Origin of the sequence: Streptomyces sp. NPDC008317 (assembly GCF_042955955.1) — a bacterium.
GTDB lineage: Bacteria > Actinomycetota > Actinomycetes > Streptomycetales > Streptomycetaceae > Actinacidiphila.
Genome location: NZ_JBIBFQ010000011.1, coordinates 149,791 through 207,461 on the forward strand (window position 1 = coordinate 149,791; position 57,671 = coordinate 207,461).

The window sequence follows — 57,671 nt, forward strand, 5'->3', positions numbered from 1 at the left end:
AACGGTCACAACCCCGCGGCACCACACCCGGGCCCCAGTCCCCGTTGCCCCCCCGCCGCGGGGGGGGCCACCCGCCGGGGGGCCCGGCCCCCCCGGGGGGGGGGCCGGCCGCGCCGAGCGCCGCCCGGCCGGCCAGCCTGTCAGGACCGGGCCCGCCGGGAGGAGCCGCAGGACGGCAGCGACGATCCCAGACGTTCATGAGGACGAGCTGAACGCCGAGTCGAAGGAGGCCGCGGGCGGCTCGATCGCGGCCAGCGCCCGTACATGCGCGAGCGCGGCGGGCGCGCCCGTCATCCGGTCCATCCCCGCGTCCTCCCACTCCACCGAGATCGGCCCCTCGTACCCGATGCTGTTGAGCATCCGGAAGACCGGCTCCCACGGCACGTCGCCGTGCCCGGTCGACACGAAGTCCCAGCCGCGCCGCGGGTCGCCCCACGGCAGATGCGAACCGAGCCGCCCGTTGCGGCCGTTGAACTGCTTGACCGACTCCTTGCAGTCCACGTGGTAGATACGGTCGCGGAAGTCGTACAGGAAGCCGACCGGGTCCAGGTCCTGCCACACGAAGTGGCTGGGGTCGAAGTTGAGCCCGAAGGCCGGGCGGTGGCCGATCGCCTCCAGGGTCCTCACGGTCGTCCAGTAGTCGTACGCGATCTCGCCCGGGTGCACCTCGTGCGCGTACCGGACCCCGACCTCGTCGAAGACGTCCAGGATCGGATTCCAGCGGTCGGCGAAGTCCGCGAATCCGCGGTCGACCATCTCCTCCGGCACCGGCGGGAACATCGCCACCGTGTGCCAGATCGACGAACCGGTGAAGCCGACCACGGTGTCCACGCCGAAGGCCGCGGCGGCCCGCGCGGTGTTCTTGATCTCCTCCGCCGCCCGCTCCCGCACCCCCTCGGGCGAGCCGTCGCCCCAGATACGGGCGGGCAGGATGCCGCGGTGCCGCTCGTCGATCGGATGGTCGCAGACCGCCTGGCTGGTCAGATGGCAGGAGATGGTCCAGCTCTTGAGTCCGTGCTTGTCCAGGGTGTCGCGCAGCCGCGGCAGATACGCGTCGTCGCTGAGCGCCGCCTCCACGTCGAAGTGGTCACCCCAGCAGGCGATCTCCAGGCCGTCGTACCCCCACCGCGAGGCGAGCGCGCACACCTCGGTGAAGGGCAGGTCGGCGAACTGGCCGGTGAAGAGCGTGACGGGTCGGGCCATGTGCGTCCTCCAGGGATCGGGGCTTCAGGACTGAGGAGCGGGCACCGGGATGTGCACGCCGAGGGCCGCCGCACTGGTCTCCACGGCCGCCAGCACCCGCTGCACCTGGAGCCCGTCGGCGAACGACGGCCGCGGATCCGTACCGCCCGCCACCGCCTCGGCGAAATCGCGCACCTGGTGCGTGAAGGAGTGCTCGTAGCCGATCAGATGGCCTGGCGGCCACCACGCGTCAAGGTAGGGGTGGGTGGGCTCGGTGACCAGAACGCGGCGGAAACCGGCGGTGTCCGGATCCTCGGAACGGTCGTGGAAGGCCAGCTCGTTCATCGACTCGGCGTCGAAGGCGAGCGTGCCGCGCGAGCCGCTGACCTCGATCCGCATGGCGTTCTTGTGCCCGGTGGCGAAACGGGTCGCCTCGAACACGCCGATCGCGCCGCCGTCGAACCGCGCGGTGAACAGCGCCGCGTCGTCCACCGTGACCCGGCCGCGCTCGGAACCGCCCTTGCCCGACAGACCGCTCGCCGACTCCGGCAGCGGCCGTTCGGTCACGAAGGTCTCCAGCAGCGCGCCGACCGAGCTGATCCGCTGACCCGTCAGATACTGCGCCGCGTCGATGCTGTGCGCGCCGAGATCGCCCAACGCCCCTGACCCGGCGCGGTCCTTGCGCAGCCGCCAGGCCAGCGGGAACTCCGGGTCGACCAGCCAGTCCTGGAGGTACTGCGCCCGCACCTGGTGGATCGTGCCCAGCCTGCCCTCCTCGATCAGCCGCCGCGCCAGCACCAGCGCGGGCACCCGGCGGTAGTTGAAGGCCACCATCGAACGCACCCCGGCCTGCCGGGCCTTGTGCGCCGCGTCGACCATCGCCTCGGCCTCCGCCACCGAATTGGCCAGCGGCTTCTCGCACATCACGTGCTTGCCCGCCGCGAGCGCCGCCTCCGCGATCCGCGCGTGGCTGTCGCCCGGCGTGCAGATGTCCACCACGTCGATGTCCGGCCGCGCCACCAGCGCCCGCCAGTCCGTCTCGTACGACCCCCAGCCGTACCGCTCGGCGGCCGACGCCGCCCGCTGGGCCGACCGGCCGCAGACGGCGGTGAGTTCGAGCCGTACCGGCAGGTCGAAGAAGCGGCCCGCGGTGCGCCAGGCGTGGGAGTGCGCCGCGCCCATGAAGGCATGGCCGACCATGCCGATCCGCAGCGCGGGGACCGGGGGTGGTGTCGTCGTCACGTACGTCCTCCTGGCGGAATGCCGCTCCTGGTACGGGCCGTGAATCGTTATTCATCCGGCATCGACTGAAACTCACGGCGCCGGATAGAACAGTTCGGCAGTTTCTGCCTGAACTTCGGCATAAGTCAAGGCTCTTGACGTCGGTGACGGCAACAGGGCACCGTGCGGTTGCCGAGACGTCACACATCCGGGGGGCAGTGATCGACACTCCAGTCAATCTCCGCGAGGTCGGCAGGCTCCGGGTCCTCGAGGCCCTGCACACCACCGCACGCAGCAGCAGGCCCGAACTCGTGCGCGTCACCGGCCTGTCCAGGGCCACCGTCTCCTCGCTGATCGCCGACCTCATCACCGTCGGCCTGGTCACCGAGGACGAGGGCCCCGAGGAGCCGGAGCCCCGCCGCACCGGACGGCCCGCCCAGTCCCTCTCGCTGGTCCCCAGCTCGGGCTACGCCATCGGCGCGGACATCGGCCACCAGCACGTACGCGTCATCCTCTGCGACCTGTTCGGCGCCGTCCTGTGGGAGCACTGGGTCGCCAAGGACGTGGACCGCGCCCCGCAGGAGACCCTCGACCTGGTCGCCGTCCTCGTCGGCCGCGCTCTCCAGGAAACCGGCGTCGCCCGCGAACGCGTCCTCGGCATCGGCGCCGGAATCGCCTCCCCGGTCGAGAAGGGCAGCGGCGCCCTCGGCGCCGAGGGCATCATGCCCGGCTGGGTCGGCCTGCGCCTCACCGACGAACTGCGCCACCGCACCTCGCTGCCGGTCCGCGTCACCAACGACGCCAACGCCGGCGCCCTCGCCGAGCGCATGTACGGCGCCGGACGGCAGGCGGGCGACATGGTCTACGTCCGGCTCTCCGCCGGTATCGGCGCGGGCATCGTCAGCGACGGCCGCCTCCTGCTCGGCTCACGGGGCCTCGCCGGGGAGATCGGCCATCTCCCGCTCATCACCGACGGCCTCATCTGCCGCTGCGGCAACCGCGGTTGCCTGGAGACCGTCGCCAGTCCGGTCGCCATCGCCCGCCTGCTGTCCGACAGTTGGGGCGAGACCGTCGCACCCCGTGACCTCCCCGCCCTCATCCGGGACCGCAACACCGGCGCCCTGCGCGCCGTCCGCGACGCGGGAGACGCCGTGGGCCGCGCGCTCGCCACGCTCGTCACCCTCCTCAACCCGCGCCTGATCGTGGTCGGCGGCGACCTCGCCGCCGCGGGCGCCGACATCCTCGAACCCATGCGGGCCGGTGTCCGCCGCCACACCCTTCCCTCCGCCGCGGAGGGCCTGGAGATCGTCACCGGCGGCCTCGGGGACGGCGCCGAGGTCCGCGGGGCGGCCGGTCTCGTCCTCGCCGACGCCGCCTCACTGCTTGCCGGAGCGGCCTGACCGGAAAGCGGCCTGTCCCGGAGCTGTCTCACCCGGAAAGCTGCCTGATCCGGAAAGCGGCCTGATCCGTACCGGCCTGACCCGCGTCAGGCCGCTCAGTCCGTGGTCTGGACGATCTGCCCGTCGCGCAGTTCCAGGACGCGGTCGGCCAGCGCGAGGAGCTGCGTGTCGTGGGTGGCGACGAGGGCGGTGACGGACTCGCTGCGGACGACCGCGCGCAGCAACTCCATGACGGCCAGGCCCGTGTCGGCGTCGAGCTGCCCGGTGGGCTCGTCCGCGATGAGCAGGACGGGGCGGTTGGCGAGGGCGCGGGCGATGGCCACGCGTTGCTGCTGGCCGCCGGAGAGTTCGCCGGGGCGCTGGGCGGCGTGGTCGGCGAGGCCGACGAGGGCCAGGAGGAGTTCGACGCGCTCCTCGCGCTCACGCGGCGGGGTCTTGCGCAGCCGCATGGGGACCCCCACGTTCTCGGCGGCGCTGAGGATGGGGAGCAGCCCGAAGGACTGGAAGACGAAGCCGATACGGTCCCGGCGCAGGGCGAGCAGTTCGTCGTCGCCGAGCGAGGCCAGATCGGTGCCGTCGAGCATGATCCGGCCGCCGTCGGGGCTGTCGAGACCGCCCACGAGGTTGAGGATGGTGGTCTTGCCCGAGCCCGAACGGCCCTTGAGCGCGACGAGTTCGCCGCGCGGGACGGAGAACGAGACACCGCGCAGGGCGTGCACGGCGGTGTCGCCGCTGCCGTAGGTGCGGCGCAGATCCTCGACGACGACCATGTCCCCGGACGGCGGACCGTCCGCGACCGCCGTCGCCGCACGTCCCGTGGACCCCTCGCTCATGCGTCCTCCCCGTCCTGGCCGCATCCCCTGCCGGCCCCCGCCCGCGGCGCGCCGGCCACCGTACGGCCGTCGCGTATCCGTACGGTACGCGCAAACGCCGTGGACGGTACGCGCAAACGCCGTGGCCCGGACCCGTGGGAACGGATCCGGGCCACGAGGGGCCACGAAGGCCGCGAACGGCGCGTACGCGGAGCGACGCCTCAGTGCAGCTCGGTGATCTCCGGGCCGCGGCGCAGCGGGTCGATGCCGTCGCCGAACTTCGACGGCTCGCCCTGCTCGGTCGGCGCGGCGCCGTCCGGCACCATCTGCGCGTCGTTCGGCAGCTTCAGCACGATCGGGTCGCGCGGCGCCATCGGGGTGTCGCCGCGCAGCACCACGGTGTCGCGGAAGACGGACTCCAGCACACCGGCGGCGGCGGGCTGCACCGCGCCCTGGCCGGAGATCACTCCGCGCAGGAACCAGCGCGGGCCGTCGCAGCCGATGAACCGCACGAGCTGCACGCCATTGGTGCCGTCGGGGAGCTGGACGGGCACCTGGGCCCGCAGCTCCCAGCCGAGCGGCCCCTCCAGCTCGTCGACGATGCCGCCCTGCTGGGTGATACCGGCGGCGATCTCCTCGCGGACCTCGCCCCAGATGCCCTCGGACTTGGGGGCGGCGAACGCCTGGAGCTGCACGGCGCTGTCCCGCAGCACCACGGTCGCGGCGACGATGGACTCGCCCGCGACCTCGACCCGCAGCTCCATGCCCTCGACTCCGGGCACGAACAGTCCGCCGAGGTCGACGCGGCCCTCGCCGGGCTCACTGACCTCGCTCAGGTCCCACGGGCCGTCGGGCCTCGGGGCGGGCGGAAGGTTGTACCGGAGGGACTCACCGGAGTCGTCCGACTCCTCGGCGTCCTCGACCTGCTCGTCAGGGCCTGCGGCCTCGTCGAGCTCGTCGAGGTCGTCTTCGCGCTCCTTGCGACGACGGAACACGGTCACTGTCCTTCCCGGTCTGCAACGACCGATGCGAATCCGACTCTGGACGTGTCGGCCGACGGCGTCTCCACCGCGGCATGACCCCCCGTGGAGCCGAAGCCCCCCGCGGCCCTGGCAGAGCCGGGCAGCTCCGCCACCTCATGGAAACGGACCCGCTCGACCTGCTGGACGACCAGTTGGGCGATCCGGTCACCCTTTTCGAACCGCACGGTCTCGCGCGGATCGAGGTTGACGACGATCACCTTGATCTCTCCACGGTACCCGGCATCCACCGTTCCCGGGGCATTCACCAGGGCCACACCGCAGCGCGCTGCCAGCCCCGAGCGGGGATGCACGAAGGCCGCGTACCCGTCGGGCAGGGCGATCGACACCCCGGTGGGCAGGACCGCGCGCTCGCCGGGCGCGAGGTCCGCCGCCAGCGTGGTCGTCAGGTCCGCGCCCGCGTCACCGGGATGCCCGTAGGACGGTACGGGCACGGACTCGTCGAGCCGGTGCAGCAGTACGTCCACCGGCTGTCGCTCTGTGCTCACGGGTTCACCTCGCTGACGAGGCGCAGCGGCTCACGGCTCATGGGTTCACCTCGAAGGCGCGGGCGACCTTCACCTGGTCGGGGTCCGACATCGCCGCGCGGATCTCCTCCGCGCGGCCGTTCTGCGTGAAGTGGTCGAGCTTGACCTCGACGAACAGCGCCTCCGCGCGGACCGCGACCGGCCCGTCGTGGCCGCCGATCCGGCCCTCGGCCGAGCTGTAGATCTTGCGTCCGGCGACCGCGGTGCAGCGCGCCGACAGATACAGCGTGGCGCCGACCGGGACCGGGAGCAGGAAGTCCGACTCCAGCCGTCCGGTGACGGCGATGGCGCGCAGCATCCAGTTGACCGAGCCCAGCGTCTCGTCCAGCGCGGTGGCCAGGACCCCGCCGTGGGCGAGGCCCGGCGCGCCCTGGTGGGCGGGCTTGACGGTGAACTCGGCGGTGACGCTGACGCCCTCGCCCGCCCGCGCCGCCAGGTGCAGCCCGTGCGGCAGACCCTCGCCGCAGCCGAAGCACTGGTCGTAGTGCGCCCCGAGCAGCTCGCCCGGCGCCGGGGCGTCCGGGTGCCGCGTGGGCGCGGTGGCGTCGGGCGGCGGCGTCAACGACGACCGTCCGGCGCTTCTGGGTGTGTTCGCTCCACTCACGCCCGAGACCCTACCCTTCCGCGGGATCCTTTCCCTGCCGGTGTCCGTTGGTCCCGGGGGAGCCGCCCGGCGGCCGGCGGAAACCGCCCCCTGTACCACCCTCGTACCGCCCCCGCAGTCCCCCCGTTGTCATCTGGTAGCACCGGAGCGCGCGCATGTCCCCAGGAGTAGGCCAGTCCGTCGTCGTCACCGGAGCCGGACGCGGCATCGGCCGTGCCATCACGCTGGAGCTGGCGCACTGCGGCTTCGACGTGATCGGCACGGTCCGCAACGACCGGGACGCGCGGGCCCTGCGCGCGGCGGTCGACCGTACCGGCGCGGCGGTGCGCACCGCGGTGCTCGACGTGGCCGACGCGACGTCCTGCGTCCGGGCGTTCACCGAGATCGCCACGATGACCGACGGCGGGCCGTGGGCGGTGGTCAACAACGCGGGGTTCGCGCAGCCGGGCGCGGTGGAGGACGTGGACGACGAGCAGGTACGGCGCCAGCTGGAGACCAATCTGGTGGCGCCCGCGCGGATCGCCCGCCTGGTGCTGCCCGCGATGCGGGACCGGCGGGCGGGCCGGATCGTCAACGTGTCGTCGATCGCCGGGCGGGTGTCGCTGCCGATGCTCGGCTGGTACTGCGCGAGCAAGCGCGGCCTGGAGTCGGTGACGGACGCGCTGCGGATGGAGACCGCGCCGTTCGGCGTGCAGGTCTCGCTGATCGAGCCGGGCTCCTACGGCACCGGCATCTGGGAGACCGGCGCCGGGCTGCTGCCCGACGAGCGGGCGTCGGCGTACCAGGAGCAGTACGCGGCGGCCGGGGACGTGCTGCGCGGCAGCCGCGACCTGCCGGGGCCGCGCCCGGTGGCGCTCGCGGTGCGCAAGGCGCTGACCGCCCGGCACCCGCTGCCGCGCTATCTGGTGGGCGGCGGCGCCCGCTCGACCGCGGTGCTGGACGCGGTGGCGCCGACGGCGGCCTCCGACTGGGCGAAGCAGCTCGCCACCGGGCTGCGGCAGGCGCCGCCGAGGGTCACCCGTGCGCTGGCGCGCCTTCGCGGCAGATAGCACAGGACCGCATGGCAGTCTGGTGCCATGCAGCCTTACGACGAACGTCTCACCGTGCCGCGCTCCTGGTGGTTCCTGGCCGCCGGGGTGGGTGTGGCGATGGCGCTGATCCTCTTCCCGTTCGGCCCGCTGCCGATGCTGGCCGGGCTCGCGGCCGGCGCGGCCGTCGCCATGATGGCGGTCAGCTCGTACGGGTCCGCGCGGATCCGCGTGGTGGCGGGTTCGCTGGTGGCGGGCAAGGCCCGGATCCCGCTGGCGGCACTGGGCGAGGCGACCGTGCTCGACGCGGCGGAGACGGTGGCCTGGCGCTCCCACAAGGCCGACCCGCGGGCGTACATGCTGCTGCGCTCGTACGTGCCGACGGCGCTGAAGGTCGACGTGACCGATCCGGACGACCCGACGCCGTACGTCTATCTGTCGACGCGTTCGCCGAAGCGGCTCGCGGAGGCGCTGAAAGCCGTGAAGGCGCCCCAGTAGAACCGATCGGGCCGCACGGTGCCGGGCGGGCCCCCGCGGGGGCGCACGCGGCCGGTCAGGGCTCGATGGCGGGCGGCTGCCACAGCGTGCCGGTCAGGGCCGCGTCGGCCGGTGCGCCGACGGCCGGCAGCTCGGGCCACGGGAGCTGCGCGGCGCGCAGGTCGTGGCGGATCCGCTGGGCGAGCTTGCGGGTGTCGCGGCGGTTCATCACCGCGCCGACGGCCGCGCCGATCATGAACGGCGTCAGCGTCGGCATATTGCGCAGCGTGCGGCGCAGCAGCCGCTGGCGCATCTCCTTCTTCATGCTGCTGCCCAGGGCCACGTTGACCGTGGAGAGTTTCAGCACATCGATACCGCGCTGTTCGGTCCAGGACCATAGATACGCGGTCGCGCGCTCCCGGGAGTTGCCCGGGACACGCAGTCCGTAGACCTCGTGCAGTTCCGCGATGAGTTTGAACTCGACCGCGGCGACGCCGAGCGTCTCGGCGGTCAGTTCGGCCGGCATCGCCGGCGGGGTGGGCAGCATCGCGGCGGCGCCCACACCGGCGCCGACGGTCATGGTGCCCTTCACCGCGGTGGCGATCAGCCGGTCCGCGATGTCCTCGGGGCCGAGACCGGGAAACTGCCCCCGCAGCGTCGCCAGGTCACGCACCGGGATGCGCGGGGCGACCTCGATCAGCCGCTCGGCGACCGAGCCCATGCCCGCCATCGCCTTCCTGCCGCCGTAGCGCGCCCCGCTGCGTATTCCGCGCGCCCCGCGCGCGGTCGTGGCCGCGAGCGAGGCCCTGCGGCCCCGCTCGTCGCCTTCTCGGCCTTCCACCCGGCCTTCCGTCGGACCCTCCACCGGGCCTTGTGCCCGGTCCCGGTCCTGGTCCTGCGCCCGGCCGGCGTCGTCCGCCCGGCCGTCCCGCCGTGAGCCCGTCACCGCGCCCGCGGATCAGGCCGCGCAGTCGCGGCAGATCGGGTTGCCGTTCTTCTCCGCCGCGAGCTGGCTCCTGTGGTGGACCAGGAAGCAGCTCATGCAGGTGAACTCGTCGGCCTGCCTGGGCAGTACGCGAACCGACAGTTCCTCATTGGAGAGGTCGGCGCCCGGCAGCTCCAGGGACTCCGCCTGGTCGAACTCGTCGACGTCCACCGCGGAGGTGGACTTCTCGTTCCGCCGGGCCTTCAGTTCCTCGATGCTGTCCTCGTTGACGTCATCGTCGGTCTTGCGTGGGGTGTCGTAATCCGTAGCCATTTTTCGCTCTCCCCCTGTGGGTGTCTGCGGTGTCTCCAGCGCACGTAACGCGCGGGAGGCCGGACTTGTGCCCGACCCGAGGCGGAGATTTTGCCTCACATCAAGGCCTGTTACTCAATCGACACCCAAGGTCGCCCCCGAAGGGGTGATCGCACGGGTGGCCGATCGTCACTCGCGACAGTCTGAAAGTCGTATGTCGCGGGTGCCATCACGTGTACTTCCCGTGATCATGACCTGGGGAAACATGGATTTTCCGGTCTTTTTCCCCAATGTCTTGATCACTGTGTGTAGGTGTCCCTCCAATAGCATGTGCTGTCGATCACAACGGTTCCCGGCGGGGAACAGACCGCGAAATTTCTCGCATAGCGAACACTCGTCGGTGCTGTCGTCGCCGGTGGCCGTCCTGGGCGTGACGCGGTTCACAACGGGATCGCGACCCGCATGACCAGGCCGCCTCCCTCGCGCGGCTCGGCCACGATGACGCCTCCGTGCGCCCGTGCCACCGACCGCGCGATGGACAGTCCCAGTCCCACCCCCTTGTCACTTCCCGTCCGTTCGGTACGCAGACGCCGGAACGGCTCGAAAAGGTTGTCGATCTCGTACGCCGGAACGACCGGTCCGGTGTTCGCGACCACGAGCAGCCCCTGACCGCCCTCCACGGCCGTGGAGACGTCGACCCAGCCGTTCTCCGCCACGTTGTACCGCACCGCGTTCTGTACCAGGTTCAGGGCGATCCTTTCCAGCAGCACGCCGTTTCCCTGGACGACCGCGCCGTCGAGCCGGGAGCGCAGCTCCACGCCCTTGCCCTGCGCCTCGGCGCGGGTCTGGTCGAGCGCCCGGGAGGCGGCCTCCGCCAGGTCCACCGGCTTGCGGTCCACGATCTCGTTGTCACTGCGGGCGAGCAGCAGCAGGCCCTCGACCAGCTGCTCACTGCGCTCGTTGGTGGACAGCAGGGTCTTGCCGAGCTGCAACAGGTCGGCCGAGGCGTCCGGATCGGAGAGCTGGACCTCCAGCAGCGTCCGGTTGATCGCCAGCGGTGTGCGCAGCTCGTGCGAGGCGTTGGCCACGAAGCGGCGCTGGGCGTCGAAGGATCTCTCCAGCCGGTCGAGCATCTCGTCGAAGGTGTCGGCCAGCTCCTTCAGCTCGTCGTCCGGGCCGTCCAGCTCGATCCGGCGCTTGAGGTCGGAGCCGACCACGACCCGCGCGGTCCTGGTGATCCGCCCGAGCGGCGCGAGCACCCGCCCGGCCATCACGTAGCCGAAGACCAGCGCCACCACGGCCAGGCCGATCAGCGCCAGCAGCGAGCGCTTGAGCAGCACATTGAGCGCCGCCTCGCGCTGGACGGCCATGCACTGCGCCAGGGCGGAGTTGAAGCGCCCCGAATCCGTCTCGTTGATCAGGCTCGGGCAGGTGTTGCTGACGATGTTGACCCGGCCGCTGTTGACGGTGAACAGCGGCTCGCTGCCCTGGTGCAGGGCCTGGGCCGCCAGCAGATAGATGATCCACAGCAGCAGCACACCGGCGATCAGGAACATGCCGCCGTACAGCACGGTCAGCCGTATCCGGATGGTCGGGCGCAGCCAGGGCAGCGGGCTCTCGCCCGGCAGCGGGTCCCAGGGGGGCCTGGGCGGGGTCGGCGGGGCCGAGGGCGGTGCGGGCGCGGGGGAGCCGGCGGAGGGGGACGCCACGCGGATCAGATCCGGTAACCGGAACCGGGGACCGTCACGATCACCGGAGGCTCACCGAGCTTGCGGCGCAGTGTCATGACGGTCACCCGCACCACATTGGTGAACGGGTCGGTGTTCTCGTCCCACGCCTTCTCCAGCAACTGCTCGGCGGAGACCACCGAGCCCTCGCTGCGCATCAGCACTTCGAGGACCGCGAACTCCTTGGGCGCCAGATGCACCTCCGCGCCGTCCCTGAAGACCTCGCGGCGGTTGGGGTCGAGCCTGATGCCGGAGCGCTCCAGGACCGGCGGCAGTGCCGCGGTCGTACGACGGCCCAGCGCGCGGACCCGCGCGGTCAGCTCGGTGAAGGCGAAGGGCTTGGGCAGATAGTCGTCCGCGCCCAGTTCAAGACCCTCCACCCGGTCGCTGACGTCACCGGCGGCGGTGAGCATCAGCACCCGGGTGGGCAGGCCGAGATCGACGATCTCGCGGCACACCTGGTCGCCGTGGACGACCGGGAGGTCGCGGTCGAGGACGACCACGTCGTAGTCGTTGACCCCGATCCGCTCCAGGGCGGCGCCGCCGTCGTAGACCACGTCGACGGCCATCGCCTCGCGGCGCAGCCCGGTGGCAACCGCATCGGCGAGCAGTTGCTCGTCCTCGACGACCAGTACGCGCAAGGCGCTGTTCCTTCCAGAGCGGGGGGACATGAGCGGTCCTGCGGCGGCGCGGAGCCGCGGCCGGAACGGCATGAGCTGTGCGAATGCTCCACCATCCTGCACCTGAGGACCGTAAATCGGCGGTAAGGGACCGACGACGGAATATTCCTCCGGCCGACGGAGGTTTCCGCTCCGAAGCGGGTGGGCAAGACGACTGCACACCCACCCACCACGCCTCGCCACGCGTTTCCCTCGCGTGGTACCTGGCTTGACACACCCCGTGTCAACGACGACGACGAGGGGGCGCCTAATGGACGCGTTCACCACCGGAATCCTCCAGCGCATACACAGCACGGAGACCGATTTGCGCCGGGCCCGGGAGACAGGCGACGACTTCCTCGCCGACGTCGAGCAGGCGGAACTGGAAGACCTCCGCCGACTCGCGTCGGAGAACGGCGTGGACGTACGGCCGAAGGTCGCCTGATCCACACCGGCTGACCCCGAGCCGCACGCCCCGGACACCTCACAGGTGCCGGGGCGTTCGCATGTCTACGCGCGGATATCGGCCGCTCATCGGACGGTCGGCGTGACACGCGCTGGGAGCGCTGCGAGCCCCGCGGGGTCCTACGAACGCGGCGAGCGCCACGGTCCGCCCCACCTGCCCCGCCGCCCCCGCCGCCGTGTCGACGGCTCTAGTCGTGCCAGGCGCCCAAGCCGTCCAGCAGCTCCTGGAGCGGTTCGAAGAGGCCGCCGGGGGCCGCGACCGTCAGCTCGCCCGAGGCGGCCTCTCCCGGCCGTCCACCGGTCAGCGCGCCCGCCTCGCGGGCGAAGAGCGCCCCGGCCGCGAAGTCCCAGGGGTTCAGGCCGCGCTCGAAGTACGCGTCCAGCCGCCCGCAGCCCACGTCCGCGAGGTCGATCGCGGCCGAGCCGCCGCGCCGGATGTCCCGGACCCGCGGCAGCAGGGCGCTCACCACCGTCGCCTGCGCCGCCCGGCGCTCGGACAGGTAGCCGAAGCCGGTGCCGACCAGCGCGTGCGAGAAGGCCGGGGCCGGACGGCAGCGGGCCCGCTCGCCGTTGACGAACGCGCCGCCGCCGCGTACCGCCTGGTACGTCTCGCCGCGCATCGGGGCGGCCACCACACCGGCCACCGCCTCGCCGTCCACCTCCGCGGCGATGCTCACCGCCCAGGACGGCAGGCCGTAGAGGTAGTTCACCGTGCCGTCGAGCGGGTCGATCACCCAGCGCACCCCGCTGGTGCCCTCGCTGCTCGCGCCCTCCTCGCCGAGGACGCCGTCGTCGGGGCGCAGACCGCTGATGTAGGACGTGATCAGCTTCTCGGCCGCGATGTCCATCTCGGTGACGACGTCGATCGGGCTGGACTTGGTGGCGGCCACGCCCAGGTCGGCGGGGCGGCCGTCGCGCAGCAGCTCACCGGCCCTGCGCGCGGCTTCCAGGGCGATCTCCAGCAGCGCGGCGGGCTCGGTCGACGACGCGTCGGGGGTGGGGCTCAACGGGGGGCTCCTTAGTCGGTTCCGGTCACAGCCGGTCTCCGGGGCGGGGTCGGTACCTGCCGGTCGTGTCCCGCCGCCCGGCTCCGGTCGGTACCGGTCAGTCGGTTCCGGCGGCGGCGGGCAGCGGGGTCCTGGCCGGGCAGCAGCCCGCGGGACAGATGTCGTGGCTGGGGCCGAGCGCGCCCAGCGCGCAGCGCGCCGGGGCCGCTCCCCGCTCGGTCGCGGCCCGCTCCAGCACCAGGTCGCGCACCGCGGCGGCGAAGCGCGGGTCGGCGCCGACGGTCGCGGCGCGGCTGACCGGCAGCCCCAGCTCCGCGGCCTTGGCGACGGCCTCGGTGTCCAGGTCGTACTTCACCTCCATGTGGTCGGAGACGAAGCCGATCGGCACCATGACGACCGCGGGCGCGCCCTGCGCGTGCGCCTGCTCGAGGTGGTCGCAGATGTCCGGCTCCAGCCACGGGATCTGCGGGGAGCCGCTGCGCGACTGGTAGACGAGCTGCCACGGCCGGTCGACGCCGGTCGCGGCGCGTACCGCGTCGGCGATCACCCGGGCGGTGTCCAGGTGCTGCGCGACGTACGCGCCGCCGTCGCCGTGGCCCTCGACGGGTCCCGAGGTGTCGGCGGCCGAGGTGGGGATCGAGTGCGTGGTGAAGGCGAGCCGGGCGCCGTCGCGTACGTCCGCGGGCAGCGCGTCCAGCGCGGCCAGCGTCGCCTCGGTCATCGGCTCGACGAAGCCGGGGTGGTTGAAGTAGTGCCGCAACTTGTCCACCCGCGGCACCGGGAGGCCCTCCCGGGCCAGCACGGCCAGCGAGGCGGCCAGATTCTCGCGGTACTGCCGGCAGCCGGAGTACGAGGCGTAGGCGCTGGTGGCCAGCACCAGGACCCGGCGGTGGCCCGCCCGCGCGATCTCCCGCAGGGCGTCGGTCAGATACGGCGCCCAGTTGCGGTTGCCCCAGTAGACCGGCAGGTCGAGGCCGTGCCCGGCGAAGTCCTTGCGGAGCGCGTCGAGCAGTTCGCGGTTCTGCGCGTTGATCGGGCTGACGCCGTCGAAGAGGAAGTAGTGCCGCCCGACCTCCTTCAGCCGCTCTTTGGGGATGCCCCGGCCGTGGGTGACGTTCTCCAGGAAGGGCACGACGTCGTCGGGTCCCTCGGGGCCGCCGAAGGAGAGCAGCAGCAGGGCGTCGTACGGGCCGGCGTCGTGGGGGTCGCGCTGAGGCGGCTGATCGGACATGTCATCGATCCTGCCACCCCGCGACGATCCCGCCGCGCTCCGCCTCCCCGGACGAGCTCACACGGTCGCGCGGTGGCCGCCGCGGGCGCCCTCCGCGCGGTGGAATCCGCGCGCTGGAATCCGGGGCGCCGCGCGGCACAATTCGGTTGCGCGGACTCGTAAGCTGTACGCGCCAGCTACGTTCCTTACCGAGAATTCGGCGACGCCGCCGGGAGCGCCCTTGTCCAGCCCCTATCGCGCGATCTTCACCGCTCCCGGCACCAAGGCGTTCTCCGCCGCCGGGCTGATCGGGCGGATGCCACTGTCCATGCTGGGCATCGGCATCGTGACGATGATCTCCCAGGTCACCGGGAGGTACGGGCTCGCGGGCGCGCTCGCCGCCGCGCTGGCCCTGTCGGGGGCGGCGATCGGACCGCAGATCTCCCGGCTGGTCGACCGGTACGGACAGCGGCGGGTGCTGCGTCCCGCGAGCGCCGTGACGGTGCTGTCGGTGGCGGCCCTGCTGATCGCGGTGCGGGCCGGTTCGCCGGACTGGGTGTACTTCGTGTGCGCGGTCGGCGCGGGCTGCACGCCGAGCATGGGCGCCATGGTGCGCGCCCGCTGGTCGCGGATCCACCGCGGCTCTCCCGAACTCCTGCACACCGCCTACTCCTTCGAGTCGGTGGTGGACGAGATCGTCTTCATCCTCGGGCCGATCCTGTCGATCGGGCTGTGCACGGCCTGGTTCGCGGAGGCGGGCCCGCTGCTGGCCGCGGTCTTCCTGGGCACCGGCGTACTGCTGCTGACCGCGCAGCACGCCACCGAGCCGCCGCCGCATCCGCGCGACCGCCTCTCGGACCGGTCGGTGCTGCGCGAGCCGGGGCTGCTGGTGGTCACCGGCGTCTTCGTCGGCACCGGGGCGCTGTTCGGCGCGGTCGACGTGGCCACCGTGGCCTTCGCGGACGAGCGCGGGCACAAGGCGCTGGCCAGTCTGGTGCTGGCGACGTACGCCCTGGGATCGTGTCTGGCCGGGCTGGTCTTCGGGCTGATGACCCCGCGCGGGACGCCCACCGGGAGGTTCCTGCTGGGCATCGCGTTGATGACTGTGAGTATGATCCCGCCACTACTGGTCGGAAACTTGCCGTTTCTGGCCGTGGCGCTGTTCTTCTCGGGCCTGACCATCGCTCCGACGATGGTGACCGCGATGGGCCTGATCGAAGGGTTGGTACCGCGGACGAAACTGACCGAGGGCATCACGTGGACCTCCACGGGGATGGCGGTCGGAGTCGCCGCAGGGGCCTCGGTGGCGGGTCGGGTGATCGACTCGCACGGGGCGTCGGCGGCTTTCGCGGTGCCCGCCGCCTCGGCGGTCCTCGCCGTGGCGGTGGCGTTTCTCGGGTATCGCCGGCTCAAGCCGGCGCCGGAGCGGGAGGGGCCGCGCGATGAGCACGACGGGCAGTACGGCACGCACGACAAGCAGGGCCGAACAGAAGGCGTGGCGTAACTGGGCGGGGAACGTCTCCGCCCGGCCGGCGCGGGCCGTGGCGCCCGCCTCCGTGGGCGAACTGGCGGCCGTGCTGCGGCGGGCCGCCGAGGACGGCCTGCCGGTGAAGGCGGTCGGCTCCGGGCACTCCTTCACCGCCGCGGCGGCCACCGACGGGGTGCTGATCCGCCCCGAGGGGCTGACCGCGATCCGCGCCATCGACCGCGCGGCGGGCACCGTCACCGTCGAGTCGGGCGTCCAGCTCAAGCAGTTGAACGCGGCGCTGGCCGCCGAGGGCCTGTCGCTCACGAACATGGGCGACATCATGGAGCAGACGGTGGCGGGCGCCACCAGCACCGGCACGCACGGCACCGGCCGTGACTCCGGTTCGATCGCCGCCCAGATCACCGCACTCGAACTGGTCACCGCCGACGGCTCGGTGCTGACCTGTTCGGCCGAGGAGAACCCCGACGTCTTCGCCGCCGCCCGGATCGGGCTCGGCGCGCTCGGCGTGGTCAGCGCCGTCACCTTCGCCGTCGAGCCGGTCTTCCTGCTGACCGCGCGCGAGGAGCCGATGGCGTTCGACCGGGTGATGGCGGAGTTCGAGCAGCACGCCACGGAGAACGAGCACTTCGAGTTCTACTGGTTCCCGCACACCGACAGTTGCAACACCAAGCGGAACAACCGCAGCCAGGGCCCGGCCGCGCCCGTCCCCGCCGTACGCGGCTGGATCGACGACGAACTGCTGTCCAACGGCGTCTTCCAGGCCGCCTGCGTGGTCGGCAGGGCCGCGCCCGCCGTCATCCCCGGCATCGCCAAGCTCTCCAGCCGCGCCCTGTCGGCCCGTTCGTACACCGACATCCCGTACAAGGTCTTCACCAGCCCGCGCCGGGTGCGCTTCGTGGAGATGGAGTACGCGGTGCCGCGCGAGGCGGCGGTCGACGCGATCCGCGAGCTGAAGGCGATGGTCGAGCGGTCCGACTTGCGGATCAGTTTCCCGGTGGAGGTACGGGTCGCGCCCGCCGACGACATCGCGCTGTCGACGGCGTCCGGCCGGGACAGCGCGTACATCGCGGTGCACATGTACCGGGGCAGCCGCTACCAGGAGTACTTCACCGCGGTCGAGAGGATCATGACCGCGCGCGGCGGGCGTCCGCACTGGGGCAAGATGCACACCCGCGACGCGGAATACCTCGCCTCGGCCTATCCGCGCTTCGGCGAATTCACGGCGCTGCGGGACCGGTTGGACCCGGACCGGCGGTTCACGAACGACTACCTCCGGCGGGTGCTGGGCTCGTAGTCGCTTCATGCGGGAAAGTCCGCATTTGCACTCGGCGCGCAACCCTTTCGTGTGAGCCGTGCCACTCAACTCCCGCGCTCCTGGCCCAGATTCGACGGCGCGGCAGCCCACCCCGCTGGCCCAAATGGAGTACCGTGGCGAATCCTGGCTCCCGGTTGCCCGTCCGGGTGGTCGGTAGCTGGTCCGGAACGGCGGGAGGGGAGCCCGACGGCACTCGTCCCGGGGTGCCGCGATCGGTCACGCTGAGTGGCCAATCGACCACCGTCCCATAACGGCGTGTCACCGTGTCACCCCGACACGCCGGGTAACTCTGCAAGGTTGTGGCACGCTGCACCCGGGCAGGCCACACTCGTCCAACGGGAGCAGCGACGCACGTGACGTCGGCAGGCACCACCCGGGAGGTAACCGTGCCCGAACTGCGGGTTGTGGCCGTCAGCAATGACGGCACACGACTGGTGCTCAAGGCTGCCGACAGCACGGAATACACACTCCCCATCGACGAACGGCTGCGCGCCGCCGTCCGCAACGACCGGGCCCGTCTCGGACAGATCGAGATCGAGGTCGAGAGCCATCTGCGGCCCCGCGACATCCAGGCACGTATACGTGCGGGTGCGTCGGCGGAAGAGGTCGCGTCGATGGCCGGCATCCCGGTCGAGCGCGTACGGCGCTTCGAGGGTCCCGTCCTGGCCGAGCGCGCCTTCATGGCCGAGCGGGCCAGGAAGACGCCCGTACGCCGCCAGGGCGAGAGCACCGGGCCCCAGCTCGGCGAGGCCGTCGCCGAGCGGCTGTTGCTGCGCGGCGCGGAGAAGGACACCGTCCTGTGGGACTCCTGGCGCCGCGACGACGGCACGTGGGAAGTCCTCCTGGTCTACCGGGTGGCCGGTGAACCGCACTCCGCGAGCTGGACCTACGACCCGCCGCGCCGCCTGGTCGCGGCCGTCGACGACGAGGCCAGGGCGCTGATCGGTGAGAACGCCGCGCAGCAGGAGAGCACGAAGGAACCGAGCTTCCCCTTCGTGCCCAGGATCGCCCGCCTGCCGCGTGACCGGCCTCTCGACCGCGCCCTCGACCGGCAGTTGGAACGGCCCGATCGGCCGGACCGCGCCGACCGCGAGGCCCGCGCCGAGGACCGGCCGGAGCCGGAGGAGCGCGACTCGCTGACCAGCCTGCTCGAAGCGGTGCCCAACTTCCGCGGCGACATGGTCGTGCCCGCGCCTCCGCCGGGCCCGCCGGGTCCTCCGGACGTCGTGCCCGCCGTGGAGCCGGAGGAGGAGACCGAGGAAGAGGCGGCTCCGGCCGCCAGCGCCGGGTCCGCCTACGCCGACGTCCTGATGCCGCGCGCCGTCGCCGGTCACCGCGACCGTCTGGTCGGCACCACCGACCGCCAGGCCGAGGCCGACGGGGTCCGCCCCGGACGCCGGGCCACGGTGCCGAGTTGGGACGAGATCGTGTTCGGGAGCAGGCGCAAGAAGCAGGAGTAGCGCGTGTGGCGCGCGGCTTGGACAGACCGGGAGCCGACGGCCGTCAGGGGCAGCCACCTTGGTGGCTGCCCCTGACGCGTTGTGCGGCGGCTCGCGCGTTACCGGGTCGCGTGCGGCCGGTGCGGGGCCCTGCCCGGGCCTGGTAGGGGGTGTCGCTGGGGTCAGCCCGGCTGGGGGCCGGTGGCGACCGGGTTGGCCGGGTCGGCGGACCATTCGCTCCAGGAGCCGACGTAGAGCGCGGCCGTGATCCCGGCCGCGGCGAGGGCGAGGACTTCGTGGGCGCCGGAGACCCCCGAGCCGCAGTAGACGCCCACTTCGGCGTCCGGCACTGCGCCCAACCCGGTGAAGCGGTCGGTGAGTTCGGCGGCGGGCAGGAACCGGCCGTCGGCGCCGGTGTTCTGCGTGGTGGGTGCGTTGACGGCGCCGGGGATGTGCCCGCCGACGCGGTCGATCGGCTCCGAGTCGCCGCGGTAGCGCTCGGGTGCGCGGGCGTCGAGGAGCACCCCGCGGCGGGCGAGGTCGGCCGCCCCGGCCGCGTCGAGCAGCGGCAGGGCGCCGGTCGCGGGCACGAAGTCCCCCGCGCCCCCCGCGGGTTCGTCCCGGCTCAGCGGGTGTCCGGCCGCGGTCCAGGCAGCGAGACCGCCGTCGAGGACGCGTACGCGGGTGTGCCCGGCCCAGCGCAGCAGCCACCAGGCGCGGGCCGCGCCCCAGCCCTGCCAGTTGTCGTACACGACGACGTCCCGGTCGCCGCTCACCCCGGCCCGGCGCATGGCGGCGCCGAACTCCTCGGGGTCGGGCAGCGGGTGCCGTCCGCGGGCCCCGGCGGGCCCGGCCAGTTCGGCGTCCAGGTCGACGTACCTTGCGCCGGGTACGTGGCCTTCGAGGTAGGCGGGGTGGCCGGGAGGGCCGCCGAGCTGCCAGCGCACATCGAGGACGGTGACGCCGTCCCGCTCTGCGGCGGAAGCGAGTTCGGTCACGGAGATGAGGGGTTCCATACGCACATTGTGGTCGACCGGTCGTAGCCGCCGTACGGCGGGACACCGTACGGCAACGGCCGCGAAACGGAAGCGACATGACATTTCGGTTGCCGCGCGGCACCAGGGTGATGAATGCGGCGCGGTCACGGCGCGCGCCGCTCCGGGTGGTGCGACGATCGGCTGTGCCACACCATTCCCGACCGGCGGGGCACGCCGTGCCGGCTGCCCGCCAGGAGACCGTAGCCATGACCGAGGTACCGAACCGTCGCCCACCTGGCACCCCTTGCTGGGTCAGCCTCATGGCGCACCGGGCCGACCTTGCGCGGAGTTTCTACGGCGCGCTGTTCGGCTGGGAGTTCGTACCGGGACCGCCCCAACTGGGCACGTACGCCCTCGCCGAGCTGGACGGCCGCCGCATCGCGGGTATCGGCGAGGGGGCGCCCGAGCCGCACCGGCCGGTCGCCTGGACCACGATGCTCGCCTCCGACGACGTCGACGAGACCGCGGAACTGGTCCGCGAATGCGGGGGCACCGTCGGCATCGGCCCCCTCCAGGTCAACGACGAAGGACGGCTCGCCCTCGCCGTCGACCCCTCGGGCGCCGTCTTCGGTGTCTGGCAGGGCGGACTCCTCGGCGGCGCCGAGGCCACCGGCGAGCCCGGCACCCTCGCCTGGAGCGAGTTGGTGACGCGGGACGCGTCGCTCGTCGGCAAGTTCTACGAGGCCGTCTTCGGTCTCGAGGCCGAAGACGCCGCTTCCGACTCCGACGACGTCCTGCTCCGCGTCGGCGGCCACCCCGTCGCCGCGATCCACGGCGTCGGCTCCCGCGTCCCGCGCGACCGAGGGGCCCACTGGACGACCCACTTCGCCGTGGCGGACGTCGATGACGCCGCCGCCCGCGTCACGGCCCTCGGCGGCCACGTCATCCACCCCGCCCACCCGTCCCCCCACGGCCGCACCGCCACCCTCACCGACCCCGAAGGCGCCCCCTTCACCCTCCAGAGCCCGCCGTGAGCCGATCTCAGGGGCCCGAGGGAAGCCGGTCACATGGGCATGCAGACGTCCTCGTGGAACCGGCCCGCGGCTGATCCGGCGGAAGGCGTCTGCCCGGCGAAGGCGTGGGCGCTGACGGTGTGGCCGCCGCGCGGAGCTGAATTCGCTTCCGCGGTCTGTCCGGGCAAGGTGAATATGACCAAGCCGACGACAATGGCGGCAAAGTTGACCCGCATGCGTGATGCCCTCAAGTTCCGTTGAATCTATTGGAGGGCAAGATCCTGCGTGATCACATTGGGTGCGCGCAAGCATTCGAAACGTGCTGGCATATGCCAATTAGCAGATGCCAGGGCCGGGGTCGCGGTGCGCTATCATGCTTCTCTCTGCCAGCGATTTGACCGAGTTCGGTCAATTCTGATCAGGGTTTCGCGAATTCGCTCTGCCGCCATGTCGTTGAATGGCTCGAACAGCGCGAGTGCGCGCCGCCACAGGCCCCGTGCCTCCTCCGGACGCCCGTCGTCGAGGAGCAGGCCGGCGAGCGCGTCGCAGGCGAGTGCTTCTTCGTCCGGTACGCGGATGCGGAGGGCCACTGTGGCCGCCGCCTCCAAGTACTCCCTCGCTTTTCCGAGTTGGCGGGCCGCGCCCGCGGCGATCCCGAGCCCGCGGAGCGCGGCGGCCTCGTCGTCGCCGACGCCCAGTTCACGAGCCAGGCGGAGTGCGGCGTCGTGATGGATGGCGGCCTCCGCGTGGCGGCCCGCTTCCCGGTACACGGTCCCCAGTCCGTTGAGCGCGCTCGCCTCGTTCTTGCGGTCCCCGAGGCGGCGGAAGGCGGCCAGGGAGGAGGTGTGCATGTCCACGGCGGCGTCGAATTCCTCGGGAATTCTCATGGTGGTCGCGATATTCATGCGAATGGTCGCCCGGTCGGCCTCGCTCCCGGAATCGTTGTTCAAGGCGAGTGCTTCCTGGAAGGCGGTTCTCGCGGATTCGATGTCACCCGCCCGGCGCCGAAGGTCTCCGATATTGCTCAGTAATCTGGATTCCAGACGCAAGTCGCCCAATTGATGCATGTCCTGGAGTGAGCGGGTGAATGATTCCAACGCGTTCCTGTGATCACCCATGTGGAGATAGGCGATCGCCAGATTGTTCAAAGTCCTGGCCCGGTTCCACCGGTCGTCGCCCCTCAGTTCCAGAGATTCCTTGAGGATGGTCACCGCCGCCTCGCACTCACTCACATGCCAGTGCAGAACGCCGAGTTGGTTGAGCGCCTCGGCTGTGGTCGCGTCGTCACCGGCGTCGCGGGCCAGGGCGAGGGCGCGCTCGGCCGCTTCCGCGGACCGCGGGTACTGGCTGGCGCGGGCGTGGACCGCCGCGAGGGAGAGAAGGGCGCGGGACTCGGCGCGGGGGGAGGCGGAGGCGTTCCAGTGGGCGACCGCTGCCCGGTGCATGACGACCGCCTCGTGCCAGTAGCCCTCGGACTCGGCGAAGTCGGCCAGCGCGTGCGCGAGCCACGCGGCTTCGGCGGTGTGGCCCACCCGGCGCGCGTGCTGCTCGATGGAGAGCAGGCACTCCATCTCCTCGTCGAGCCAGCCGTGGGCCGCGGCGGCGTCGGGGAAGGAGGGGACGAACACCTGGTGGGCCGGTGCGGGCAGGTCGAGGCGGAAGCGGTGCGGGCGCAGCAGGCGGTCGGCGCGGTCGGCGGTCCGCAGGGCGTACTCGGTGAGACGCAGAAGCGCGTCGGCGTTGGCCGCCTTCTCCGACTCGGCCAGCAGCGTGGCGTACTCGGCGAGCAGGTCGTGGAAGCGGTAGCGGTTCGCCCGCGGTTCCTGCAGGAGATGGCACTCCAGCAGGTCCTCGATCAGCCGCTCGGTGCGGTCCAGCGGTTCGTCGATGATCGCGGCGGCGGCGTACGCGCCGAAGTCGGGGCCGGGATGGAGGCTGAGACGGCGGAAGGCGGCACGCTGTGGTGCGGACAGCGCGTTGTAGGAGAGTTCGAATGCGGCGGCCATCTCCTGGTGGCCGTCCCGTATTTCGAGCAGACGACCGGGTCGGCGGGACAGACGCTCGATGAGATGGCCGAGATTCCAGGAGGGCCGCGCCTTGAACCGGCTGGCCACGATTTCCACCGCGAGCGGCAGCAGCGCGCAGCGCTTGACCACTGCCTCGATCTTGGCCGGGTCATTCGCGCGTTCGGGTCCGACAAGCCGCCGGAACAGGCCGATCGCATCGTCGAGCGGAAGAACATCCACGAACATCGGCCGCGCGGACGGGAGTTCGGTGAGGCGGTGTCTGCTGGTGATCAGTACGAGTGAGGCGCTGTCGTCCGGAAGAAGCGGTACGACCTGCTCCGAATTCTGTGCGTCGTCGAGGACGATGACCGCACGTTTTCCCGTGAGAACGGTCCGCCACAGCGCGGTACGTTCCGGAAGATCGTGCGGAATCTCACCCGGCGGGATACCGAACGCGCGCAGGAGCGCGGTCAGTCCCGCCTCGGGCGTCATCGGCGGCCGGGACGCCGAGTGGGTGTGGAGGTCGATGAAGATCTGCCCGTCCGGGTACCGGTCGCCGAGCCGGTAGGCGGCGTGGAGAGCCAGCGCGCTCTTGCCGACGCCCGCCATGCCGGAGATCGCCTCGATGGTGATGACCGATCCCGCGGTCCCGAGCGCCGCGTCCGCGGTGAGAAGCCGGTTCAGTTCGCCTTCCCGGCCGACGAGTTGCTGGCGGCGGGGCAGATTGCGCGGGCCGCGGGCGGCCGGTGGTCCCGTGGACTCCTCCGGGCGCAGATCGGGGACGAGTTCGCGCAGCGGAGCCTGGCGGAGAATCAGGCTGTGGGTGCGGGTGAGGCGTTCGCCGGGATCGGTACCGAGCCGGTCCTGGAGCAGCCGCCTGGTGCGTTGGAACGCCGCGAGCGAGTCGGCGTGCCGACCGCTTCCGTACAGCGCCACCATCAGGTGCCGGGCCAGCGTCTCGTCCATGGGATGGGCCTCGGTCAGCTCCGTCAGCTCGGATACCATGTCGGCGAACTGCCGTAGCCTCATGCGCAGTTCGAGCTTCGCGTGGGTCGCCGTGAGCCGGCGTTCCGTCATCGCGGTACGCGCCGCGTGTGCCCAGACCCCGGGCAGCCCCGCCAGGGCCTCGCCGACCCACAGGCTCTCCGCGTCCTCGAACAGGGCCAAGGCACGGGCGTCCTTCTCCGCGTCCTGGCCGGGGCCTGAACCGGTGCCCGCCGCCGCACCGGTCTCCGGGTCGTGGACGGCCCTGGCGTCGCCGGACAGTCGCAGGTACCGGTGCCAGTCGATGATCTCCGGATCGGCTTCCAAGGTGTACGAATGCGCGCGCAGCGTGATGACGGCGTCAGGGCGCCGGCCGGTCGCTTCGGCCGCGTCCCGTATGACGCGACGCAGCCGGGAGATGTAGGTGTGGAGATTCGCGCGCGCGTGCTCCGGGGGTTCCTCGTCCCATAATCGGGCCGCCAGGACATCGCGGGCGACCGGCCGACCGACGTCCAGGGCGAGTGACGCGAGGAGACAGCGCTCGCGGTCGGATCCGAGTCGCGGGACCGTCCCGTTCGCCGATAACTCGACCGCCCCCAGGAGATGAATCTCCATCGTCGCCCCCACCCGTCACACCGTCTCGAAATGTGAGCATGACACGACGGTGCGTCACCGTGCCATACCACCCAGGCCCGCTGCAGGGCGGAAATAGCTCATACTGTGCGCGGGTGACAACTTCATCTGCTATATGCGGCCAGTTGGAGCGACGGGGGAACGAACCGTGGACGCGATCACTCTCGACGCCATCGAAGGGGCATTGAGCCGCGCGAGTACGACGGCCCGTGCCACGGCCGCCGCCCTTTTACCGGACCCGCCCGCCGAGTCACCGGATCAGGCGACCGGCGAGGGCGGGTTGGCGCGGGCACTGCTGGACGCGGTCTCAAGGAATCCGGCGCTCCTTCGCGACCTGACCCACTGGATGGCGGTGGTGGAGGCCGAGGCGCCGCGCGAGGTCTCGACCGTCCGCGTCGACCACCGCAACACGGTCGTCGGCGGCGACCACCGGGCGGGTATCGTCCAGGCTGGCACGGTCGGCGACATCCACTGGCACGCCGCGCCCGCTCCCGTGCCCGCAGCGCTGCCTGTGCCGCGGCAGTTGATGGCGGGGCCCCGGCGGCTCGCGGGCCGCGAACGCGATCTCGAGGCGCTGGACGCGTTGCGCCTCGGCGCGGAGCGGCGGGACGGCCCCTTGGTGGCCGTCGTCAACGGGCCCGCCGGTGTGGGCAAGACGGCTCTGGTGTCGTACTGGCTGCGAGGGCAGGCCGACGACTTCCCCGACGGGCAGCTCTACGCCGACCTGCGCGGGCACGCCCCCGAAGGCCCTGCCGATCCGTCGGAGGCGCTGGGCATGTTCCTGCGGGCCTTCGGGATGAACTCGATACCTTCCGGTCTCGCGGAGGCCGCCGCGCTGTGGAGGTCGGTCACCGCGGGCCGACGCCTGATCCTCATGCTGGACAACGTCATCTCCGCGGCGCAGGTCAGGCCCCTGCTGCCGGGCGCGGAGCAGAGCATCGTCGCGGTCACCAGCCGAAGGCGGCTGACCGGCTTGGGACTTGAGGGCGCCGTTTTCCAGCCCCTCGGCTTCCTCGACGACGACGCGTCCGCCGAGATCCTGCGCCAGCGGCTCGGCGCGGGGCGGGTCGCCGCCGAACCCGCCGCCACCCGCCGCGTGGTGGACCGGTGCGGCGGCCTGGCACTCGCGGTCTGCGTGGCCGCCGCACGGATGGCCGCCCGCCCGGGACAGCCCCTGGCCGCGACCGCTGAAGCGCTGGACCGCGGGGCGGAACGGCTGACCGTGCTGCGCGTCGGAGAGGGGATCGCCGTGCAGAGCGCCCTCGATGCCTCCTACCGGTTTCTCAGGGAGGATTCCGCGGCCCTGTACCGGCTGCTCGGGGTGCTGCCCTTCGCCGAGTTCACCCCGGAACTCGCCGCGGCGGCGGCGGGCCTCGGCCGGACCGACGCCGAACGGCGGACCGACGCGCTGGCGGAGGTGAGCCTGCTGGAGGAACTCGGCGACGAACGGCACCGCTTCCACGACCTGGTCCGCCTGCACGCCCGCGGCCTCGCGGAGGCGCGCGACCCGGAGCCGGTCCGTACGGCCGCCGTACGCCGGGCGCTGGAGTGGTACCTGGCGACGGCGACGGCCGCGGAGGAGCTGATCAGCCCGTCCCACCGCACCTTGGACCGCGACTACGAATTTCCGCCGGACGCGGAGCCGGGACCCCGTTTCGCCACCGAGAAGGCGGCGCTCGGGTGGCTGGGGCGGGAGCAGCGCCACCTCATGACCGCTCTGCGCACGGCCGTGGACGCGCGGTGGAACGGTCTGGCCTGGCAGCTCGCCGACGCGATGTGGCCGCTCTTCCTGCGGCTGCGTCCGTACGACCTGTGGGTGGAGGCGCACCGGCTGGGGCTCGACGCGGCGCGCCGGGACCGGCACGCGCAGGGGGAGTTGCGGATGCTGACGTCCGGCGGGGCGGGGCTGCGCAACTCGGGTCACCCGGAGGAGGCCGTGGTCTGGTTCGGCCAGGCGCTGGACCTGGCGCGGCTGCACGGCGACCGGTACATGGAGGCCCAGGCGCTGCACGGCATCGGGCAGTCGTACCACCTGGCGGGACGGCTGGACGAGGCCGTGGGACCGTTCGCCGAGGCGCTGGGGATCAGGGAAGCGATCGGCTACGGCAGAGGGGCCGCGCTGTCCCGGCTGTGCCTCGGCGATGTCGCGCTCTCCGGAGGGCGGCCGGGCGACGCGGTCGAGCCGCTGCGCCGGGCACGGGCCGACCTGCTCACGGCGTCGGACCCGTACGACGCCGCCAGGGCGCTGGCGCTGCTCGGCCGTGCGCTCGGCGAGGTCGGTGAGACCGACCTCGCCGAACGCCATCTGCGCAAGGCGGCGGAGGAGTTCCGCGACCGCGGCTCCGCGCACTGGGAAGCACGGTCGTGGGAACTGCTCGGCCTCCTGTACCGGCGGTCGGACCGCCCGGACGACGCCCGGCGGGCGTTCGAGCGGTCGCTGGGGCTCTACGAGAGCGTCGGCGCCCCGGACGCGGACCGTCTGACCGAGCGCGTCGCCCGCCCCGGCGGCGCTACCGGCACCTCGCCACCCGAGTCCCCAGCTCTGTCGTCCGACGGGCCCCCCGGCCCCGGCGCGAACTGAACCGAGCCGAGGCCGTGCACGAGCAGCCCCACCGGCAGGTCCACCGGAAGGCGGGCCACCAGCCAGGCGTGCAGGAGTGAGCCGACCGCCGCGACCGCGGGCCACGTGCCCGCGGTTCGCAGGCCCGCCCGCGCCGTCAGCGCCAGCGGGGGAGCGGTGGCACAGACCGCCACGCAGCGACCCTGCCCGTACCCCACGCAGACCACCCGCGCTCCGGGACTCCCGCGGAGCACCGCCCCGGCCCGATCGGCCGCGGCGGCCATGGTGACGGCTTCCTCGGCGTCCCACAGGACGTCGGCGCAGTGCCGCCAGCGGGCATCGTGCCCGCCGTCCAGCCGGGCGCTCACATGCTCGTCGGTGAAGGCGGCGAACGGCGGGGAACCGGCGTCGTCGGGCCGGGGAATCCGCAGCATCACCCGTACCTGACGGTGGCCGGACGGCGTCACCACGTGTCACCTCCCCGTACCGCCGCGGTCGGCAGCGGCTCCGGAAGCGGCAGCCGTCTGGTGGACGGCTCGTGCGCGGGTTCGCCCAGTCCCAGGAACCGGTACAGCAGACCTCTCATGTTCTGGTTGAAGCGGCCGGGCTCCGAGGAGATCCGGGTGGAGATGTCGCGGTACGCCCGCGGCTCGTACCGGCCCTCGGCGTAGGCGAGTTGACGGGACAGCGGGTGGGTCGGCGACAGGGCGGGCGCCACGGTCGCCAGCACCGCGGCGGGCGAATGGGGATTGACGTCCTGCTCGACGAATCTGGCCATCACGATCGGTACGTCGCACATCGTCGCGTAGAGCGTCACGGATCCGTGGTCGCCGATGACGAAGTCCGAGGCGATCACCAGCGGGCGCCAGTCGGTTTCCGGGCCGATGAGCGGGACGGCGCCCAGACCGTTCTCCGTGAGCCAGGCCCGCACCTGCCAGCCGCCGTGCCCGGCCCACACATTGGGATGCAGCAGCAGGGCCTTGCGGTAGCCGTCCTCCGGGGCCAGCTCGGTCAGCAGGCGCGGCAGCAGTGCCTCCAGCCGGTTGAAGCTCGACCCGAGGCCCCAGGTGGAACAGACCAGCACCAGCTTCTCCCCGTCCCGCAGGCCCAGCGCCCTGCGGTACTCGTCCCGGCGCCCCAGGCTGCGCGCGATCCGGTCGTACGAGGCGTCCCCGACCACCTCGGCGATGGGCAGCGCCTCGGGGCAGGACCGCGACAGCAGCGCCAGGTCGTCGCGGTGGGCGAGGGCGTACGCGCAGGGCACGACGCGGTCGCCCCACATCAGGTAGTTCCTGCCGAGCCCGCCGACAGCGCGCTGCGGCCCGTCGCCCGGACGGGACAGCTTCATGTGGCCCGCCCCGTGCGGGACGCGGACCAGGGGACCGCGCAGTCGCTCCATCCCCTGGGAGCCCGCGGCGAGGACGAGGTCGAATTCGGTGGCGACCGCCTTGGCCCAGGGCAGCACCTGGGCGTCCAGGGCCTCGAGGAAGCGGCGAACTCCCGGATTGAAGGCGTGCGGTGCGATCGTGAACATCACGTGGATCCGCAGATCGGAGCGGAGCAGCTCGAACACGTCCTGGAGCCGTTGCCCGTAGACCAGGGTGTGGACCACGACCAGAACCTTTTTGCAGCCGGACAGCGTGGCCCACTGTCCGGGATCGCGTATGACCGGGCCGCTCGGCCCGCTCACCGTTGACATGGGTGAAACCCCCCGTCGGAACGACGTTCAACGACCGGTGCCCGGCCGCTGCCGACGGCTTTCCCCGACCGTCTGGCGGAAGGCATGCCAAACCCTTGCGGAAACCTTGCGGCACAGGCCGCGGGGCCCTCATCCGGTGGACGCCCGGTCCCGCTCGGGGCGTCAAGACGCCGTCAAGGTCGCCCCGGCGGTGGCCGCGCGCCCGGAATGTCCCGTTGCGCGGTTCTAGAGTCGGAGGGTGCGCCTGCCGGGCCGTCCGGGCGAAGGGGGCGGCGGAGCGGGACGATGGAGACATGGCACGCGGGAAGCTGCGCATTTATCTGGGGGCGGCACCTGGTGTGGGGAAGACCTACGCCATGCTGTCGGAGGCGCATCGGCGTGCGGAGCGCGGTACGGACGTGGTGGTCGGGTACGTGGAGCACCACAGGAGGCCGCGGACCGAGGTGATGCTGGCGGGCCTGGAGGAGATCCGGCGCAAGGAGATCGACTACCGGGGGACCGTGTTCACGGAGATGGACGTGGACGCGGTGCTGGAGCGGGCGCCCGAGGTGGTGCTGGTCGACGAGCTGGCGCACACCAATGTGCCGGGGTCGCGGAACGCGAAGCGGTGGCAGGACGTCGAGGAGCTGCTGAAGGCCGGGATCCACGTCGTCTCGAACGTCAACATCCAGCACCTGGAGTCACTCGGTGACGTGGTGGAGTCCATCACCGGGGTGAAGCAGCGCGAGACGGTGCCGGACGAGGTGGTGCGCAGGGCCGACCAGATAGAGCTGGTCGACATGTCGCCCCAGGCGCTGCGCCGCCGGATGGCGCACGGCAACATCTACGCCCCCGACCGGGTCGACGCGGCGCTGTCCAACTACTTCCGCCCCGGCAATCTGACCGCGCTGCGCGAGCTGGCGCTGCTGTGGACCGCGGACCGGGTCGACGAATACCTCCAGCAGTACCGGGCCGACCACCGGATATCGGCCGCGTGGCAGGCCAGGGAGCGGATCGTGGTCGGCCTGACCGGCGGCCCCGAGGGCCGCACGCTGCTGCGCCGGGCGGCCAGGATGGCCGCCAAGGGCTCGGGCAGCGAGATCCTGGCCGTGCACATCGTGCGCAGCGACGGCCTGGTGTCCGGCTCGGCCAAGGAACTGGCCGTCCAGCGGGCCCTGGTCGAGGACCTGGGCGGATCCTTCCACCACGTCATCGGCGACGACGTGCCGGACGCGCTGCTGGACTTCGCGCGCGGCGTCGACGCCACGCAGATCGTGCTCGGCACGAGCCGCCGCAAGGCGTGGCAGTACGTGTTCGGGCCGGGCGTCGGCAGCACCGTGGCCCGCGACTCCGGCGACATCGACGTCCACATCGTCACCCACGAGCACGCTGCCAAGGGCCGCGGGCTGCCCTCCGCGCGGGGCGCGAAACTCGGCCGCTCCAGGGTCGTGGCGGGCTGGCTGACCGGCGTCGCGGGCCCCGTACTGCTCGCGGTGCTGCTCACCCGCTGGCACCCCGGCATGAGCCAGGCCACCGAGATGCTGGTCTTCCTGACCATGACGGTCGCCGCGGCCCTGATCGGCGGACTGCTGCCCGCGCTGGCCGCGGCCCTGGTCGGCTCGCTGCTGCTCAACTACTACTTCACGCCGCCGACGCACTCCTTCACCATCGCCCAGCCAGAGAACATCATCGCCATCGCGATCTTCATCGTCGTCGGCGCCGCCGTCGCCTCCGTGGTGGACCTGGCCGCCCGCCGCACCCAGCAGGCCGCGCGGCTGCGCGCGGAGGCCGAGATCCTGTCGTACCTGGCGGGCAGCGTCCTGCGCGGCGAGAGCTCGCTCGAAGCGCTGCTGGAACGGGTCAGGGAGACCTTCGGCATGGACGCCGTGGTGCTGCTGGAACGGGACGACGAGCACGCGGCCTGGCACTGCGCCGCGAGCGTCGGCAGCACCCCCTGCGTACGGCCCGAGGACGCCGACGTGGAGGTGCCCGTCAACGACCGGCTCACCCTCGCGCTCACCGGCCGCGTCCTGCCCGCCTCCGACCGCCGCGTGCTGTCGGCGTTCGCCGCGCAGGCCGCCGTGGTGCTGGACCGCAAGCGGCTGACCGACGAGGCGGCCAAAGCCAGGGAGCTTGCCGAGGGCAACCGGATACGTACGGCCCTGCTGGCCGCCGTCTCGCACGACCTGCGCACCCCGCTCGCCGGGATCAAGGCGTCGGTGTCCTCGCTGCGCTCCGCGGACGTCGCCTGGTCGCCGGAGGACGAGGCGGAACTGCTGGCCGGGATCGAGGACGGCGCCGACCGCCTGGACCACCTGGTGGGCAACCTCCTGGACATGTCACGGCTTCAGACCGGCACCGTCTCCCCGCTGATCCGCGAACTCGACCTGGACGAGGTGGTGCCGATGGCGCTCGGCGGCGTCCCCGAGCAGAGCGTCGCCCTCGACATCCCCGAAACGCTCCCGATGGTCGCCGTCGACCCCGGCCTGCTGGAGCGCAGCGTCGCCAACGTCGTCGAGAACGCCGTCAAGTACAGCCCGGAGAACGAGAAGGTGCTGGTCGCCGCCAGCGCGCTCGGCCACCGCGTCGAACTGCGCGTGGTCGACCGCGGCCCCGGCGTCCCCGAGAGCGCCAGGGACCACATCTTCGAGCCGTTCCAGCGGTACGGGGACGCGCCGCGCGGCAACGGCGTCGGCCTCGGCCTCGCGGTGGCGCGCGGCTTCGTCGAGGCGATGGGCGGGACACTGGTCGCCGAGGACACACCCGGCGGCGGCCTCACGATGGTGCTGACGCTGCCCGCCGCGCACGGGGCCCCCGCAGCGCCCGGCGTTCCCGACCGGCCCGCCACGGCCGTCTCATGACCGAACAGAAGAGCACACAGAAGATCGAACAGAAGAGCGAACAGAAGAGGACGCACATGTACCGGGTGCTCGTGGTGGACGACGAGCCGCAGATCGTCCGCGCCCTCGTCATCAATCTGCGGGCCCGCGCCTACGAGGTCGACGCCGCGCACGACGGCGCCACCGCGCTGCGGGTCGCCGCCGCCCGCCATCCCGACGTGGTCGTCCTCGATCTCGGGCTGCCCGACATGGACGGCGTCGAGGTGATCCGCGGCCTGCGCGGCTGGACCCGCGTGCCGATCATCGTGCTGTCCGCCCGGCAGGCGTCCGACGAGAAGGTGGAGGCGCTGGACGCGGGCGCCGACGACTACGTCACCAAGCCGTTCGGCATGGACGAGCTGCTGGCCCGGCTGCGCGCCGCGGTCCGCCGCGCCACGCCCACCGGACCCGACGACGACGCCGCCGTCATCGAGACCGAGTCCTTCACTGTCGACCTGGCGGCGAAGAAGGTCAACAGGGACGGCGCGGACGTACGCCTCACCCCGACCGAGTGGCACCTGCTGGAGGTGCTGGTACGCAGCCCCGGCCGGCTGGTCAGCCAGAAGCAGCTCCTCCAGGAGGTCTGGGGGCCCGCCTACGGCACCGAGAGCAACTACCTGCGGGTCTACATGGCGCAGCTGCGCCGCAAGCTGGAGGCCGACCCGGCCCGCCCCCGGCACTTCATCACCGAACCGGGCATGGGGTACCGCTTCGAGCAGTGACCGGGCTTCCGGTGGCGACCCGGTCCGGTGGCGACCCGGTCCGGCAGTGACCCGGCTCTCCCGGAGCCGCCCCTTCGGGGCAATGACCGGGCTCTGACTGGCCGGTACCCTGGGGAATATGAGTGGTGCCATCCGTTCGGACCGACCCGCGGGACGTTTCCGCCGCATGCTCGACCGCCTGTCCTCCTCGCAGGAGGAGCTGCACTCCGAGGAGCTGCAGAAGGACGCCCTGGCCGTCGGCTGCACGAGGATCTGCGACTGCTCCGACCGCCAGATAGTGTCCGTCACCGGTACGCTGCGTACGGTCACCCTCCGTCCCCGGGCCGGTGTGCCCGCGCTGGAGGCGGAACTCTTCGACGGGTCCGCCGCGCTGGACGTGGTCTGGCTCGGCCGCCGCAGTATCAGCGGTATCGAACCCGGCCGTCGGATCATCGCCTCCGGCCGGATCTCCATGAACCGGGGTCGTCCGGTGCTGTTCAACCCCAAGTACGAACTGCGTCCGGTCGGACAGGAGTAACAGGTGGCGTCGATCGACAACACGGATCAGACGGTCCGCGCGGATTCCCGGCCGCCCGGCGGGAGCACGGACGGTACAGGGACCGACGAGGTCACCGGCGAGGCCGCGGGCGGGATCACCGACGAGTCGCGGGCGGTCACCGAGGCCGCGCTCTTCGACGCCTTCGGCGGGCTGCGCGGCATGGTGGAGACCACCGTGCCCGGCCTGGTCTTCGTCGCGATCTACACGGTCAACAAGGACCTCAAGAGCTCGGCCATCGCCGCCCTCGCGCTGTCGGTGCTGATGGGCGTGGCGCGGCTGGCCCGCAAGGACACCCTCAAGCACGCCTTCAGCGGGGTCTTCGGCGTCGCCTTCGGCGCGGTCTTCGCCATGATGTCGGGCAACGCGAAGAACTTCTATCTGCCCGGCATGCTCTACACGCTCGGCCTGGCCGTCGCGTATCTGGTCTCCGCCGCCGCGGGCTTCCCGCTGCTCGGCCTGATCCTCGGGCCGATCTTCAAGGAGAACCTGTCCTGGCGGAAGCGGAATCCCGGACGGCTGCGCGCGTACACCAAGGCGAGCTGGGCCTGGGGCCTGATCCTGCTGGCCAAGTCGGCGATCCTCTTCCCGCTGTACTGGTGGGGCAACGCGACGCAGCTCGGCTGGGTCAAGGTCGCGCTCGGCATCCCGCCGTTCCTGCTGTCGGTGTACCTGACCTGGATCTTCCTGGTGAAGGCGCCGCCGCCGATCGACGTGATCGCGGAGATGGAGGCGGCCGAGGCCGCGGAGAAGGCCGAAAAAGCCGAAAAAGCCGGAACGGCCGGAACGGCAGAAAACACGGAAAAGGCCGAGCGGACGGGCACGACGGGGAAGTCCGCCAAGCACGCCAGGCCCTGACCCGCGCGTCCGTACGGCATGCGGAAGGGGGCGGCCCCGGACCTCACTGAGGTCCGGGCCCGCCCCCTTTTTCGCGGGTCGTCAAGGAGCGACTACTCCGTGGCGGTGCCACCGTCGCCCTGGAGCGACAGCAGATCCTCCAACTGCTCCTCCCGGTGCGGCGCGGCCACGAACAGCAGCTCGTCACCGGCCTCCAACGCGTCGTCCTTGGACGGCGTCAGCACCCGGTTGCCGCGGATGATCGTGACCAGTGAGGTGTCCTGCGGCCACTCCACGTCGCCGACCCTGGTGCCGACCAGCGCGGCCTCCTCCGGCAGCGTCAGCTCCACCAGATTCGCGTCGCCCTGGCTGAAGCGCAGCAGCCGTACGAGATCGCCGACGCTCACGGCCTCCTCGACCAGCGCCGACATCAGCCGCGGGGTGGAGACGGCGACGTCCACGCCCCACGACTCGTTGAACAGCCATTCGTTCTTGGGGTTGTTGACCCGGGCGACCACCCGGGGGACCCCGTACTCGGTCTTCGCCAGCAGCGAGACCACCAGATTGACCTTGTCGTCACCGGTGGCGGCGATGACCACGTTGCAGCGCTGGAGCGCGGCCTCGTCCAGCGAGGTGATCTCGCAGGCGTCGGCCAGCAGCCACTCCGCCTGCGGGACCCGCTCCACGGAGATGGAGGTGGGGTTCTTGTCGACGAGCAGCACCTCGTGCCCGTTCTCCAGCAGCTCGCCGGCGATGGACCGGCCGACGGCCCCCGCCCCGGCAATGGCGACCCTCATCAGCGCGCCTCCTCGGGACCCTTGGCGAATGCCGCCTCGACCTCGGCGACCCCGTCGGTCCGCATCATCACGTGCACCAGGTCGCCCTCCTGGAGGACGGTCTGGGACGTCGGCACCATCGCCTCGCCCAGCCTGGTGAGGAACGCCACACGGACGCCGGTCTCCTCCTGGAGCGTGCTGATCTTGTGCCCGATCCACGCGACCGACGTGTGCACCTCGGCGAGCTGTACGCCGCCGCTCGGGTCGCGCCACAGCGGCTCGGCACCGGACGGCAGCAGCCGCCGCATCATCTGGTCGGACGTCCACCGCACGGTGGCCACGGTGGGGATGCCCAGGCGCTGGTACACCTCGGCACGGCGCGGGTCGTAGATCCGGGCCGCCACGTTCTCGATGCCGAACATCTCACGGGCCACCCGGGCCGCGATGATGTTGGAGTTGTCGCCGCTGCTGACCGCCGCGAAGGCTCCCGCCTCCTCGATTCCGGCTTCGCGCAGCGTGTCCTGGTCGAACCCGACTCCGGTCACCCGGCGCCCGCCGAACCCGGAGCCCAGGCGGCGGAAGGCCGTCGGGTCCTGGTCGATCACCGCGACCGTATGACCTTGCTGTTCGAGGGAGTGCGCGAGAGTGGAGCCCACTCGCCCGCATCCCATAATCACGACGTGCACGACCGTCCTTCCGGCTGTCAAACGTTTGTGGCCGGGCTCTTGTGGAGCCCCGCGGAGCACTGTTGGTCAGCACAAGCGTCTCAGACCGCGGCCAAAGCTACACACGCGTGCGGCGGGCGAGAAGGTTGCGCCGACCGGACGCACAACTTCCCCACCGAAGCCGTACCCCGCCCGTCACCAAGTCCCCCACAGTCCTTAGGGCAGTGGGGGGAGCGCCCGTATTGACGATCCCTTAACATCGCGGGGTGTCCAAACTGACCGACCTGCCGAAACGGATCCTGATCGGCCGGGCGCTACGCAGCGACAAGCTGGGGGAAACGCTCCTCCCCAAGCGGCTCGCGCTACCCGTCTTCGCCTCCGACCCGTTGTCCTCCGTCGCGTACGCGCCGGGCGAGGTCCTGCTCGTCCTGTCCATCGCGGGGGCCTCGGCCTACCACTTCAGCCCGTGGATCGCCGTCGCGGTCGTCGTGCTCATGTTCACAGTGGTGGCCTCCTACCGGCAGAACGTCCACGCCTACCCCTCCGGCGGCGGCGACTACGAGGTCGCCACCACCAACCTGGGGCCCAAGGCCGGACTCACCGTCGCCAGCGCGCTGCTCGTCGACTACGTCCTGACCGTCGCCGTCTCCGTCGCCTCCGGAATCGAGAACCTCGGTTCCGCCGTCCCCTTCTTCGCCGACCACAAGGTGCTCGGCGCGGTCGGCATGATCTTCCTGCTGATGGTCATGAACCTTCGCGGGGTGCGCGAGTCCGGGAGCATCTTCGCCATCCCGACCTACGCGTTCGTCGTCGGCGTCTTCTGCATGATCGCCTGGGGCACCTTCAAGATCGCCACCGGACACGACATGCAGGCGCCCACCGCGCACTACACCATCCACGCCGAGACCTCGGGCATCGGCGGCTTCGCGCTGATCTTCCTGCTGCTGCGCGCCTTCTCCTCCGGCTGCGCCGCGCTCACCGGCGTCGAGGCGATCAGCAACGGCGTCCCGGCGTTCAAGAAGCCCAAGTCCAAGAACGCCGCGACCACGCTCGCCGCGATGGGCCTGCTGGCCGTCACCATGTTCTGCGGCATCATCGCGCTGGCCATGAACACCAAGGTGCACATGGCCTCCAACCCGGCGACCGACCTGCTGAACAACGGCGTCCCGGTCGGCTCCGGCTATACGCAGGACCCGGTGATCGCGCAGGTCGCCGAGGCGGTCTTCGGCCACAATTCGATCCCGTTCATCTTCCTGGCCGCCGTCACCGCGCTCGTGCTCTTCCTCGCGGCGAACACCGCGTACAACGGCTTCCCGGTCCTCGGCTCGATCCTCGCCCAGGACCGCTACCTGCCGCGCCAGCTCCACACCCGCGGCGACCGGCTCGCCTTCTCCAACGGCATCGTGCTGCTCGCGGGCTTCGCCGCCGTCCTCGTCTACATCTACGGCGCGGACTCCACCCGGCTGATCCAGCTCTACATCGTCGGCGTCTTCGTCTCCTTCACGCTCAGCCAGACCGGCATGGTCCGGCACTGGAACCGGCACCTGCGCACCGAGACCGACCCGGCCAAGCGCCGCCACATGCACCGCTCCCGCGCCATCAACACCTTCGGCGCCTTCCTCACCGGCCTGGTGCTCGTCATCGTGCTGCTGACGAAGTTCACCCACGGCGCCTGGGTCGCGGTGCTCGGCATGATCGCCTTCTACGCGCTGATGACCGCCATCCGCGGCCACTACACGCGGGTCGCGGACGAGATCGCCGCCGAGGACGAGCCGGGCGACGACTACGTGCGCCCGTCGCGCGTGCACTCCATCGTGCTGGTCTCCAAGCTGCACAAGCCCACCCTGCGGGCGCTGTCCTACGCCAAGCTGATGCGCTCCGACACCCTGGAGGCGCTCAGCATCAACGTCGACCCCGACGACACCAAGGCGCTCCAGACCGAATGGCAGCGCCGCGGCATCGACGTACCGCTAAAGGTCCTCGACTCGCCGTACCGCGAGATCACCCGGCCGATCATCGAGTACGTACGGGGCCTGCGCCGCAGCAGTCCGCGCGATGTGGTCAGCATCTACATCCCGGAGTACGTGGTCGGCCACTGGTACGAGCACGTGCTGCACAACCAGAGCGCGCTGCGGCTCAAGGGGCGGCTGCTGTTCACCCCCGGTGTGATGGTCACCTCGGTGCCCTGGCAACTGGAGTCCTCCGAGGTCGCCAAGGCCCGTGCCAGGCGCCGCGCGGACTGGAACGCGCCCGGTGCGATCCGCCGCGGTCCGGTCGGTCCGCCGCGCCGCGACAGGGAGCACACCGGCAACGGCGGACGCCAGAAGTGACGCCCGGCCCGCGGCCCCGGTCCCGGCCGGGACCGGGGCCGCGGGCCGGGACCGGGATTCCGGCCGGGCGCGGGCACGTAGACTGGAGGGCTTGTCCCCTCGGACACCCCGGCACGCGCGGGGCCCGTCCCCGCGCACCCCACCTTGAAGCTCAGGAGCACCGCCCCCATGCAGACCGAATCCGCACCGTCACTGGTCGGCCAGGAGTACGAGGTCGAGGTCGGCCAGGTGGCGCACGGCGGCCACTGCGTCGCGCGCACCGACGCCGGGCAGGTGCTCTTCGTCCGGCACGCGCTGCCCGGCGAGCGGGTCGTCGCGCGGGTCACGGAGGGCGAGGAGGGCGCGCGGTTCATCCGGGCCGACGCCGTGAAGGTGCTGACCGCGTCCAAGGACCGGGTCGAGCCGCCGTGCCCCTTCTCCGGGCCCGGCCGCTGCGGCGGGTGCGACTGGCAGCACGCGGCGCCCGGCGCGCAGCGCCGCCTCAAGGCGACGGTCGTCGCGGAACAGCTCGAACGGCTCGCCGGGCTCACCCCGGAGCAGGCCGGCTGGGACGGCACCGTGATGCCCGCCCCCGGCGACAAGGTCGCCAAGGGCGAGGTGCCCGCGTGGCGGACCCGCGTGCAGTACGCGGTGGACGCCGAGGGCCGCGCCGGACTGCGCAAGCACCGCTCCCACGAGGTCGAGGTGGTCGACCACTGCCTGATCGCCGCCCCCGGCGTCAGCGACCTCGGCGTCGAGGACCGTACGTGGCCGCAGATCGCCACCGTCGAGGCCATCGCCGCCACCGGTTCGAACGACCGTCAGGTGATCCTCACCCCGCGCCCCGGCGGGCGGCTGCCGATCGTCGAGCTGGACCAGCCGGTGTCGGTGCAGCGGATCGGCGAACGCGACCACGCCGTGCACCGCGTCCACGGCCGCCCCTTCGTCCGTGAGCGCGCCGCGGGCCGCACCTGGCGCGTCGGCGACGGCGGCTTCTGGCAGGTCCACCCGAAGGCCGCCGACCTGCTGGTGGAGGCCGTCATGCAGGGCCTGATGCCGCGCAAGGGCGACATGGCGCTCGACCTCTACTGCGGGGTCGGCCTCTTCGCGGGCGCGCTGGCCGAACGCGTCGGCGACCAGGGCGCCGTCCTCGGCATCGAGTCGGGCAAGCGCGCCGTCGAGGACGCCCGGCACAATCTCCAGGACTTCGACCGCGTCCGCATCGAGCACGGCAAGGTCGAGCAGGTCCTGCCCAGGACGCGGATCGACGAGGCCGACCTCATCGTCCTCGACCCGCCGCGCGCGGGCGCGGGCAAGCAGACCGTCCGCCGGCTCGCCGCCCTCGGCGCCCGCCGCATCGCCTACGTGGCCTGCGACCCCGCCGCCCTCGCCCGCGACCTCTCCTACTTCGCCGAAGCCGGCTACCGCCCCACCACCCTGCGGGCCTTCGACTTCTTCCCGGTCACCCACCACGTGGAGTGCGTCGCGATCCTCGTGCCGGAGAAGCCGGAGAAGCCGGAGAAGAAGGACGCCTGACGCCGGAATGACGCGCGGGGCATCCGGCTCGCCCTGGTCGCCACGGCCGCCGAACACGAGCGGCTGATGGACCGGCTGTCCGAAGCGCTCTGCCCCGACCCGGACCACGAGGGCCCCTGCCCGGTCCCCTGGGCGATGCACAGCAGCAACGAGGACTCCCTCCCGCTCCGACAGTCAGTCCGTGAAGTAGTCGGGGTACTGCTCGCGCAGGGCGACGCCGTAGCGGCGGACGCGGCTCACGTGGTCGCTGAGCAGGCGACGGCCGCCGGTGACGTCGGCGGCTTCGAGGGCGTCGACGATGGCCGTGTGCTCGGCGACCAGGGCGCGGACGGTGTCGGGGTCGGGGAGGCTGAGGCGGCGCAGCCGGTCGAGCTGGAGCTTCATCGGCTGCATGACGGTCCAGACGCCGTGGTAGCCGCTGATCACGAAGATCTGCTCGTGCAGGGCCTCGTCGGCGTCGAAGAATCCGGCGAGGTCCTGTTCCGCCTCGCAGCGGACCTGTTCCGCCAGCAGGGCGCGGCATACGCCCAGGCGGCGGTCCGGCGCGGCGCACGCGACGGCGAAGGCGGAGATCTCCAGGCTTTCGCGGACGAACCGCGCTTCCTCGACGTCGCGCAGGCTGATCTTCGCCACGGTGGTGCCGACTTGGGGGATGACGGTCACCAGTCCGTTGTCCACCAGGCGGGCGATGGCCTCGCGCACCGGGGTCCTGCTCACCTGGAGCCTGGCCGACAGGTCGGTCTCGGACAGCGAGGCGCCGGGCGCGATGCGCAACGTCCTGATCGCCGAGACCAGCTCTTCGTAGACGCGGTCGGAGGTGCGGGCGCGACCGCGGACGACCGGACGCAGCGGGGAGCCGCCGCCGCGCGCTTCCGCTGGGGGGCTGTTCAACGATCGTTCCACCCTCGCAAGATTTTCGGGCCAAACTCCTCGTCAGGATATCGGGATTCGTCCGTCGGGCAGCGGGTCCCGCGCACACCGCGGCCGGCCGGGTCCCGCGACCCGGCCGGCCGTGTGTCTCATCGACGCAACGCGGCGGTCAGCGCTTCGCGCTCTGCGTGCCGGGCGTCACCGTCCACTGGTCGAAGTCGTACGCGACCGACTCGTCGCCGACGGTCGCGGTGAACGTCGAGCCGAGCTTGTCCTGCTGGAGCCACGGCGTGTCGAACAGCTTGAAGCTGTCGTAACCGATCGCCTGGCCGTTGACCAGGTGGGTCGCGCCGGGCGCCTGGGACGCCTTGTCGTAGGTGAGGTCGAGGTCGTCCCCGGCCAGGCTGTGGTAGACGACGCGCGGGGTGGCGTCGTTCACGTGGCTGGTGTCCAGGCTGGTCTGCGTGGTCAGCGCCGTCGCGAAGGCGTCGAGGTCGGCGTACGCGGAGGCGTCGGCCGTCTCCAGCACCCACGCGTTGGTGTCGGCCTGGCTGCGCAGGATGTCGTAGGTGTAGCCGAGCGTCGCGGTCGGGTGGATCTGCGTCGTCGTCTTCACCTTGTTCGACGGGTCGTTGGGCGTCTGGTGGTACCAGGTGCCGGGCTTCGCCAGCTTGAACGCGAAGTACATCGGCCCGGTGCTGACGACCGTCCAGCCGTCCACCTGCTCGCGCTCCACGATCGAACCGTTGTCGGGGAACATCGCGTTGATGTAGTTCGACGTCTGGTCACCGGACGACTTGTAGATGCCCAGCGCCGTCGGACCGTCCTGCATCACCCGGTGGTTGTCGGGCTGGTCGTACGACCCGATCTGCGCGGTGCCCTGGTCGAGCGAGATCCGGAACAGCGGATTCGCCGCGTTGGACTGCCAGCGCAGCACCATCGGCATGTCCTCGATCCAGTTGTCGACCCTGCGGTACTGCGTCTCGGTGGCCAGTCCCCAGGTGGGCCGCACATAGCTGGTGCGGTAGACGTCCATCGCGTTGCCGCCGGAGTTCTGCAGATTCGACTTGTACGCGCTGTACGACTTGTCGGTCATCTGACCGATCTTCACCGCGAGCGGCGGCGGCGTGTAGGACGTGCCGGACCAGGCCAGCATGCCCACGTACTCCAGGTCGGGCCGGTACGCAGACGGCGCAGTGTTGTCCGACTCGCCCACGCCCTGCTGCGCCCGGTGCTCCCCGAAGTACGTCCAGGCGAGCGTCGTGTGGTCCGCGGACCGCCAGGTCGGGTCGTTGGCGGAGGCCAGGTCGCCCTTGGCGCGGCTCTCCGACGAGATCAGGTAGCCGTTGTCCCAGTCGTTCGCCCACTCGAACCACATGACGTCCATGGCCATCTTGACCTCGGAGCGCAACTGCTGGTCGTCGGACCACTGGTAGATCGCGTTCAGACCGACATACGTCATGATCGTGTACTCGGGGCTCTCGTACTCGGCCCAGCCGCGCCGCACCCCGGCCTTGACCATCTCCTCGATGTTGGCCTTGCTGCTCGCCTTGAGCGCCGCCCCGGAGCTGCCGTTGAGGTCGGCCACGTCCGGGAAGTACTGCCCGACCAGATAGCCGGTGACGTACGTGCTCATCCGCAGGTTCTCGGTCTGCGGGAGCTTCTGGTAGCCGTACTTGGCGAAGTACGCGCGCACGTCCTGGAGCATCGCGGGGCTGAACTGGTCACCCGCCATCAGGTACGTGTACATCTTCGCCATGATCTTGTACTGCTCGTAGTCGTAGCCCTGGTAGAGCTTGTCCAGCTTGCCGAGGTTGGCCGCCACGTTCTGGTGGTCCACCAACTGCGCGGTGTACTGCGCCACGTTGATGGGGCCGTCCTCCTCCTTCATGGCCTTCGTCCGGTCCCACAGCCACTGCGTCCGGGTCTGCTGGGTGCCGGGGAACGGGGCGGGAGCCGCGGGTACGTACGTGGCGGTCGTGACGTGCACGGGGGCGCTCAGCGCGCTGACGTGGCCGAACGCGTCCTTCGCGCGCACCGCGAAGTCGTAACCCGTGCTCGGCATCAGGCCGGTGACGACCGCGGAGGTGCTGGAGCCGCTGACCGAGGAGGCCAGGTAGCCGTCGCGGTAGATGTCGTAGCCGCTGACCCCGGTGTCGTCGGTCGAGGCGTTCCACAGCAGCGGGACGCTGTCCGAGGAGGCCGTCCCGGCGTGCAGGGACGTCGGCGTGGTGGGCGGCGCGCTGTCGGACACCGCGCCGGCGTCGTACACACCGACGTTGTCGACGTCGATCGCCTCGTCGGTGCCGCCGGTGTCGACGCGCACCTGGAAGCCGAGTTCGACGGTCGTCACCAGCCGCTGCCCGCCGTTGGGCACCACGGTGAAGCGGTACTCGGGGATGTCGCTGTCGTCGACCGTCGCCAGGGCGCCCGACGTGCTCTTGTACGCGGCGGTGCCGGTCAGGCTCACGGCCGGTACGGCGAACCGCGGCACCAGGACGTTGTCGGCGTTGCCGAACTGGATCTCCGCGTAGATGTCCTTGGCGACGGGCTTGCTGCTGGCCGCGGCGCGCTTGAGGTCGAACTTCAGGACGAACTGCTCGGCCGGGCTGCCGACCGGCGCCCCGTAGACGGCGTTGACGCGGCTCACCAGCGAGCCGGTGGAGAACCGGTGGTAGAAGTAGCTGGCGAGGTTGGTCCCCTGGGAGGCGTCGCGCAGTTCGAGCGCGTTGTTCCCGCCGACGCTCACGATCTGCTGGCTGCCCCCGCCCGAGGCGGTGGACATGGTCAGCGGACTGGTGCCGCTGTCCATCGTGGTGTCCATGTCCGCCGCGAGCAGGTTGACCTGTGGGTCGTCGGCGGCGACGGCACCTTGGGACGGTGCCGCGAGGAGCACGATGACGCACGCGGACGCCATGGCTCCGTACAGGACTCTCATTGATCATCCTTTCGTTGGCACTGGTTGACTTGCCGACCGTTGAACCGACCGGCTACTTGACCGACCCCGCGACCAGGCCCTTGCTCCAGAAGGACTGCAAGGACACGAACATGGCGACGACGGGCACGACCGAGAGCAGCGCGCCCGTGACGACGGTCGCGTAACCGATCGGATAGCCCTGCATCTCACGCCAGCCGACGAGCCCCACGGTCACGGGCTGGAGCGATCTGTCGGCGAGCATGAGCGAGGGGAGCAGGAAGTTCGTCCAGATCGCGACGAACTGGAACAGGAAGATCGTCACCATCGCGGGCGCCATGATCCGCATCCCCATCACGAAGATGCGGAACTCGCCCGCCCCGTCGATCCGTCCGGCCTCGATCAGCGCGTCCGGGATCGACGACGCGGCGTAGATCCGGCTCAGATACACGCCGAAGGGGCTGACGATGCTGGGGATGAACACCGACCAGAAGGTGTTGATCACGCCGGTGTGGCTGAAGAGCAGATACAGCGGGACGGCGAGTACGGGGGCGGGCAGCAGGACGGCGGCGAGCACCGTGCCGAAGACCGCCTCACGACCGGGGAAGGGGAACTTCGCCAGCGCGTAACCGCACATCGTGGCCAGCAGCGTGGAGACGACGCCGCCGCCGACCGCGTACAGCAGCGAGTTCAGCAACCAGCGGGAGTAGATGCCGCCTTGGGCCTCGAACAGCGTCTGGACGTTGTCCCAGAGGGCGAAGTGCGCGCCGAACCAGAAGCCGTTGCCGGAGAAGAGCTCCCCGCTGCCCTTGGTGGCGGAGACGGTCAGCCACCACACCGGGAGCAGGAAGTAGAGGGCGAACAGGCCCATGACGGCCAGCACGAACATCCGCGAGGCCGGGTTCACGGTCGTCAGCGGGCTGCCCGAGGCGCGCTTGGGCCCCGGTCGCGGCTTCGGGGGAGCCGGCGTGGCGGGCGCGGGTGATTCCACGGTGGCGGTCATCAGTCGGTCCTCTTGGCCGACGCGCGGAAGACGGCGACGGAGAGCACACAGATCAGCGCACCGAGCACCACCGACTGCGTGGCCGCGTAGTTGAAGTTGTTGGAGGAGACCGACCGCAGCGTGGCCATGATCGGCGTGTAGGTGGAGGACAGGTTCGGCGCCACGGACTTCATGGTCGCGGGCTCGTTGTAGAGCTGGAACGTGCCGATGATCGAGAAGACCAGGGTCATCAGCAGGGCGGGGCGGATCTGCGGGACCTTGATCAGCCACGCGGCCCGCCACCCCGTGCAGCCGTCCATCGCGGCGGCCTCCATGGTCTCCTCGGGGATCGCCTGGAGCGCCGCGTACAGCAGGATCGTGTTGTAGCCGGTCCACGCCCAGGTGAGGATGTTCGCGATCGAGAACGGGAGCGCGGCGTCGGTGACGAAGCTGGCGTGGACGCCGATCGAGTCGAGCGCGCGGGTGATCGGGCTCAGCGACGGCGCGTACAGGAACGACCAGACCAGTCCCGCGATCACACCGGGCAGCCCGTACGGGACGAAGTAGGCGAGCCGGAAGAACCGGCCGCCCTTGATCGCCGCGGAGTCCAGGAGAAGGGCGAGTACGAGCGCGATGCCGAGCATCACCGGCACCTGGATCACGCCGATGAACGCCACCCGTCCCAGCGAGGCGAGGAAGTCCGCGTCGTGGAACACCTCGACGTAGTTGTCGAAGCCCGCGAAGACGGTCTTCGAGCCGCCGAGCCCGAGGCCGGAGCGCTTCACCGAGAACAGGCTCTGCTCCAGTGAGTACGCGGTGGGGATCAGGTAGACGACGACGAAGAGCAGGAGGAAGGGCAGGACGAACGGCGCGGCCCGGCGGAGCTCGCGTAGTCGGCGCCGTTGAGTCGTCACGGAGGACACGGTCACCTTCTCTCTGAAGGAACGTGGGTGCTGGGGGACTTGTCGGGGTGAGGGCGAGGGCGAGGGCGAGTCGGGGGCGAGGGCAGGGCAGGGGCGGGGCCAGGGCGGCGGCGGGGGCGGCGGATTCGCGGCCCCCGCGCGGCCCTTCTTCCTGGCCCCGGCTAATTGACCGAGAAGCCCTGGGACTTCAGCGCCTTGAGCGTGTCCTTCTGGGCGTTGCCGAGCGCGTCCTCGTACGTGGCCTTCTTCGTGTGCACCTTGCCGAGGCCGTCACCGAGCGTCGTGGCCGAGATCGACATGATCGGCCCCCACATCCAGCCGGAGTTGACCTTGGCCGACTCGGTGCGGAACAACTGGTAGACGGGCTGGCCGCCGTAGTAGCTCTGCGGGGCGTCCAGCGCGGGGTTGGTGAGCCCGGACTTGGAGGCGGGCAGGATGGCCGCGGAGGCGATGAGGTTCGACACCGACTCCTTGTCCGTCGACATCCAGGTGGCGAATTCGGTCGCCTCCTTCGGGTGCGAGCAGTCCTTCATCACGGCCGTGGCCGATCCGCCGGAGTTCCCGACCGTGTCCGTACCGGCCCATCGGGGCATCGGCGCGACGGCCCACTTGCCCGCGGAGCCCGAGGCGTTGTCCCGGATCAGGGACGCCGACCAGACGGGACCGACCTCGGCCCAGACCGTGCCCTTGCTCCACGCGGAGTACAGCGCCGCGTCGAAGGCGGGGTACGAGGCGAGCAGCCCCTTGTCGTACAGGCCCTGCCAGTAGTCGCCGACCTTGCGGTTGGCGGCGCTGTCGAACGACACGGACCACGCGTCGTTCTTCACCCCGAACCAGGGGGCGCCGCCCTGCCACGCGAACCCGGCGTAGAGGTAGGGGTCGGTGGGCAGGTTCATGATCCGCGACGCCGGGTCCGCGGCCTTCACCGCGGCGGCGGCGGCCGTGAACTCGTCCCAGGTCCTGGGCAGCGCGATGTGCGCCTTCTTGAACAGGTCGGCCCGGTAGAACATCGCCATCGGCGCGGTGTCCACCGGTACGCCGTACGCCTTGCCGTCGACGCCGACGTTGCCCCACACCCAGTCGGGGAACTCGCTCCTGCCGTCCTTGACGTACGTGCTGACGTCCTGGAGCACGCCCGCCGCGAGGAAGCTGGAGAACGTCTCGTACCCGACCTGGGCCAGGCAGGGCGCCTTGCCCGCCTTGGCGGCGGTGAGCATCTTGTCGTAGCCGCCGGCGCCGCCGTTGGTGATGGCCTCGTACTTCACGTGGACGTCGGGGTGCGTCTTGTTCCAGAGCGCGACGGACTTCTCGTAGCCCGCGGCCCAGCCCCAGAAAGTGATGTCCGCCGGGCCGCCGGTGTCCGCCTTGGCGCTGCCGCTGCCGCTGCCGTTGCCGCCGCCGCATCCGGTCAGCGCGAGGCTGAGCGCGGCGAGGACCGCGGCGGTGGTGAGTCTTGCCCTGCGCATGATCATGGCGACCTCTCGGTTTGCTGCTGTACAGCGCGGTTCGTGTCTTCGTGCCGTGGTGATGGGGGGCGTTGGCGGGGGCGATGAGGGGGCGAGGGGGGAGCGGACATACCGCCGCGGACGACACCGGGTAGGCGACCGGGATACTTGCATACAAGAATACTGGCATGCAAGGATTCGGACGTGAATCCTCCCCGACCAGCACGCATCCAGGAGCAGGCACCCCCCGGCCCCGCCGGAGGGCTGTCGCCGATCACCCGGGACCGCACGCGGAACCGCGCCTCCGACCACGTCTACGACGAGTTGGTCTCCGCGATCCGCAGACTGCGGCTCGCCCCCGGCTCCTCCCTGTCGGAGACGGACATCGCGGAACGGCTGCACGTCAGCCGTACGCCCGTCCGGGAGGCCATCGCCCGGCTCGCCGACACCGGCCTCGTCCACGTCGTGCCGCAGGTCGGCACGCAGGTCGGGCTGATCCGGCTACGCGACGTCGAGGAAGCGCGCTTCGTCCGCGAGAGCCTGGAGGTCTCGGCCTTCGAGGCGGCCTGCGGCAATCCGGCACTGGACGTCGGCATCCTCCGCGACCTGCTCGAACAGCAGGAGCACGCCTACCGCACCGCCGACTACGACACGTTCTTCCAGGCCGACGAGGCCCTGCACAGTGCGATCTTCACCCTCAGCGGCCACCCCGGCGCCTGGCAGGTCGTCCAGCGGATGAAGCTGCAACTCGACAGAGTGCGCCGGCTCGCCCAACCCGACACCGCCACGATGCGTGACCTGATCGACGAACACCGGCTGATCGTCGACGCGTTGGAGTCCCGCGACATCGCGGGCGGGCGCGCCCTGATCAGCCGTCACGCCAGACGCGCGCTCGAACGCGTGCCAGGGCTGCGCGCGCAGTATCCGCACTACTTCACGGCATGACCGCGCGCGGCGGCGTACGACCGGGCGCGGGGGCGTATGACCACGCGCGGCAGCGTCGCCCGACCGGGCGGGGCAGCGTCGTACGACCGCCCCATAACGTGCACGACCGCGCACGACCGCGCATGACAGCCAGGTGCACCGAATCACCGCGACGAAAGGACAACCCCACGTGAACAGGTTCGCCGGACGGACGGTTCTCGTCACAGGCGCCGGTTCCGGCATCGGCCGCGAGATGACGCGCCAGTTCGTGGCGGAGGGGGCGACCGTCTACGCGGCGGACCTCGACCCCGCCGACGTGCCCGACGGCGGCATCCCGCTCACCGTCGACGTCACCGACCCCGACTCCTTCGCCGCGGCCGTCTCCCGGGCGGTGTCGGAGACCGGCGCGCTGCACGTGCTCTGCAACAACGCGGGCCTGGCCTCCAGCACCGACACCCTGGCGTGCAGCGTCGAGGAGTGGGACGCGACCTTCGCGGTCAACACCCGCGGGGTGTTCCTCGGCACCAAACTCGCCCTGCCGCACATGCTCGCCCAGGGCGACGGCGCCATCGTCAACACCGCCTCCGCCGCCGGACTCGTCGGACTGAAGGACCGCGCCGCGTACTGCGCCAGCAAAGGCGCCGTGATCGCCTACAGCCGCCAGGTCGCCGTGCAGTACGCGGGCACCGGCGTGCGCTGCAACTCCGTCTGCCCCGGCACCGTCGACTCCCCGTGGGTGGGCCGCCTGCTCGCCGCGGCCGACGACCCCGAGCAGGCCCGCGCCCAACTCGTCGCCCGGCAGCCGATGGGCCGCCTCGGCACCCCGGCCGAGGTCGCCGCCGCCGCCCTCTACCTCGCCTCCGACGCCGCCGCGTTCATCACCGGCACCGAGCTGGTCATCGACGGCGGGCTGCTCGCCGGCTGACCATCCCTACCACCGAACGGATCACCGTGAAGCTCATGCGTGTCGGCCCACCCGGGGCCGAACGGCCCGTCGCCCTGCTTCCCGACGGCCGCCACCTCGACCTGTCCGCGCTCACCGACGACATCGACGGCGCCTTCCTCGCGGGCGACGGCCCCGACCGGCTGCGCGACGCGATCGAGGCGGGCGGCCTGCCGGCCGTCGACGTCACCGGGCAGCGCGTCGGCCCGCCCGTCGCCCGCCCCGGCGTCGTGCTCTGCGTCGGCATGAACTACGCGGCGCACGCGGCGGAATCGGGCGCCGCACCGCCCCGGGCGCCGGTCGTGTTCTACAAGTCACCGCACTGCGTCGTGGGACCGGACGACGACGTCCTGCTGCCGCGCGGCTCCGCCAAGACGGACTGGGAGGTCGAGCTCGCGATCGTCATCGGACGCCGGGCCCGCTACCTCGACTCGCCCGCCGACGCCCTGGCCCACGTGGCGGGTTACACGATCTCCAACGACGTGTCCGAGCGGGCCCTGCAACTGGAGACCAGCGGCGGCCAGTGGTCGAAGGGCAAGAGCTGCGAGACGTTCAACCCGCTGGGTCCCTGGCTGGTCACCCCGGACGAGATCACGTCCCCCCAGGCCCTCGGCCTGCGCTCCTGGGTCAACGGCGAACCCCGCCAGGCGTCCGGCACCAAGGACATGATCTTCGACGTCGCCACGCTGATCCACGAGCTGAGCCAGTTCACCGTCCTCGAACCGGGCGACGTCATCAACACCGGCACGCCCGAAGGCGTCGCGCTGTCGGGCCGCTTCCCCTACCTCACGGAGGGCGACACCATGGAGTTGGAGATCGACGGGCTGGGCCGTCAGCGGCAGCGGGTCGGCCGGGCATGACCATACGACTTTCGCTCGGACACATCGACACCTACGACGCGCGGGTGGCGACCTTCGCGCGCCAACTCGGCCTCACCGGCGTGCAGCTCCACACCCCCGACCTGCTGCCCGGCGAGGACGGCTTCTGGAGCGAGTCCGAACTGCGGGCCCTCAAGGACCGTTGCGAGGCCGACGGCCTCGCGATCGACGGCCTGGAGAACGTACCGCTCGCGCACTTCTGGAAGATCCAGCGCGGACTGCCGGGCCGCGACGAGCAGATCGAGAACTACCTCAGAACCATCCGCAACCTCGCCGCCGTCGGCATCGACCTGCTCGGCTACAACTTCCTCGCCACGTACGTCTGGCGCACGGACATGGCGGCGGCGGGCCGCGGCGGCGCCAAGGTCAGCGCCTTCGACCTGGCGGACGTCTCCCGCGGCAACGCGCTCGCCGGATACCGGCTCACCCCCGACCACCCCGTCGACGAGCCGGCCACCGCCGACCGGATGTGGGCCAACCACCAGTACTTCCTCGACGCCGTCCTGCCCGTCGCCGAGGAGGTCGGCGTACGGCTGGCCCTGCACCCCGACGACCCGCCCGTCGACGTGCCGTTGGGCGGCATCGCCCGGATCTTCACCTCGCCCGCCGCCATCGGACGGGCCCGCGACCAGGCGGGCGGCAGCCCGTCCTGGGGCCTGAACCTCTGCCTGGGCACGGTGTCGGAGATGGCGGGCGAGGAGAGCGTCAACGAGGTCATCGACCTGCTGGGGCCGTCCATCTTCTACGTCCACTTCCGGGACGTCCGCGGCACCGTGCCCCGCTTCAGCGAGTGCTTCCTCGGCGAGGGCAACTTCAACCCGGCGCGGGTCATCCGCCGTCTTGAGGACTCCGGATTCGACGGGTTCCTCATCGACGACCACGTCCCGGCGATGATCGGCGACCTCGACACCTGGGGCGACATCTCCTCCGAGGCGTACTGCAGCCGCGGCCGGGCCCACGCGATCGGCTACCTGCAAGGCGTCCTCAACGGCCTCGGGCTCGACCAGCCGGAGGCCCGCCCGCGGGCCGGCCGCTCGGCGACGGTCGGCCGGTAGCCTCAGGCCAGCCAGTAGTACGGCAGGCGCAGGAGGTCGGCGACGCGTGCGGCGACCTCCCGCGCGTGCGGCGGGACGCCCTCGTCGGCGATGCCGCGTATCAGATGCAGATGGAGCGACTGGAGGGTGGCGAAGGTGTTGAACGCCCAGACCGGGACCGCGCCGGGTCCGCCGCCCTCCAGGGCCTTGTGAACGACGGTCAGCCAGTCGGTGGCCTCCTCGACGGTCAGTCCGGGGGCCTGGAGGACACGGGTGAGCGCGCGGGCCAGCCGCGCGTCCTCCAACTGCGCGTAGCGGTAGTCGGTCTGCTCGACCGTCATCCTGCGGGCGCACAGCTCCAGCAGGCCGGTGCGGCGCTCCGGCAGGGCCTTCGCGAACGCGGCGGCGGCGTCGGCGCCGTGTGCCACGGCGTGCAGCCAGCCCAGCGCGTCGTCCCAGCCGCGGGTGTCGCGCTCGGCCGGATACCAGGCCGAGAACCGCGCGTACCAGCGCTCCGCCGCCTCTCGCGGCACGAGCCCGGGCACGGCGTCGCCCCGCGTCAGCACGGAGCAGATGATCAGCGGTGCGAAGGCCCTGGCCTGAACCTCCGGGTGGGTGAGACGGCCGGCCGCGTCGTCCCCGAGCGTTTCGAGGACGGCGTCGAGACGCCCGTCCCTGATCCAGCGGGCAGCGCCGGTATAGGCGTGGTCGTCGCGTGTCCCGGGGTCCGGGGACGTCAGCATGACGGACAGCTCGGCGGCGAGCCGTGGCGCGGGGACGCCCTCGGGGAAGGGGAATCCGTCGGCCGCGACCGACGCCCAGTCGACACGATCGGCGTTCATGGCATCAGGCTATTCCTCGCTCATCGCCACCAGTTTGGTGACCGTGTTCCAGTTGCGGGTGGACGCCGTCAGGCCGAGGCGGCGGTCGGAGAACTGGGCGGCCAGCTTGGAATTGTGCACACCGCCGGGGAAGTGGCCGTAGATCTCGCTCTGCCCGGGACGGAATTCGTCCGGCGCGTACGCCGCCGCGTCGATCGCCGCCAGCTTGTCGAGGGGGACGGGCCCCGACAGGAACGTCACCATGAAGCGCGACGGATTCACCCCGTCCATCGGGAACGGGTTGGCGTCCACGACCCGCCGGAGGTCCGCGCCGGTACGGATCAGGCAGGCGACGGTCAGCCCCAATTCGTCGCTGATCCGCTGCTCCAAATCCGCCGCCAGCCGCCCCGGATCGGCCTGCGCGTGGGTGAAGACGGCGTTGCCGCTCTGGAGGTGGGTGCGGATGTCGGCGGCGCCGATGGAGGCCAGCAGGTCCCTCAGGGTCCGCATGGGCAGCTTGTTCTTGCCGCCGACGTTGATTCCGCGCAGCAGCGCGACGTAGCGGGTATCCGTATCCGTATCCGGGGTCGTGCTCTTACTGGTGCCGGTCCTGGTCCTGGTCCTGGTCCTGGTCCTGGTCCTGGTCCTGGTCCTGGTCCTGGTGTTGGTCTTGGTGTTGGTTTCGGCGCCGGTGGCCTTGGTCGTCACGATCGCCACGCTAGCGGCCGGCACTGACAATCGGTCGATTCCGGGTGGTGCCGGGGCAAGCGCGGCGTCGCGCGAATCATGCGCGATGTCCCTCGTTCGGAGGACGGTACGGTCGCTGGAACGGTTCGGCAGGCCGGGGCCTGGTTACGTTCGCGCATATGACCAGCATCCATGACAGGCCCGTCGTCACCGAACTGCGGCTGTCGGCCTTCAAATCGCACCGGGGCGCGTCGTTCGGACTCGGGCCGCTCACCCTGCTCTGCGGGGGCAGCGGCACCGGCAAGTCGAGCGTGCTGGAGGCGCTGGCCGCGCTCGGTCGGCTGGCCTGCGGGGACGGGCTCGACGAGGTCTTCGAGTCCGTGGTGCGCGGTGGCGCGGCGGCGTGCGTACCGCAGGACGCGCAGCCCGACCCGCAGGGACGGCGCGGCTTCCGGATCGGCTGCACGGTCACCGGCCCGGTGGGTCCCGTGCGGCTCGACGTCGCCGTCCAGGCGGAGCCCACGCTGCGGATCGTCGGCGAGCGGCTGACCGGCGCGGGCGAGACGCTGCTGACGACGGCGCTGCGCGACCCGGAACGCCCCACGGTTCAGGCCGCCTGGCACACCGCGGGCCTGGTCGCGGTCACCCGCGCGCCGCTGCCCGACGACCGCCTCGCCACGGCCCTGTTGCCGCTGCGCGTCGCCGGACGCACCGACGGGCAGCGCCTGGTGCTGGCCGCCGCGGAACAGGTCGTCGTGGCGCTGCGCGGGGTCTTCCCGATCGCACCGCGCCCCGAGCTGATGCGCGGCCCCGTCCCGGTCGGCGACGGACGGCTGCGCGCCTCCTGCGACAATCTGTCCGCCGTCCTGGCCAGGACGGAAGGCGAGTGCGGCACCCGGCACGCGGCGCTGGTCAACGCGGTGCGCGCGGTGTGCAGTCCGCCGGTGGAGGGGATCACGGCGCTGGCGGCGGGCGCCGCCGCGAGCACGGGCGCAGGCGGGCGTACGTGCGCCGGTCCGCGTACCGGTGCCGGTACGGCGGAGGGCGCCCGCGCGGGCGGCGGGTCGGTGGCGGAAACGGCACGTGCGGTGGACGCCGTGATCGCCGCGGTGGACCGAGGCCCGCTCGGCCTGGTCCCGGTGGACCGCCTCGGCGACGGCGAACTCCGCTTCCTCGCGCTGGCGTTGGTGCTGCTCACCGGCCCCGGAGTGCTGGACGTCGACACGAGTACGGAGCTGCTGCCCGCCAGTCAGGTGCTGACCGTGCTGGGCGACGGCCTCGACCACGGCCTGGACCGTCGTCAACTGAGCGAACTGCTGCGGCTGGCGGGCCCGGCCGCGGAACGCGGGCACATCCGGCTGCTGGGCACCGTCCAGGACGCGAGCTTCGCGGAGGGGATCGGCGGTGTCTCGGTCACCGCGCTCGGGGTCCCGAGGCCACGCCGCCGTGAGGATGCGGTAGACCAGTCGGGGTGACCGAAGAAACCGACGCACCCGATCTCGCGGCGCTCCAGCGCCGCCTCGCCTCCTTCGCCGCGGCCCGGAACTGGCAGCCGTTCCACACGCCCAAGAACCTCGCCGCCGCGCTGAGCGTCGAGGCCGCGGAGCTGCTGGAGATCTTCCAGTGGCTCACCCCGGAACAGGCGGCGGAGGTAATGGCGGACGACGGGACCGCGCACCGGGTCCGCGACGAGGTCGCGGACGTGCTGGCGTACCTGCTGCAATTCTGCGAAGTGCTCGGCATCGACGTGCTGGCCGCGCTGGCGGCGAAGATCGACCGCAACGAGCTGCGGTTCCCGCGGGCCGATCCCTCGTCCGGGTGACGAGGTTTTCCCCAGGCGCGCAGTTGTCCACAGATCTCCCGAGGGGCCTTTCCGCACCCGCGAAACTCTGTCACTCTGAGTAATGGTGAAGGGATCGCCGCAGGACAGAGGGGGTGCGGGACATGGACGCAGCGCGACTGGTGGCCCAGGCGGAGCGCGTGATGAGCCGGTCGCCGCAGCCGGACGACGTCATCGCGGAGGCATGGCAGGCGTTCGAGCTGACCGAGGCCGTGGGACGGCTGCTCACCGCCGATCACGAGCGGCCGGTGGGCCGCGCCGGGCCGGGACCGGTGGTGGGCGCGTCAGGCGGCGACCCGCCGCGGGCCGCACGGCTGACCGGGGTGCGCGACCCGCACGGCACCCTGCGGGCCCTGCGCACGCTGCTCGGCGAGATCGGCCTGTCCCTGGTCGCCATCACCTGCACGGCGGAGGACGAGGCGGCGTACTGGAACTGCATCGAGGCGCTGGACGCGGTGGACGAGGCCAAGGACCGCGTGCGCGCGCTGACCCGGGAGGTGGACCGTTGACGGAGATCGCCGTGATGGGGGCAGGATGGAGGAATGGATCTGCGAATCTTCACCGAGCCCCAGCAAGGTGCCGAGTACGACACCCTGCTCACCGTCGCGAAGGCGACCGAAGACCTGGAATTCGACGCCTTCTTCCGCTCCGACCATTACCTGAAGATGGGCGACGGGACCGGACTGCCGGGACCCACGGACGCGTGGATCACCCTGGCCGGACTCGCCCGCGAGACCAGCCGGATCAGGCTCGGCACCCTGATGACGGCCGGCACCTTCCGGCTCCCCGGTGTGCTGGCGATCCAGGTCGCCCAGGTGGACCGGATGTCGGGCGGACGGGTCGAGTTCGGCCTCGGCGCGGGCTGGTTCGAGGAGGAGCACACGGCGTACGGCATCCCCTTCCCGAAGGAGAAGTTCGCCCGCCTTGAGGAGCAACTGGCCATCGTCACCGGCCTGTGGGAGACCCCGGTCGGCAAGACCTTCGACTACGACGGGACGTTCTACCAGCTCAAGGACTCGCCCGCGCTGCCCAAGCCCGCGCAGGCGAAGGTCCCGGTGCTGATCGGCGGCATGGGCGCCAAGCGGACACCGGAACTGGCGGCGCGCTACGCGACCGAGTTCAACATCCCGTTCGCCTCGGTCGAGGACAGCGGGCTCCAGATCGGCCGGGTGCGCGCGGCGGCGGAGGCGGCCGGGCGCGGCCCCGACGACCTGGTGTACTCCAACGCCCTGGTGGCCTGTGTCGGCAAGGACGACGCCGAGGTGGCCCGCCGGGCCGCCGCGATCGGCCGGGAGGTGGACGAGCTGAAGGCGAACGGGCTGGCGGGCACGCCCGCCGAGGTCGTCGACCGGATCGGGCAGTTCGCGGAGCAGGGCTCCACCCGCTTCTACCTCCAGATTCTCGACCTGTCCGACCTCGACCACCTGGAGCTGATCTCGTCCCAGGTCAGGACCCAGGTGGGCTGAGGCCGCGATGCCCACCACCCCGCCCGCACCGCTCTTCCCGGCCGCCGCCGGGAGGGCACTGGTCCTGGACGGCGGGCTGTCCAACCAACTCGCCGACCAGGGCTGCGACCTGTCGGACCCGCTCTGGTCCGCCCGGCTGCTCGCCGACGCCCCGGAGCAGATCGAGGCCGCGCACACCGCCTATGTGCGGGCGGGCGCCCGGGTGCTGATCACCTCCAGCTACCAGGCCACCTACAAGGGGTTCGCCCGGCGCGGCATCGGGCGGGCCGAGGCGTCCGCGCTGCTGACCCGCAGCGTGGAGCTGGCCCGGCGGGCGGGCGCGGGCCGGACCGACGTGCGGGTGGCGGCGTCGGTCGGGCCGTACGGGGCGATGCTCGCGGACGGCAGCGAGTACCGCGGGCGGTACGGGCTGAGCGTGCGGGAGCTGGAGCGCTTCCACCGGCCGCGGATCGAGACCCTGGCGGCGGCCGGTCCCGATGTCCTGGCCCTGGAGACGGTGCCGGACACCGACGAGGCCGAGGCCATGCTGCGGGCGGCCGAGGGGACCGGCGTGCCGGTCTGGCTCTCCTACACCGTCGACGGCGACCGTACCCGGGCCGGGCAGCCCCTGGCGGACGCCTTCGCGGTGGCCGCGGGCCGCGACGAGGTGATCGCGGTGGGCGTCAACTGCTGCGCGCCCGCCGACGCGGACCATGCGGTGGAGGCGGCGGCGACGGTCACCGGCAAGCCCGTCGTCGTCTACCCCAACAGCGGCGAGCACTGGGACGCCGGCCTCCGCCGCTGGGACGGCGCCGCCACCTTCTCCCCGGCCCGCGTGACCGCCTGGGAACGGTCGGGCGCCCGCCTGATCGGCGGCTGCTGCCGAGTGGGCCCGGCCCGGATCAGCGCCCTGTCGAAGGTGCTGGGCGGCGGCTAGGGCCGGGAAAATCCCCTGGTCGGGGGGCGGCCGGAAGAGAATACTCGGGGAGGTGTTCCTGACGATCTCCACCACCGGCACCGCGGCTGCCCCGGCCACTGACCTGGGGTTTCTGCTGCACAAGCACCCGGAGAAGGCGCAGACCTTCTCCACCTCCTACGGCAACGCGCACGTCTTCTATCCCGAGGCGTCGGTCGAGCGGACCACGGCCGCGCTGCTGTTGGAGATCGATCCGCCCGCGCTGGCGCGCCGGGGGAAGGGCAAGGGCAAAGGCCGGGGCGGCGCGCCCGACTCCGCGCTCGCGCAGTATGTGAACGACCGGCCCTACGCGGCCTCGTCGCTGCTCGCGGTGGCGCTGCGTACCGTCTTCTCCAGCGCGCTGCGCGGCGAGTGCCGCACGATGCCGGAGCGGGCGGCGGCGCCGCTGCCGCTGCGGATCGAGGTGCCGGTGCTGCCCGCCCGCGGCGGCCCCGCGCTGGTGGCCGGGCTGTTCGAGCCGCTGGGCTGGCGGGTCGAGGCCGAGCCGGTGGCGCTGGACACGCGGTTTCCCGAGTGGGGCGACTCGCGGTACGTACGGCTGGTGCTCGAAGGGGAGTTGCGGCTGGCGGACGCGCTGCGGCAGATCTATGTGCTGCTGCCGGTGCTCGACGACGCCAAGCACTACTGGGTGTCGGCGGACGAGGTGGACAAGCTGCTGCGGTTCGGCGAGGGGTGGCTGGAGGAGCACCCGGAGCAGAAGCTGATCACCAGCCGCTATCTGGCGCGGCGCTGGGCGCTGACCCGGCAGGCGATGGAGCGGCTTGAGCTGGCCCGGCTGGCGGACGCCGACGACATCGAGGTCGAGGCCATCGACAACGCGGTCGAGGACACCGTGGGCCCGGACGGCGAGGAGGCGCAGGAGCGGCCGACGCCGCTGGCCGTCCAGCGGCGCGAGGCGATCCTTGGGGCGCTGCGGGACGCCGGGGCCACGCGCGTGCTCGACCTGGGCTGCGGGCAGGGCCAGTTGGTGGGCGCGCTGCTGAAGGACGTGCGGTACACGGAGATCGTCGGCGTCGACGTATCGGTGCGGGCGCTCGGCAGCGCGGCGCGGCGGCTGCGCCTGGACCGGTTGAGCGAACGGCAGGCGGCGCGGGTCACGCTGTTCCAGGGCTCGTTGGCGTACACCGACGCGCGGCTCAAGGGTTACGACGCGGCCGTGCTCAGCGAGGTCGTCGAACACCTCGACCTGCCGCGGCTGCCCGCCCTGGAGTACGCGGTGTTCGGCTCCGCCCGGCCGCGGACCGTGGTCGTGACGACGCCGAACGTCGAGTACAACGTGCGGTGGGAGTCGCTGCCCGCGGGCCATGTCCGGCACGCCGACCACCGTTTCGAGTGGAGCCGCGAGGAGTTCCGCGGCTGGGCGACGACGGTCGCCGCCCGGCACGGCTACGACGTCGCCTTCACCCCCGTCGGCCCCGACGACCCCGAGGTCGGCCCGCCCACCCAGATGGCGGTCTTCACGATCGCCGCGCCCACGACCGACACCCGTCACACGAACACGAACACGACCACGGGCACGACCACGAACACGACCACGACCACGACCACCAGCAAGGAGGCGGCGGCATGACCGCACCGCGCACGCTGCCCGTCACCGACCTGTCCCTCGTCGTCCTGATCGGCGCCACCGGCTCCGGCAAGTCCACCTTCGCCGCACGGCACTTCAAGCCCACCGAGGTCATCTCCTCCGACTTCTGCCGCGGCCTGGTCAGCGACGACGAGAACGACCAGAGCGTCAGCGCCGACGCCTTCGACGTCCTGCACTACATCGCGGGCAAGCGGCTCGCGGCGGGCCGCCGCACCGTCGTGGACGCCACGAACGTGCAGGCGGAGAGCCGCAGGGAGTTGATCAAGCTGGCCCGCGAGTACGACGTGCTGCCGATCGCCGTCGTCCTCGACGTACCCGAGCAGGTCTGCGTCGCGCGCAACGCCGAGCGCCCCGACCGGGCCTCGCTGCCGCGCCACGTCGTGCAGCGGCACCAGCGCGAACTGCGCCGCTCGCTGCGGGGCCTGGAGCGCGAGGGCTTCCGCAAGGTGCAC

General features: G+C 71.7%; 51 protein-coding genes (1 of these 51 running past the window's edge). 27 read left to right on the plus strand and 24 right to left on the minus strand.

What is annotated here, in order from left to right; all coding sequences use genetic code 11:
* Positions 1-195: 195 nt before the first annotated feature.
* Both ACFY9V_RS30730 and ACFY9V_RS30735 read right to left on the minus strand, forming a co-directional pair.
* On the minus strand, positions 196-1,203 hold the full coding sequence (locus tag ACFY9V_RS30730; protein ID WP_355338442.1) for a sugar phosphate isomerase/epimerase family protein: 1,008 nt from the start codon (positions 1,201-1,203) through the stop codon (positions 196-198).
* Positions 1,204-1,227: 24 nt separating this feature from the next.
* Positions 1,228-2,382: a Gfo/Idh/MocA family oxidoreductase gene (locus tag ACFY9V_RS30735; RefSeq protein WP_355338795.1), complete on the minus strand. Its 1,155-nt coding sequence runs from the start codon at positions 2,380-2,382 to the stop codon at positions 1,228-1,230.
* A 239-nt stretch (positions 2,383-2,621) separates the two neighbouring features.
* On the opposite strand from ACFY9V_RS30735, the gene ACFY9V_RS30740 reads away from it, so the two are divergent.
* The gene (locus ACFY9V_RS30740) at positions 2,622-3,803 is read left to right on the plus strand and encodes an ROK family protein (RefSeq protein WP_355338445.1); all 1,182 of its coding nucleotides are present in this window, start codon (positions 2,622-2,624) and stop codon (positions 3,801-3,803) included.
* Between the two features lie 95 nt (positions 3,804-3,898).
* Here ACFY9V_RS30740 and ACFY9V_RS30745 read toward each other — a convergent pair whose 3' ends face one another.
* The 4 genes from ACFY9V_RS30745 to ACFY9V_RS30760 form a co-directional block, all read right to left on the minus strand.
* The gene (locus ACFY9V_RS30745) at positions 3,899-4,636 is read right to left on the minus strand and encodes an ABC transporter ATP-binding protein (RefSeq protein WP_355338448.1); all 738 of its coding nucleotides are present in this window, start codon (positions 4,634-4,636) and stop codon (positions 3,899-3,901) included.
* 200 nt (positions 4,637-4,836) lie between these two features.
* Positions 4,837-5,610, minus strand: a complete 774-nt coding sequence (locus tag ACFY9V_RS30750; protein WP_355338451.1) for a DUF3710 domain-containing protein — start codon at positions 5,608-5,610, stop codon at positions 4,837-4,839.
* 2 nt (positions 5,611-5,612) lie between these two features.
* On the minus strand, positions 5,613-6,143 hold the full coding sequence (gene dut / locus ACFY9V_RS30755) for a dUTP diphosphatase (RefSeq protein WP_188282019.1): 531 nt from the start codon (positions 6,141-6,143) through the stop codon (positions 5,613-5,615).
* Positions 6,144-6,180: 37 nt separating this feature from the next.
* Complete coding sequence (locus ACFY9V_RS30760; RefSeq protein ID WP_355338454.1) at positions 6,181-6,786, minus strand: PaaI family thioesterase; 606 nt, start codon at positions 6,784-6,786, stop codon at positions 6,181-6,183.
* A gap of 155 nt (positions 6,787-6,941) precedes the next feature.
* On the opposite strand from ACFY9V_RS30760, the gene ACFY9V_RS30765 reads away from it, so the two are divergent.
* A complete protein-coding gene (locus ACFY9V_RS30765; protein WP_355338457.1) occupies positions 6,942-7,835 on the plus strand; it encodes an SDR family oxidoreductase in 894 nt (297 codons plus the stop codon).
* Positions 7,836-7,862: 27 nt separating this feature from the next.
* Positions 7,863-8,312, plus strand: a complete 450-nt coding sequence (locus ACFY9V_RS30770) for a DUF3093 domain-containing protein (RefSeq protein ID WP_355338460.1) — start codon at positions 7,863-7,865, stop codon at positions 8,310-8,312.
* A 55-nt stretch (positions 8,313-8,367) separates the two neighbouring features.
* On the opposite strand, the gene ACFY9V_RS30775 is transcribed toward ACFY9V_RS30770, so the two are convergent.
* The 4 genes from ACFY9V_RS30775 to ACFY9V_RS30790 form a co-directional block, all read right to left on the minus strand.
* On the minus strand, positions 8,368-9,132 hold the full coding sequence (locus ACFY9V_RS30775) for a hypothetical protein (RefSeq protein WP_355338463.1): 765 nt from the start codon (positions 9,130-9,132) through the stop codon (positions 8,368-8,370).
* A gap of 117 nt (positions 9,133-9,249) precedes the next feature.
* Positions 9,250-9,549, minus strand: coding sequence for a DUF4193 domain-containing protein (locus ACFY9V_RS30780; RefSeq protein WP_103884889.1), 300 nt, complete (start codon positions 9,547-9,549; stop codon positions 9,250-9,252).
* Positions 9,550-9,968: 419 nt separating this feature from the next.
* Positions 9,969-11,237 (minus strand): HAMP domain-containing sensor histidine kinase, encoded by a 1,269-nt coding sequence (locus ACFY9V_RS30785; RefSeq protein WP_355338466.1) that lies wholly within the window; start codon positions 11,235-11,237, stop codon positions 9,969-9,971.
* A 5-nt stretch (positions 11,238-11,242) separates the two neighbouring features.
* The gene (locus ACFY9V_RS30790) at positions 11,243-11,896 is read right to left on the minus strand and encodes a response regulator (protein WP_391163844.1); all 654 of its coding nucleotides are present in this window, start codon (positions 11,894-11,896) and stop codon (positions 11,243-11,245) included.
* 289 nt (positions 11,897-12,185) lie between these two features.
* Here ACFY9V_RS30790 and ACFY9V_RS30795 point away from each other — a divergent pair, with 289 nt between their 5' ends.
* Positions 12,186-12,359: a hypothetical protein gene (locus ACFY9V_RS30795; RefSeq protein WP_188282026.1), complete on the plus strand. Its 174-nt coding sequence runs from the start codon at positions 12,186-12,188 to the stop codon at positions 12,357-12,359.
* 208 nt (positions 12,360-12,567) lie between these two features.
* Here ACFY9V_RS30795 and ACFY9V_RS30800 read toward each other — a convergent pair whose 3' ends face one another.
* Positions 12,568-13,386, minus strand: a complete 819-nt coding sequence (locus ACFY9V_RS30800; RefSeq protein ID WP_355338470.1) for an inositol monophosphatase family protein — start codon at positions 13,384-13,386, stop codon at positions 12,568-12,570.
* A 97-nt stretch (positions 13,387-13,483) separates the two neighbouring features.
* Positions 13,484-14,617, minus strand: coding sequence for a ferrochelatase (locus ACFY9V_RS30805; protein WP_391163845.1), 1,134 nt, complete (start codon positions 14,615-14,617; stop codon positions 13,484-13,486).
* Positions 14,618-14,837: 220 nt separating this feature from the next.
* Between ACFY9V_RS30805 and ACFY9V_RS30810 the strand changes: the two genes are divergently transcribed.
* From ACFY9V_RS30810 to sepH, 3 genes are all read left to right on the plus strand, one after another.
* A complete protein-coding gene (locus ACFY9V_RS30810; protein ID WP_391048896.1) occupies positions 14,838-16,100 on the plus strand; it encodes an MFS transporter in 1,263 nt (420 codons plus the stop codon).
* Positions 16,039-17,379 carry a D-arabinono-1,4-lactone oxidase gene (locus ACFY9V_RS30815; RefSeq protein ID WP_355338479.1) on the plus strand — a complete coding sequence of 447 codons (1,341 nt, stop codon included), beginning with the start codon at positions 16,039-16,041 and terminating at the stop codon, positions 17,377-17,379. The genes ACFY9V_RS30810 and ACFY9V_RS30815 overlap by 62 nt, the downstream gene beginning before the upstream one ends.
* 374 nt (positions 17,380-17,753) lie before the next feature.
* A complete protein-coding gene (gene sepH, locus ACFY9V_RS30820; protein WP_355338482.1) occupies positions 17,754-18,860 on the plus strand; it encodes a septation protein SepH in 1,107 nt (368 codons plus the stop codon).
* Between the two features lie 161 nt (positions 18,861-19,021).
* Here sepH and ACFY9V_RS30825 read toward each other — a convergent pair whose 3' ends face one another.
* Positions 19,022-19,855 carry a rhodanese-like domain-containing protein gene (locus ACFY9V_RS30825; RefSeq protein ID WP_391163846.1) on the minus strand — a complete coding sequence of 278 codons (834 nt, stop codon included), beginning with the start codon at positions 19,853-19,855 and terminating at the stop codon, positions 19,022-19,024.
* Positions 19,856-20,082: 227 nt separating this feature from the next.
* Between ACFY9V_RS30825 and ACFY9V_RS30830 the strand changes: the two genes are divergently transcribed.
* Both ACFY9V_RS30830 and ACFY9V_RS30835 read left to right on the plus strand, forming a co-directional pair.
* On the plus strand, positions 20,083-20,850 hold the full coding sequence (locus ACFY9V_RS30830) for a VOC family protein (protein WP_391163847.1): 768 nt from the start codon (positions 20,083-20,085) through the stop codon (positions 20,848-20,850).
* A gap of 33 nt (positions 20,851-20,883) precedes the next feature.
* Positions 20,884-21,090, plus strand: a complete 207-nt coding sequence (locus tag ACFY9V_RS30835) for a hypothetical protein (protein ID WP_391163849.1) — start codon at positions 20,884-20,886, stop codon at positions 21,088-21,090.
* 110 nt (positions 21,091-21,200) lie between these two features.
* On the opposite strand, the gene ACFY9V_RS30840 is transcribed toward ACFY9V_RS30835, so the two are convergent.
* On the minus strand, positions 21,201-24,434 hold the full coding sequence (locus tag ACFY9V_RS30840; protein WP_391163850.1) for a tetratricopeptide repeat protein: 3,234 nt from the start codon (positions 24,432-24,434) through the stop codon (positions 21,201-21,203).
* Between the two features lie 166 nt (positions 24,435-24,600).
* On the opposite strand from ACFY9V_RS30840, the gene ACFY9V_RS30845 reads away from it, so the two are divergent.
* Positions 24,601-27,033, plus strand: a complete 2,433-nt coding sequence (locus ACFY9V_RS30845; RefSeq protein ID WP_391163851.1) for a tetratricopeptide repeat protein — start codon at positions 24,601-24,603, stop codon at positions 27,031-27,033.
* 442 nt (positions 27,034-27,475) lie between these two features.
* On the opposite strand, the gene ACFY9V_RS30850 is transcribed toward ACFY9V_RS30845, so the two are convergent.
* A complete protein-coding gene (locus ACFY9V_RS30850) occupies positions 27,476-28,624 on the minus strand; it encodes a hypothetical protein (RefSeq protein ID WP_391163852.1) in 1,149 nt (382 codons plus the stop codon).
* Positions 28,625-29,004: 380 nt separating this feature from the next.
* Between ACFY9V_RS30850 and ACFY9V_RS30855 the strand changes: the two genes are divergently transcribed.
* The 4 genes from ACFY9V_RS30855 to ACFY9V_RS30870 all read left to right on the plus strand — a co-directional run bounded on the left by ACFY9V_RS30855 (position 29,005) and on the right by ACFY9V_RS30870 (position 33,684).
* Positions 29,005-31,551 carry a sensor histidine kinase KdpD gene (locus tag ACFY9V_RS30855; protein WP_355338503.1) on the plus strand — a complete coding sequence of 849 codons (2,547 nt, stop codon included), beginning with the start codon at positions 29,005-29,007 and terminating at the stop codon, positions 31,549-31,551.
* A gap of 56 nt (positions 31,552-31,607) precedes the next feature.
* The gene (locus ACFY9V_RS30860) at positions 31,608-32,291 is read left to right on the plus strand and encodes a response regulator (RefSeq protein WP_188282663.1); all 684 of its coding nucleotides are present in this window, start codon (positions 31,608-31,610) and stop codon (positions 32,289-32,291) included.
* A 118-nt stretch (positions 32,292-32,409) separates the two neighbouring features.
* Positions 32,410-32,808 (plus strand): OB-fold nucleic acid binding domain-containing protein, encoded by a 399-nt coding sequence (locus ACFY9V_RS30865; protein WP_188282613.1) that lies wholly within the window; start codon positions 32,410-32,412, stop codon positions 32,806-32,808.
* 114 nt (positions 32,809-32,922) lie between these two features.
* On the plus strand, positions 32,923-33,684 hold the full coding sequence (locus ACFY9V_RS30870) for a DUF3159 domain-containing protein (protein WP_391049037.1): 762 nt from the start codon (positions 32,923-32,925) through the stop codon (positions 33,682-33,684).
* Positions 33,685-33,776: 92 nt separating this feature from the next.
* Here the strand turns inward: ACFY9V_RS30870 and ACFY9V_RS30875 are convergent, their stop codons facing one another.
* Positions 33,777-34,460 (minus strand): TrkA family potassium uptake protein, encoded by a 684-nt coding sequence (locus ACFY9V_RS30875; RefSeq protein ID WP_355338506.1) that lies wholly within the window; start codon positions 34,458-34,460, stop codon positions 33,777-33,779.
* On the minus strand, positions 34,460-35,125 hold the full coding sequence (locus tag ACFY9V_RS30880) for a TrkA family potassium uptake protein (RefSeq protein ID WP_355338509.1): 666 nt from the start codon (positions 35,123-35,125) through the stop codon (positions 34,460-34,462). The genes ACFY9V_RS30875 and ACFY9V_RS30880 overlap by 1 nt, the downstream gene beginning before the upstream one ends.
* A gap of 245 nt (positions 35,126-35,370) precedes the next feature.
* Here ACFY9V_RS30880 and ACFY9V_RS30885 point away from each other — a divergent pair, with 245 nt between their 5' ends.
* The gene (locus tag ACFY9V_RS30885) at positions 35,371-37,434 is read left to right on the plus strand and encodes an APC family permease (RefSeq protein WP_355338512.1); all 2,064 of its coding nucleotides are present in this window, start codon (positions 35,371-35,373) and stop codon (positions 37,432-37,434) included.
* A 168-nt stretch (positions 37,435-37,602) separates the two neighbouring features.
* The gene (locus ACFY9V_RS30890) at positions 37,603-38,949 is read left to right on the plus strand and encodes a TRAM domain-containing protein (protein ID WP_391163853.1); all 1,347 of its coding nucleotides are present in this window, start codon (positions 37,603-37,605) and stop codon (positions 38,947-38,949) included.
* A gap of 174 nt (positions 38,950-39,123) precedes the next feature.
* On the opposite strand, the gene ACFY9V_RS30895 is transcribed toward ACFY9V_RS30890, so the two are convergent.
* From ACFY9V_RS30895 to ACFY9V_RS30915, 5 genes are all read right to left on the minus strand, one after another.
* On the minus strand, positions 39,124-39,840 hold the full coding sequence (locus tag ACFY9V_RS30895; protein ID WP_391048870.1) for an FCD domain-containing protein: 717 nt from the start codon (positions 39,838-39,840) through the stop codon (positions 39,124-39,126).
* A gap of 148 nt (positions 39,841-39,988) precedes the next feature.
* Positions 39,989-42,757: a fibronectin type III domain-containing protein gene (locus tag ACFY9V_RS30900; protein WP_391163854.1), complete on the minus strand. Its 2,769-nt coding sequence runs from the start codon at positions 42,755-42,757 to the stop codon at positions 39,989-39,991.
* Between the two features lie 52 nt (positions 42,758-42,809).
* Positions 42,810-43,736 carry an ABC transporter permease subunit gene (locus ACFY9V_RS30905; RefSeq protein ID WP_391163855.1) on the minus strand — a complete coding sequence of 309 codons (927 nt, stop codon included), beginning with the start codon at positions 43,734-43,736 and terminating at the stop codon, positions 42,810-42,812.
* Positions 43,736-44,629, minus strand: a complete 894-nt coding sequence (locus ACFY9V_RS30910; protein ID WP_355338527.1) for a sugar ABC transporter permease — start codon at positions 44,627-44,629, stop codon at positions 43,736-43,738. Before ACFY9V_RS30910 ends, ACFY9V_RS30905 begins: the two co-directional genes overlap by 1 nt.
* Positions 44,630-44,799: 170 nt before the next feature.
* Entirely contained in the window at positions 44,800-46,104 is a 1,305-nt protein-coding gene (locus ACFY9V_RS30915) for an extracellular solute-binding protein (RefSeq protein WP_391163856.1), read from the minus strand.
* Between the two features lie 183 nt (positions 46,105-46,287).
* Here ACFY9V_RS30915 and ACFY9V_RS30920 point away from each other — a divergent pair, with 183 nt between their 5' ends.
* From ACFY9V_RS30920 to ACFY9V_RS30935, 4 genes are all read left to right on the plus strand, one after another.
* Entirely contained in the window at positions 46,288-47,028 is a 741-nt protein-coding gene (locus tag ACFY9V_RS30920) for a GntR family transcriptional regulator (protein WP_355338533.1), read from the plus strand.
* A gap of 169 nt (positions 47,029-47,197) precedes the next feature.
* Complete coding sequence (locus ACFY9V_RS30925) at positions 47,198-47,932, plus strand: glucose 1-dehydrogenase (RefSeq protein ID WP_391163857.1); 735 nt, start codon at positions 47,198-47,200, stop codon at positions 47,930-47,932.
* A gap of 26 nt (positions 47,933-47,958) precedes the next feature.
* Positions 47,959-48,810, plus strand: coding sequence for a fumarylacetoacetate hydrolase family protein (locus ACFY9V_RS30930; protein WP_391163858.1), 852 nt, complete (start codon positions 47,959-47,961; stop codon positions 48,808-48,810).
* On the plus strand, positions 48,807-49,883 hold the full coding sequence (locus tag ACFY9V_RS30935; RefSeq protein ID WP_391163859.1) for a mannonate dehydratase: 1,077 nt from the start codon (positions 48,807-48,809) through the stop codon (positions 49,881-49,883). The genes ACFY9V_RS30930 and ACFY9V_RS30935 overlap by 4 nt, the downstream gene beginning before the upstream one ends.
* A gap of 2 nt (positions 49,884-49,885) precedes the next feature.
* Here the strand turns inward: ACFY9V_RS30935 and ACFY9V_RS30940 are convergent, their stop codons facing one another.
* Entirely contained in the window at positions 49,886-50,704 is an 819-nt protein-coding gene (locus tag ACFY9V_RS30940) for a DUF2785 domain-containing protein (RefSeq protein WP_391163860.1), read from the minus strand.
* A gap of 9 nt (positions 50,705-50,713) precedes the next feature.
* Positions 50,714-51,391, minus strand: a complete 678-nt coding sequence (locus ACFY9V_RS30945) for a DUF1697 domain-containing protein (protein ID WP_391163861.1) — start codon at positions 51,389-51,391, stop codon at positions 50,714-50,716.
* Positions 51,392-51,549: 158 nt separating this feature from the next.
* On the opposite strand from ACFY9V_RS30945, the gene ACFY9V_RS30950 reads away from it, so the two are divergent.
* The 7 genes from ACFY9V_RS30950 to ACFY9V_RS30980 form a co-directional block, all read left to right on the plus strand.
* Entirely contained in the window at positions 51,550-52,845 is a 1,296-nt protein-coding gene (locus ACFY9V_RS30950) for an ATP-binding protein (RefSeq protein ID WP_355338550.1), read from the plus strand.
* Positions 52,842-53,192, plus strand: coding sequence for a nucleotide pyrophosphohydrolase (locus ACFY9V_RS30955; RefSeq protein WP_355338553.1), 351 nt, complete (start codon positions 52,842-52,844; stop codon positions 53,190-53,192). The genes ACFY9V_RS30950 and ACFY9V_RS30955 overlap by 4 nt, the downstream gene beginning before the upstream one ends.
* A 122-nt stretch (positions 53,193-53,314) precedes the next feature.
* The gene (locus tag ACFY9V_RS30960; protein ID WP_391163862.1) at positions 53,315-53,719 is read left to right on the plus strand and encodes a DUF6099 family protein; all 405 of its coding nucleotides are present in this window, start codon (positions 53,315-53,317) and stop codon (positions 53,717-53,719) included.
* A gap of 33 nt (positions 53,720-53,752) precedes the next feature.
* Positions 53,753-54,676: a TIGR03560 family F420-dependent LLM class oxidoreductase gene (locus ACFY9V_RS30965; RefSeq protein WP_391048848.1), complete on the plus strand. Its 924-nt coding sequence runs from the start codon at positions 53,753-53,755 to the stop codon at positions 54,674-54,676.
* Positions 54,677-54,683: 7 nt separating this feature from the next.
* Positions 54,684-55,592: a homocysteine S-methyltransferase gene (gene mmuM, locus ACFY9V_RS30970; RefSeq protein WP_391163863.1), complete on the plus strand. Its 909-nt coding sequence runs from the start codon at positions 54,684-54,686 to the stop codon at positions 55,590-55,592.
* A gap of 52 nt (positions 55,593-55,644) precedes the next feature.
* Positions 55,645-57,201 (plus strand): 3' terminal RNA ribose 2'-O-methyltransferase Hen1, encoded by a 1,557-nt coding sequence (locus tag ACFY9V_RS30975; RefSeq protein ID WP_391163864.1) that lies wholly within the window; start codon positions 55,645-55,647, stop codon positions 57,199-57,201.
* Positions 57,198-57,671: the 5' portion of a polynucleotide kinase-phosphatase gene (locus ACFY9V_RS30980; protein WP_391163865.1), read on the plus strand. 2,070 nt of this gene lie beyond the right edge of the window; 474 of the gene's 2,544 nt are visible here — the first part of the coding sequence; the start codon lies at positions 57,198-57,200; its stop codon lies off the right edge, out of view. The genes ACFY9V_RS30975 and ACFY9V_RS30980 overlap by 4 nt, the downstream gene beginning before the upstream one ends.

Bases quoted from the DNA above. Each gene is read 5' to 3' on its own strand.
- ACFY9V_RS30730 (WP_355338442.1), bottom strand. From the start codon at position 1,203: ATGGCCCGACCCGTCACGCTCTTCACCGGCCAGTTCGCCGACCTGCCC.
- ACFY9V_RS30735 (WP_355338795.1), bottom strand. From the start codon at position 2,382: ATGGTCGGCCATGCCTTCATGGGCGCGGCGCACTCCCACGCCTGGCGC.
- ACFY9V_RS30745 (WP_355338448.1), bottom strand. From the start codon at position 4,636: ATGAGCGAGGGGTCCACGGGACGTGCGGCGACGGCGGTCGCGGACGGT.
- ACFY9V_RS30765 (WP_355338457.1), top strand. From the start codon at position 6,942: ATGTCCCCAGGAGTAGGCCAGTCCGTCGTCGTCACCGGAGCCGGACGC.
- ACFY9V_RS30770 (WP_355338460.1), top strand. From the start codon at position 7,863: ATGCAGCCTTACGACGAACGTCTCACCGTGCCGCGCTCCTGGTGGTTC.
- ACFY9V_RS30780 (WP_103884889.1), bottom strand. From the start codon at position 9,549: ATGGCTACGGATTACGACACCCCACGCAAGACCGACGATGACGTCAAC.
- ACFY9V_RS30795 (WP_188282026.1), top strand. From the start codon at position 12,186: ATGGACGCGTTCACCACCGGAATCCTCCAGCGCATACACAGCACGGAG.
- ACFY9V_RS30805 (WP_391163845.1), bottom strand. From the start codon at position 14,617: ATGTCCGATCAGCCGCCTCAGCGCGACCCCCACGACGCCGGCCCGTAC.
- ACFY9V_RS30815 (WP_355338479.1), top strand. From the start codon at position 16,039: ATGAGCACGACGGGCAGTACGGCACGCACGACAAGCAGGGCCGAACAG.
- ACFY9V_RS30825 (WP_391163846.1), bottom strand. From the start codon at position 19,855: ATGGAACCCCTCATCTCCGTGACCGAACTCGCTTCCGCCGCAGAGCGG.
- ACFY9V_RS30830 (WP_391163847.1), top strand. From the start codon at position 20,083: ATGACCGAGGTACCGAACCGTCGCCCACCTGGCACCCCTTGCTGGGTC.
- ACFY9V_RS30835 (WP_391163849.1), top strand. From the start codon at position 20,884: ATGGGCATGCAGACGTCCTCGTGGAACCGGCCCGCGGCTGATCCGGCG.
- ACFY9V_RS30840 (WP_391163850.1), bottom strand. From the start codon at position 24,434: ATGGAGATTCATCTCCTGGGGGCGGTCGAGTTATCGGCGAACGGGACG.
- ACFY9V_RS30855 (WP_355338503.1), top strand. From the start codon at position 29,005: ATGGCACGCGGGAAGCTGCGCATTTATCTGGGGGCGGCACCTGGTGTG.
- ACFY9V_RS30860 (WP_188282663.1), top strand. From the start codon at position 31,608: ATGTACCGGGTGCTCGTGGTGGACGACGAGCCGCAGATCGTCCGCGCC.
- ACFY9V_RS30865 (WP_188282613.1), top strand. From the start codon at position 32,410: ATGAGTGGTGCCATCCGTTCGGACCGACCCGCGGGACGTTTCCGCCGC.
- ACFY9V_RS30875 (WP_355338506.1), bottom strand. From the start codon at position 34,460: ATGAGGGTCGCCATTGCCGGGGCGGGGGCCGTCGGCCGGTCCATCGCC.
- ACFY9V_RS30890 (WP_391163853.1), top strand. From the start codon at position 37,603: ATGCAGACCGAATCCGCACCGTCACTGGTCGGCCAGGAGTACGAGGTC.
- ACFY9V_RS30900 (WP_391163854.1), bottom strand. From the start codon at position 42,757: ATGAGAGTCCTGTACGGAGCCATGGCGTCCGCGTGCGTCATCGTGCTC.
- ACFY9V_RS30905 (WP_391163855.1), bottom strand. From the start codon at position 43,736: ATGACCGCCACCGTGGAATCACCCGCGCCCGCCACGCCGGCTCCCCCG.
- ACFY9V_RS30915 (WP_391163856.1), bottom strand. From the start codon at position 46,104: ATGCGCAGGGCAAGACTCACCACCGCCGCGGTCCTCGCCGCGCTCAGC.
- ACFY9V_RS30935 (WP_391163859.1), top strand. From the start codon at position 48,807: ATGACCATACGACTTTCGCTCGGACACATCGACACCTACGACGCGCGG.
- ACFY9V_RS30940 (WP_391163860.1), bottom strand. From the start codon at position 50,704: ATGAACGCCGATCGTGTCGACTGGGCGTCGGTCGCGGCCGACGGATTC.
- ACFY9V_RS30950 (WP_355338550.1), top strand. From the start codon at position 51,550: ATGACCAGCATCCATGACAGGCCCGTCGTCACCGAACTGCGGCTGTCG.
- ACFY9V_RS30960 (WP_391163862.1), top strand. From the start codon at position 53,315: ATGGACGCAGCGCGACTGGTGGCCCAGGCGGAGCGCGTGATGAGCCGG.
- ACFY9V_RS30965 (WP_391048848.1), top strand. From the start codon at position 53,753: ATGGATCTGCGAATCTTCACCGAGCCCCAGCAAGGTGCCGAGTACGAC.
- mmuM (WP_391163863.1), top strand. From the start codon at position 54,684: ATGCCCACCACCCCGCCCGCACCGCTCTTCCCGGCCGCCGCCGGGAGG.